The organism is Pelodictyon luteolum DSM 273, assembly GCF_000012485.1.
GTDB lineage: Bacteria > Bacteroidota > Chlorobiia > Chlorobiales > Chlorobiaceae > Chlorobium > Chlorobium luteolum.
Genome location: NC_007512.1, coordinates 1810047 through 1867717 on the forward strand (window position 1 = coordinate 1810047; position 57671 = coordinate 1867717).

The window sequence follows — 57671 nt, forward strand, 5'->3', positions numbered from 1 at the left end:
ATCGTTGACGACGTCACACACCTGAGCCTCGACTACGACCACGCGTTCTCCATCGAGCCGGACGAGATGTTCCGCGCACTTTTCTACGGCCTCGGATCCGACGGTACGGTCGGCGCCAACAAGAACAGCATCAAGATCATCGGCGAAAACACCCCGAACTACGCTCAGGGCTACTTCGTCTACGACTCCAAGAAGGCGGGATCAATCACGACCTCGCACCTTCGCTTCGGACCCAAAGAGATCCATTCGACCTACCTCATCACCGAGGCCCAGTTCATCGGCTGCCACCACTGGATCTTCCTCGAGATGATCGACCTGGTTAAAAACCTCAAGAAAGGCGGTACGCTGCTCCTCAACTCGCACTTCTCCCCCGAAGAGATATGGGACAACCTGCCGCGCACCGTGCAGGAGCACCTGATTGCAAAAGAGGCGAAGATGTACTCGATCGACGCTTACAAGGTTGCCGGCGAGAGCGGCATGGGCCAGCGCATCAACACCATCATGCAGGCCTGCTTCTTCGCCATCTCCGGTGTTCTCCCCCGTGAGGAGGCCATCCTGCAGATCAAGCACGCCATCAGGGTTACCTACGGCAAGAAAGGCGATGAGATCGTCAACCAGAACATCAAGGCAGTCGACAACACGCTGGCCAACCTGCATGAAGTCGCAATCGGCGCAGTCGCCGACAGCAAGAAAACGCTGCGTGCACCAATCGTCGGAGAAGCCCCCGACTTTGTCTGCAACGTCCTTGCCAAGATCATTGCGGGCGAAGGCGATGAAATCCCCGTAAGCGCCCTTCCGGCAGACGGCACCTACCCGACCGGAACCGCGAAGTTTGAAAAACGCAATCTGGCCTCGCATATCCCGGTCTGGGAACCCGACCTCTGCATCGAGTGCGGAAAATGCACTATGGTGTGCCCCCACGCGGCAATCCGCGCAAAGGTCTACGACCCGAAATACCTCGAGAACGCCCCCCGCACATACAAATCGATGGAAGCCAAGGGTGTGAACTGGGAAGGCATGAAGTACACAATACAGGTGGCTCCCGAGGACTGCACCGGCTGTAAGGTCTGTGCGCACATCTGCCCGGCCCGCGACAAGGCGAACCCAGAGCGCAAAGCGCTCAACATGGCGCCGCAGGAGCCGCTTCGCGAAACGGAAGTCGACAACTGGAACTACTACGTCAACATCCCGGAATTCGACCGTACGAAAATCAACCCGAAGCTGATCAAGGAACAGCAGCTGCAGGAACCTCTCTTCGAGTTCTCGGGCGCCTGCTCGGGATGCGGCGAAACCCCGTACGTGAAGCTGATGACCCAGCTATTCGGCGACCGCCTCGTCATCGGCAACGCCACCGGCTGTTCATCGATCTACGGAGGAAACCTGCCGACCACCCCGTATACCTGCAATGCAGAGGGTCTCGGACCGACATGGTCCAACTCCCTGTTTGAGGATACCGCGGAGTTTGCTCTCGGATTCAGGATCTCCATCGACAAGCAGCAGGAATATGCCTCTGAACTCCTCCGGAGAATGTCCGGCACCGTCGGCGACACCCTCGTCGGTGAAATCCTCGAAGCCCGCCAGGTAAGTGAGCCCGAAATCTTCGAGCAGCGGAAACGCGTGGCGGTACTTAAATCGAAAATTGCCGGCATCGGTTCCTCCGACGCAAAGAACCTGCTCTCGGTTGCTGACATGCTCGTCAAAAAGAGCGTCTGGGGTGTGGGTGGAGATGGCTGGGCCTATGACATCGGCTACGGCGGCGTCGACCATGTCACTGCAGGCAACAAGAACGTCAACCTTCTGGTTCTCGATACCGAGGTCTACTCCAACACCGGCGGACAGGCGTCGAAAGCCACCCCGAAAGCGGCGATTGCAAAATTCGCTGCAGCCGGCCGGCCGGTCACGAAGAAAGATCTTGGGCTTATCTCGATGAGCTACGGCAGCGCCTATGTTGCATCGGTTGCCCTCGGTGCCCGTGACGAACAGACCCTCAGGGCGTTCCTTGAAGCAGAGGCTTACGATGGCCCCTCGATCATCATTGCATACTCGCACTGTATTGCGCACGGCATCAACATGGAACACGGCCTTGACAATCAGAAAGCAGCCGTTGATTCGGGTCACTGGCTCCTCTTCCGCTACAACCCGGACCGCATGAAAGAGGGGCTGAACCCCCTGCAGCTTGACTCGAAGAAGCCGAAAATCCCTGTGGCGCAGTTCCTCAATATGGAGAACCGCTTCAGGATGCTCAAGAAAAGCCACCCGGAGATTGCCGACGTCTACTTCGAAGCAATCCAGAAAGAGGTGGACGCCCGCTATGCTCATTACGAGTACCTGGCAGCACGCACCTTCGAGGCCAAGTAAAGCCATTCTGTTCAGTCAGAAACAAAGAACGGCGGGAACCCCCCGCCGTTTTTTGTTATCGCTTCCATTACCGCCCGTTCACGATCCTGTTGGCGGAAGAGCACGATTCAGCTCCAGCTCTTCGGCCTTCTTCTGCATGGCTTCGGACTTTTCCAGTTCTCCTGCAGCCCTATAGAGTTCAGCGAGATGGCGGGCTATCTCAGGCTCAAGAGGCTCCAGTTCCATTGCCCGTTCAAGACGAATACGAGCCTCCTTAAGCTCTCCCTGACGGTAGAGGATCCAGCCGAGCGTGTCAAGATAAACCCCGCTGTCGGGCTCTTTCGCCACCGCCGCTTCGGCCAACTGGCGCGCTCTCTTGAGGTCGGAGCCTACTATGGTGAGGCTGTATGCAAGGTTGTTCAGAACAAGGGCGTTGCCGGGCTCGAGAACCAGCAACTGCTCATACAACGGCATGCTTTTGGCTGGAACCCCCATGGTATCGTAAGCAAACGCCAGGGTACTGAGCGCCCGCTCCTGAAGCTCACGGCGTTCCAGTATTCGCCTTGAGCGAAGCGCCTGCTCAAGCAAAGGCACCGCCTGGCGAGCCTTGCCAGACTCATAAAGCACATAGCCCTCCAGAATCTGGAACCGCAGCCGTTCGGAGGGAAAATCCCGTCTGGCGCGAAGCACGACCCTCTGGGCGGCAGAGAACTGCCGGGATACCAGAAGAGCGGACACCAGGCTCTCGCGCAGGTCGCTGTTTTTCTGGTCCAGCGGAACAGCCGCCCTGAAATCCCTTAGCGCGCCACCCAGATCATCTGCACGCATGCGTGCCCATCCCCTCAGCATCAGCGCCTCAGCGCTCTCTGGATGGCGGCGGCATGTCTCATCGAGCATGATTCTCGACGGGATGCGGTAGAGGCTGTCCGATACCGACTCCGAAAGATAAAACCGGGTCAGTTCGAGTTTTTTCGGAAGAGCGGGACGAAGGGTATCGTAGAAGCTCAGAAGGTCTGAACGGAACGACATCATATCTTTCGAACGGACAGAGACCTCGAAGAGTGCCAGCCATGCGGGAATGAAACCGGGCGAGGCGTCAATGGCCTCACGGAAAGTAGAGGCCGCATCGGCATAGTCGCCGGTGCGAAGGTACAACCCGCCGAGAGTGAGCCGGAGCCGTTCATCCCCGTTGCCGCCCTTTGTCATTTCCCGAAGCGAGGCGATGGCCTCCGGGTACCGTTGCATCCTGATCTGGAGCAGGAGCACATGGGAACGGGCCGTCTCATTGCCGGGATCAAGGCTCAGCACCCGCTGGAACACCGACAGCGCCTCTGCGGGCTGTTCAGCCGCAAGGTGCTCCATGGCGAGCCATGTCAGCAGCTCCGTGTTGCCGGGGTCCATATGGGCCAGCTTCCCGTATAGTTGCACCGCCCTCTTCGGCTCGCCCATCGCATGGGAAACATCGGCAAGCAGACCGAGTGCATGGCGGTTGGAAGGGCTCAATGCAGCACACCGCTCTGCGTACACCCTCGCTGAATCGAGCTCCCCGAGGGAAAGAAAGGCCTTTGCCGTTGAAAAGTAAAGCGCGGCATTCAGGGGCTGGCGGCGGAGCAGCTCATGGTATCCTTTGATGGCGCCGGGGTGATCGCCTCTGGCATCGAGGAATGATGCCCGCAGGAACTCCCGCTCCATCACAGCATCAAGGGAATCACTGCGGGCTGCCATCTCGGCTTTACGCGCGGGACCGGAGCTGCATGAGGCTGTGAACAACAGAATGAAGAAAAACGAGACCGTCCATATGGCGCGAAGCGCAGATCGCTGCCTATGTCGCCAAAGCCCTTCAGACATGCTCCTGCCCATCGAACAGAGTTCCCCGAAGTGCGGAGCTTCCATCCGAGAACCTTAGCAGCGCCCGCTGTGTAGCCACCCTTCCCCGGGGGGTGCGGGAGAGATAGCCCGCCTGGATGAGGTATGGTTCATAGACCTCCTCGATGGTATCCTGCTCCTCTCCGACCGAGACTGCGAGCGAACCGACGCCGACCGGCCCGCCGCTGAAACGGTTGACGACAGCATCCATGATCTTCTTGTCCATCTCATCAAGCCCCTCTTCGTCGATTTCAAGAGAGTCGAGGGTCTTCATGGCCGTCGGGCGGCTGATGATCTCCATACCGTCAACCTGGGCGAAATCCCTGGCACGGCGGAGCAGGCGGTTGGCGATGCGGGGGGTTCCGCGTGACCGCCCGGCGATTTCTGAAGCCGCATCCCTCTCGATGCCGATGCCGAGTATGGTGGATGATCGCATGAGGATCGTTTCGAGCAGCTCGGGCGGATAATAGTCGAACCGGTTGCTGATGCCGAAGCGGGCCCTGAGCGGAGCGGTCAGGAGTCCGGAACGTGTCGTCGCGCCGACGAGGGTGAAGGGCTCGACCTTGAGCTGGACGGCCCGTGCCGAAGGGCCGCTGTCGAGCATGATGTCGATGCGGAAATCCTCCATGGCCGAGTACAGGTATTCCTCGACAGCCGGCGGCATACGGTGGATCTCATCGATGAAGAGCACATCACCCTTCTGCAGGCTAGTCAGAATCCCTGCCAGATTCCCCGCTTTGTCGAGCATTGGTCCGGAAGTCGCTTTCAGTGAGCCGCCCATCTCTTCGGCGATGATGTGGGCGAGGGTCGTCTTGCCGAGTCCGGGAGGACCGGAAAGCAGCACATGATCGAGGGCGTCACCGCGCATCCTGGCCGCGGAGATGAACACCTTCAAGTTGTCGGTCAGCCGTTGCTGGCCCGTGAAGTCTTCCATCCGCCGTGGACGGATCTGGTCTTCAATCCGCAGTTCGACGGCATCTACGGGGGTATTGAGCAGTTCTATTCTCAAATGGCTCCCTGGTTTCACAGCTTGATCCTGGGATCAACGACAGCGTAGAGCACATCGGCAACGAGGTTGCCGAAGACGATGAGGATCCCGGAAATGAAAGTATTGGCGATGATAAGCGGATAGTCCCGCGCAAAAATGGCTTCAACCGTTACCCGGCCCATCCCGGGAAAGGCGAAAATCACTTCAATGAATAGAGCCCCGCTGAAGATGAACGGCAAGGAACTGCCCATGAGGGTGATGACGGGAAGCAGGGCATTGCGGAGCGCATGGCGGAATATGACCAGCCTTTCAGGAAGACCCTTCGCCCGTGCGGTGCGGATATAGTCCTGGCGGATCACCTCCAACATGCTCCCGCGGACATAACGGGCAATGCCAGCTGCGCCATTGATGCTGAGCACCGTTACAGGCAGAAACAGGTGCCATAGACGGTCCATGGCAAATCCGATCGGGCCGAACCCTTCAGCTCCCACCTCATTCAGGCCGGAGGCGGGAAAAAGCGGGAACTTGAGGGCAAAGATGATGATCATCATGAGGGCGAACCAGAACTCCGGCATGGAATAGAAGAAGAGCGCCGTCACGGTCAGGAACCGGTCGATGAAACTGTTCTGCCGGACGGCCGATATCACACCGATGAGGATGCCGAAGGTGAAGTTGGCTATGAGGGTAAGGAGCGCAATGGTCACGGTGATCGGAAGCGCACTGGCGATGACCTCCAGCACCGGCTGCTGGGCACGGCTGAAGCTTCTTCCGAAATCACCCTGCAGGACATGACCGAGCCACTTCACATACTGGATCGGCAGGGGGTCGTTCAGACCGTACTGCTCCCGGATCTGCATGGCGACGTTGGGGCTGATGCCCGGCTGGATGAAAAATGCCGCAGGGTCGCCCGGCGCGAGACGGATGATGAAGAATGTAAGGGTCAGGACCCCGAAGATGAGCGGGATGGCAATCAGGAGCCGTTTGAAAATATAGGTCAGCATGCGGTTCTATGGCGCAAGGGTTCGGGAAGGACTGAGCGTCCAGTCATCGATGTTGTAAAATACACCGGAAATGTTCAGTTCCTCACCCTCTATCCTGCGGCTGAACCCCTGGGTCTCCCGGATCCAGTAGAGAAAGGTGACCGGCTGATCACGGTGCAGGATTTCCTGATACTCCAGCCAGTAGGGACGAGCGTCCAGTGGATCCATTTTCTCCTTGGCAAGGGCCGAAAGCCTGTCGACCCTCGGGTTGCGGTACCCCATGAAGTTGAACCGGCTTTTCTCGAGGTCCGAACCCCAGACATCCATCGGGTCGATTTCCAGGCCGATCGACCAGCCCGCCATCCAGGCATCGAGCCTGCGGTTCTGCAGGTTGTCGAAAAAGACATTCGATTCCTGAACCTCGAGCTTGCACTCGATGCCTATTGAGCGCAGGTTCTGCTGGATGATGACGCTTGCGTAGTTTCTGCGCGCATTGCCCGCATTGGTATAGAGGGCGAAGCTGAACCGGCGTCCCGCCTTCTGGAGAATACCATCGGGGCCCGGCACCCATCCCTCTGCCTTCAGTATCGAGAGGGCTCTCTGCTGGTCGAACGGATAGGGCTGTATCTTTTCGTTGAAGGCCCATTTCAGTGACGGGGATATATCGGTTACTGCGGGAACCCCGTACCGGCCGAGGTAGCCGTCGATGATCGACTGACGGTCCATGGCGAAGGTCAGCGCACGGCGCACGGCTGCGGAACCGAATAGCGGATGCGGCACAGCGCGGCCGCTTTTGAGGTACTCGTCCTGGTCGATGTTCGACCAGCCGACATAATCATAGACCCTCAGCCCGACACTCTTGATATCGACGGGATTCTTCGAACCGGCCAGACCCCGGAAGTCTTCCGGCTTGATGTTCTCCACCACGTCCACTGCACCGGTCTGGAGCTGGGCGAGGCGGACGGTATAGTCGGGCACTACCCGGAACGAAAGCTGGGGGATGTTGCCTGGTTTCGGAAGGTTGGAGCGGTGGTTGCTTTCAAGCACCAGTTCCTGCTGCGGCTTCCAGGACTTCAACCGGTAGGGGCCGGCACCGAGCGGCTTGCGGTTGAGCGGGGAGTTGCGGAACTCATCGGGCTTGACGTTGCGCCAGAAATGCTCCGGCATCGGCGTAAGGGAGGTATGGAACAGGGCAAGATATTCCGGCACGGGTTTGTGAAACCTGAACACCAGAGTAGTATCGTCGGGAGCGGCAACCGCCCGCGAAAAGTCCACCTGGCCGTTCTCGGCTCCTTCGAGTTCGGCAAGGTACTGCTGGCGGGGGCTGGCGATCACGGGGTTGCCGTAGAGGCGGTAGGCAAAAAGGACATCGCCGGCTACGATCGGCTTGCCGTCATCCCAGTATGCGTCATTGCGGAGCGTGTAGGTGATGGAGCGGTGGTCCGGAGCCATCCGCCATGTTCTGGCAAGGGCGGCTTTCGGGGTTTTGGTCGTATGACCGGAGGTCGGGGGGCGGAGCTGTTTATCCAGCGCCATGTAGTTGAGCAGGCCCGTCGTGGTGTCGAATTCGCTCTGGAGCAGAGACGGATAGATCAGGCCGAAGATGTTCGATGAAGTGACTGAAGCGCCGATGACCGGGTTGAGGTAGTCGGCATCGCCGAGCGAGGTTATGACCAGGGTCGAATCCATCGCCTTCCGGGCAGGATGCTCCCCGCCGCCCTGGCTGCAGGCGGAGGAAATGAACAGCAGCATCGAAAGCGGAAGAAGCAGAAGCCTCCTCAGGCCGCTGTGGGCAATCGCCCGTTCAGACAAGGATGTCACCTGCAGTTCTGTCATCATTGTGGATCACCTTTTTTATCCTGTCGGTCAGCGCCTCGGCTGCCACATAGTTCGAATAGCGTTTGAGAAGGAAGTTCAGTGCGACGACCTCGATGATCACCGTGATGTTCTTGCCGGGGAAAATGGGAAGCTGGACCAGCGGTACATCGACACCGAGTATCCTTATCGTCTTTGTGTCCAGACCGAGCCGCTCATACTCCATTTCCTTGTTCCACTCAAGCAGTTCGACGACCACCAGCACCTCCTTGACGTCACGGATGGCGCGGATGCCGAAATTTGCCTTTACATCAACCACGCCGAGACCACGGATCTCCATGAAATGGTCGATGATGTTGTTGCGTGATGCGCTGAGCTGCATGGTTTCCCCTTTCCTGCGGATCACAACCACATCGTCAGCGACGAGGCCGTGGCCCCGCTCCACAAGGTCAAGGGCAATCTCCGACTTGCCAAGGCCGCTCTTGCCGGTCAAGAGCACGCCGACACCGTAGACATCGACCATGGAACCGTGGTACTGCTGGTAAAGGGAGAACTGATCGTCGAGAAAATCCGTGACAAGGTAGATGGCCTTGGTGGACGACTGACGGGTCACATAGACGGGAATCCCTGCTGCAGTGGCCATATCAAGCAGCTCAGGCTGGAGCTTGTTGTTGCTTGTCAGGATGATGCAGGGCACCTTGAAACGCGTCAGGTTGGCGAATGCCGCCTTCCGTTCTTCCTCGCCGAGATGGTTGAGGAAACGCGTCTCGGTGTTACCGAGAATCTGGAGCCTCTTGTAGGTGAACAGATTGGTGAACCCTGCCAGCGCCAGCCCCGGTCGGTGCAGGTCCCGCTCGAAAATCCGCCGTTCCTGCTCATCGACGGTGTTCATCCGCCTGAGCCGGATGTCATGCTTCTTGCCGATGTTGTTAAAAAAATAGGCGACCGTCACTGATCGCTTCTTCAAGCCTTTTTGGTCGAGGGTCATGGATCCGGCATAGAGGGTGATGGAAACTCCTGCGTCAGACGGCGGCCCGGAGCCGGCCGGAGGCATCGCCCCCGCCGGCGGGCAGGCACCGGGTTCAGTGCATTTTCTCTTTGTACTTCTGGAGTTGCCGACCGAGCGCATCCACGCAGGCATCTATGCAGAGCTCATAGGCCGTTCCGGACTCTTTGGCAATAAAGTCATGCTGCGGCACGTGCAGGGTTATTTCGGCATTCTTGTTCTTCTCGAAATCATTCTTCTGGTGGTCGAGGATGACGTGGCACGTGAGGATTGCCGGATACAGCTTCGTGAGCGATTGTACGGCACTGCGGGCATACTCCTCTATGGCATTGTGGTTATTGGAATGGCGCAGGGTGACCTTGATGGTGGGCATGTCGCTGCCGGTTTCTTTCGTCATAACAACCTCCCTAAGGATATATGGGTGAAAAGAATGAAGGAACAAGGCCGGGGCAGGAAAGCGCCGGACCATAAAGCTGTCATGCCTTCGGGTGGGCTTTTCTGTAGACCTCCCTAAGGCGTTCAAAAGTCACATGCGTATAGATTTCAGTCGTCGAAAGGTTGCTGTGGCCGAGCATCTCACTGACACTCTGAAGATCTGCTCCGCCGTTCAAGAGGTGGGTGGCGAACGTGTGGCGCAGCGTATGCGGGTTTTTCTTCTTCTGCTCGGTAACCGCAGCAAGATACCTGCGGGTCATCCTCTGGACAAGCATGGGATAGATCTGTTTGCCTTTGTTGGTCAGGAACACAAAGTCCGACTCCCCCAAAGCCCCGTCTACAGATATTCTAAAGAAGTTTAGCCGGACTTCAAAATATTTTTTGAGGGCGGAAACAGCCGGTGCGCCAAGAGGAACGATGCGCTGTTTACGTCCCTTTCCGGTCAGTTTCACAAACCCTCCGACCATTTCCAGATCGCTCTGGCGGAGGCCAGTCAATTCCGAAATCCGGAGCCCGCAGCCGTAGAGCATCTCGAGGATGGCCGCATCGCGAAGGAGCGTAAAATTCCGCTGCAGCTCTCTGCCATGGGCGAATCCCTCCCGGTGAGGTGCCATTGGAACTACATCCTCAAACAGCATCGAAGCTTCAGGCTCAGTCAGAAAAGAAGGAATGGGGCGACTGTAGCGCGGCATGGAAACGGCCGACAGCGCGCTTTCTGTGAGATGGCGCGATTCGTGGAGAAATCGGAAAAAGCTCTTGAGGGAAGCCAGCTTTCTGGCAATGGAGCGCTGTTGCAGGCCGCGCCGGAGAAGGTCTCCCATGAACATGCGTACAAGGGAGGGGGTGACCAATGAGAGATCAAACTCCCCGGAACCGGAATGGCGGGCGAGAAAACCGAAAAACTGCCGAAGATCTGTCCGGTAGGCTACGATGGTCGTTCCGGACAGGTTCTTCTGTCCACGGCCTGAGAGCAGAAATTCCTCGATGAGGCGTTCGGACAATGTTGCCGGATTATCCTTCACAAATAGGGAGGCAAGGTTCGACTGCAAGACGGAAAGCGGAGTCAAAAAAGGGTAAAGGCAACCAGCTCCCGTTTCTTTTTAATGTAGTACAATTTATCCCCCCTGATCAGGAAATTGTTGCGGGCGGGCATGCTCCCGCCCTCATCCATCACGTCGCAGTAGACCTCCATGCCATCTTCCCAAAGGCGGAGAGTCGAACGCCATCTCCCCTCAAGATCTTCATGGACGGAACCAGCAACAACCCTGCCCCGAACAATCGACTCCCCGCCCCTGCTCCCGTCGGGCAGGCGTTCAGTCGCTTCGGGCAGCTGCACCTCCTGACGCGCATCTTCCCCAATGGCCGAAGCCCTGAGGCCGGCAGCATCATCACAAGCGCTCTCCTTCCCCGTCAAGGGGTCCAGAAGGAGATAATTCCGTTCCGGAAATCCCGCAAAGGAGCTCTGCCGGCATGCAAGCAGGCCGCTGTCGGTATGGGCGACATACTCAAGGCCCGGCTGCGACCAGAGGATGGAGCCGGTGCGGGCCAGAACGGCCCATATCCCCCTGTGCAGAGGGCTGCCTTCCTGCCAGGCGTGCAGATAGACAAGGTCCCGGTGGGTCGACTCTATCCCCGTAAACCACCCTGCGCCGAGCGGCAGACCGGAAGCGGGATCGAGCGGCTGAAAATCGTCGATCAGCACCCTGTAGGCTTCGGGATCGATGGCAAAAAAGAGGGACCGGCGGTCGCCGGGAAAGCGTTTCTGGCCGAACAGCATCCCGGAACCGGTGAAGGATAGCTGCCAGAGGATGGCGCCATCTCCGCAGTCATAACGCCAGGCCTCTCGATGTTGGCTTACTGCATCCATATCAGCGCGTCAGCCGGTAGATGTTGACCGCGACGGGCTTCCCCGCCCCCCGGTGCTCGCGGGCATGGGCCTTGACCGAAAACCCGTTCTCCGCGGCAAGCTCAAGGAACTGCTCGGCAAGGCGGCGGCGGGGATCGGCGATGTAGGCGCAGCCATCCGGTTTCAGCAGTCGTTCGATAGAAAGCAGGATCGGCAGGAGGTTTACCCGTTCGTATAGCACATCGGCGGCCAGAAGCATGTCGAAGCGCTCTTCCTGCCGGACATTACGCCAGTCGAGCTGTTCGATGTCGATCCGGGCAGCGTTCTTCAGTGCGTTGCAGCGGATGAAGCGAAGCGCCTCTGTAGAGTAGTCGGTAGCGAGCACTTTCGCGCCGAGAGAAGCCGCAACGACCGAAACGAGACCGGTGCCCGCACCGATCTCGATGACACGGGCTCCCTTGAGCGGCACTGATTCGGAAAGGAACTCTGAAAGGGCCAGGGCAGAGGGCCATATTTCGGCCCAGTAGGGCATCTGTTCATCACGGATGAACTCTTCAGGCGAAATCCTGTCGAGCAGGGCATAGCTGTCGCTGACGCTTGTAAAACTGAACGAACGTCCCCCAATCTGGCAATGGGTATCGAGCAGATCGTACTCCCGGGCAAGCTCACTGTTGAGGCGGCTGGCGTCAGCGGGAATCTCTTCAGCTGAATGGATCATAAGCGGCAGTCTTGAGGGTCTTTTAGGGCATGAGGATCATAAAAAAATCAAACTGAATGTACTGAAAATCACTCTGGATTTCTATTTTTGAGCGTTCAGGAGAACAGGGCGCAGCTCGCCCGAAACAACCCGATAAACAACCGGCCCCATGAAACAAGAGATTCTGGAAGTCTTCGACAATACCTACCCCGATCGCGACTACACGATCGAAATCGTCAATCCGGAGTTCACCTCGGTCTGCCCCAAAACGGGCCTTCCGGACTTCGGAACCATCACCGTGAGCTATATCCCCGATAAAACCTGCATCGAACTCAAATCGCTCAAATACTATTTCCTCGAGTTCCGCAACGCCGGCATCTTCTATGAAAATGTCACCAACCGCATCCTCGACGACCTCGTCGCCGTCTCAAGCCCCCGCAGCATGACCGTCAGAACGGAGTGGAAAGCCCGCGGTGGCATCACCGAAACCGTCACCGTCAGCCACAACGCTTCGGCCTGAACGCCAGAAAGCCCCGGAGGAACACTTCGGGGCTTTCAACGCTAATCTATGGGTATGGAGCAGAAACTCCGCCTGCCCTCAGAACTTTTCGGTCAGGTAGATCATGATGTCGGCTGCATCGCTGTCGGAAATGCCTGAACCGGGATAGGACTGCATCCGCTTGACAATGATATCGACCTTGCCGGTCTTCTTGTACTTGGTCCGCAGGGCATCTTCAACCGAGCCGAGAGTATGGCACTTGTTGCAGCGATTGTCGGCCAAATCCTTTGCAGCAGCGAAATCGAACCCTTCAGGTGCGGGAGGCACATTGGTGGTGGCGGCCGGCTGGTTGAGGAAGGCATTCAGGTCGTCAACCGTGCGGATATAATCGCCCTGAAGCGTCGTGGTACGGCCGGTGGTGGAAAGAAGGATGCCCGAAGGCCTCAGCCAGAGAATGGCGAACATCACGGCAACAATGGCGATGATGGTAAGCGGAAGGCTTAGGAACCACTTGTCGCTGACCTTGCCGGAGATTTTGCCGAAACCCCTGATTATGAGCGAAGCACACAGGATGAGCAGGAACCATCCGGTGAATGAACGAAGAGGAGTCAGGACCGAGGAGATGTTCTCCGCCGGAACCTTGAAACCGGTCAGAAACGACACTCCGAAAAACAAAGCTCCCATAAGGGCCGCTCCACCAAAAGCAAGGGCGATAAGCTTACCGTTTGATTTGTTGTCCATGACTGGTAATGAGTTAGGAGTTAGTGGCTTACCATAAAATTATTGAGTAAGATAAACATAAATCACAAAGGCGGCAAACATTAACCTTAAAAAGCCCGATGAGCCGGAAATCCCCGTTCGTTGTTATTTTACGGGCGGCATCGCCATCACCGAAACCATCCAAGGATCAGTCCCATGATCAGCACGACCAGCACCATCATCGACTTTGAAAAAGCCGAACGGGATGCGGGCTTCCTCATCAGCTGTTTTCAGGAGATGCTCTGCTGCCTCGGTGAAGAGGCTCTGGCAGCCCGCCTCCCGCGCGGCGGTCGCGGAATCGACCTTGGACACTACCCCGACACGGAGCGGGCGCTGCAGGCCTATTCCATATTCTTCCAGCTGCTCAACATGGCAGAGGAAAACTCGGCGGCACAGAACCGCCGGACGCTTGAAGCCGAACACGGTGCCGCTTCTCTGGAGGGGCTCTGGGGCCGGACCCTCCTTCCGGTCCAGCAGCAGGGGCTCTCGGAGGAAGAAGCCCGGATTGTGCTCTCACGGGTGCAGGTTCATCCCGTACTGACAGCCCATCCGACAGAAGCGAAACGAAAAACCGTGCTGGAACTCCACCGCAACATATACCTGCTCCTGGTCAAACGGGAGAACCAGATGTGGACCCCCGCCGAGCAGCTCGATATCCGCAGGGAGATTACGTCTGCAATGGAAACGCTGTGGAGGACCGGCGAAATCCTGTTCCAGAAACCATCCATCGCCGATGAAAGGGCAAACGTCGCGCACTATCTGGAGAACATCTTTCCCGATGCCATCACAATGATGGACCGCCGGCTCATGAAAGCGTGGGAAGCTGCAGGGTTTTCCGCCCGCTCATTCAAAGTCCCTGACGACCTCCCCTCTATCCGCTTCAGCAGCTGGGTGGGCGGCGACCGTGACGGCCACCCCCTCGTCACCGCAGATGTCACCGCCGAGACGCTCGGCGACATGCGCCTGAAATCCGTCGGACTCATTGATGCCGCCCTCAGGAACCTTGGCTCGAAGCTCAGCCTGTCCGATCGTCTGCAGGATCCCGGAGAGGAGCTCATTGGGCGCATGGACACCCTCAGAAAAAAACACGGAAAACGCGGCATGGATGCCGTCCGCCGCAATGAGAGGGAGCCATGGCGGCAGTTCATCAACCTTATGAGAGTATCTCTCCCGCCTGCCATCCGGGGATCGGGATCGGGATCGGGATCGGCATTCCGCTACCACTCGGCCAGGGAGCTCCTCGGAGATCTTGCCATCCTCACCCGTTCACTTGAAGAAATAGGGGCGGAAAACATCGCCCGGGAGCTCGTGTTCCCTCTCTCACGGACAGTGCAGTCATTCGGGTTCCACCTCGCATCGCTCGATATCCGCCAGAACAGCCGGATTCACGATCTGGCTCTCACCGCCCTTATAAGAGCGGCAGGAAACGGGGAGCAGGATGAAACCCCATACATCGACATGAGCGAAGAGAAAAAGCGGGAGCTGCTCGACCGTGAACTCCGCTCCCCTCGCCCGTTCACACGCCCCGACATGCAGGCAGGACCGGAAGCCGAATCGGTGCTCGGCTGCTTCCGGGTACTTTCAGGCCATATCCGATCGTTCGGCACCGAAGGAATCGGGTCGCTCATCGTCAGCATGACCCGCAGCGTCTCCGACCTCCTCTCCGTCTATCTCTTTGCGCGTGAAACCGGGCTCATGACTTCGATAAAAGGAAAGAGCGCCTGCATCGTTCCGGTCGTCCCTCTCTTTGAAACCATCGGCGACCTGGAAAAAAGTCCCGGGATTCTCGATGCCTTCCTCAGCCACCCTGTCACAGAAAGCAGCCTCGAGTACCAGCGGCGGCGCGATGGCGCAAAACGAAGGGTGATGGAAGTAATGATCGGCTACAGCGACAGCAACAAGGACGGAGGACTCCTGACCAGCGCCTGGGCGCTCTACAGGGCAGAGGAAGCAATGCTGGAAGTCGGCCGCCGTCACAACACATGCATCCGCTTCTTCCACGGCAGGGGTGGAAGCATCAGCCGCGGAGCCGGACCGACGCACCGGTTCATAAGGGCGCAGCCCTACGGAGCATGCAACGGCGGAATGCGCTTCACCGAACAGGGTGAAACCATCGCACAGAAATACGCGAACCGCATCAGTGCGGTCTACAATCTTGAGCTCTTCATGGCAGGTGTTGCCGGCTCGCTCATCAGGGAGAGCCGGCACGAAAAAGCGGCGCACCACCTCGAACCGGTGATGGACCGCCTCTCCAGCGCATCCTACAGCGCCTATCGGACACTCATTGAAACAGAGGGGTTTGTGACCTTCTTCCGTCAGGCGGCTCCTGTCGACATCATTGAAGCCAACCGGATCGGCTCACGCCCATCGAGGCGCACCGGTGGAGACAGCCTGGACGACCTGCGGGCCATTCCCTGGGTGTTCAGCTGGAATCAGGCCCGGTTTTCGCTTTCAGGGTGGTACGGAGTTGGCTCTGCGCTCGAAGCACTCAATGAAAGCGACCCTGAAGCATTCGAGGACATCCGCATCCGCTCCCACCAATGGCCTCCCCTGCGCTACATCATCAGCAATGCCGACACCGGACTTGCCGCCGCTGACCTTTCAGTCATGCGCCTGTATGCAGGGCTCGTTACTGAGGCCGGACTGAGAGACAAGATCATGGGCATGATTGAAGATGAGTATCGGAAAACTAAACGCTTCATCGATATCCTCTACAGCAAGCCATTGGCTACCCAGCGCCTCAACGTCAACCGATTCATAGAACTCCGGCGCGAAGGACTCGGCCTGCTGCACCGCTGGCAGGTACAGCGCATCGCCGAGTGGAGGAAGCTGCTGGATGATGGCCGAAAGGAAGAGGCCGACGCCATGCTGCCGGAACTCTTCCTGACCGTAAACGCCATCTCGGGAGGGCTCCGCACGACCGGCTGAAAGGGCCCCTGCCGCAATCAAGGTGGAGGCGGGGGGATTTCACAATTGCAGGGGGATGGCTATATTACGGACTTTATCCCGACTATTCCATGCAACAGCAACACCCGACCTCATGACACTGAAGCATACCCTCACACCGCTGCTCCTTGCCGCAATACTCTTCATGTCGGCAGCTCCGTCGCCCGCAAGGGCTGAAGGAAGCCTCGAGGAGCGCATCGTCCGCCTTGAGGGCGAACTGGCCGAGCTCAAGGCGCTCCTGCAGGCACGACCGGCCGCCACGACCACATCCCCCGTGCCTTCTCCAGCCTCACCGCAGACAGCAAAACCGGCCGTCACAGCCGCACCGGGCGTCAATGTGCGCCTGTACGGATTCGCACGGTTCGACGGGTCCTACGACACCGGCCGGCTCACCCCCGGAAACATCGCACTCTATGCAGCACCGGGCAGCGATGGCGATGCCGAATGGAACCTCACGGGCAATGCAACACGTATCGGCATGGACCTCTCCGGACCCGACACGGAAGCAATGAAGCTTTCGGCAAAAATCGAGTTCGACTTCTTCGGCGGCGGCACTGAAAACGCCGCGAACCCCCGCCTTCGCCACGGCTACCTCAAAGCATACTGGCCCAAGTCCGACCTCAGCATCATAGCCGGACAGACCTGGGACCTGAACTCCTCACTGATTCCATTCGTCGACGATGCAGGACTCATGTGGGATGCCGGAAACATAGGCGGGCGTCATCCTCAGGTACGGTTCACCAAAGGGTTCAAGGCCGGCGACAAAGAGCGCGTGGAAGTAGCGGTAGCCGCGGCACGGACTATCGGGGAATTATATCCAACCACCGACACAGGAAAAGACGCGGACATCCCGACATTCCAGGGGCGTGTGGCATGGACGGGACCGGTCCTTGTAGCCGACAAGCCGGCCACTATAGCTGCCTCTGGTCATTACGGCCAGGAGCAGTGGGATCTGGACGCATCGAACACCCACATAACCGCTGACACCTGGTCAGCCTGCCTTGAACTCTCCATGCCGCTTAGCCAGAAACTGCTGTTTGCAGGCGAGTGCTTCACCGGATCAAACCTTGAGAACTATTGGGGAGGCATTGGGCAGAGCCTCGGCTCAACAGGCAATGAAACGCGGGCGCAGGGTGGCTGGGCAGCATTGCGCTACAGCCTCTCGCCCTCCACAGCGGTCGCGCTCGGAGCCGGTGTCGACGATCCCGAAAACAGCGATCTTACCGCAGGCAGCCGCTCCTTCAACCGCACCATCTTCGCCAACGTGATAGAGAGCATCACGCCGAACTTCATCCTCGGTCTCCAGCTCTCGCAGTGGAAAACCGGGTACATCGGCTCCAGCGACAGCGACGTCTGGAGAACCCAGACATCCCTCACCTATACATTCTGACGAGAAGCAGACATGACACGGGCCCCGGTTTCAACGCCGGGGCCCGTAGTGTTTCAACGCCAAGCCTGCCCGGGTTTCAGCGGATAATGATGTCACAGGGCATCACCGTCAGCACCTCACCGCCATGATCTCCCGACAACAGTGGATACAAGGCAGCCGGCACCGGTCCTATGCCTGGCATGAGCCTGCCGATGACACGCCCTGCAAGGGCGCTTTCCACCCTTGAGCCAATTGCGGAGAAGTCGCCCCGGACAAGCAGCTCCAGCCAGCTCTTCTCTCTGGGATAACAGACGATTTCCGGCTGGCGGGTACTGTCGATGCCCCCGAGCCGCTGAGCCTCACCCAGTGCATCGAACAGTCCTCCGGAGCGGTCGACGAGGCCGACTTCAAGCGCCCGGCGTCCAGTCCACACACGGCCGCCGGCAAGCGAATCGACACGGCCGGGACTCATCTTCCGGGCCCGGGCAACCTTCCCCACGAAATCCCGGTACACCTCGCCCGAAGCCTCCACGAACTTCCGGTACGCCTCCCCGTCAAGCGGTTTATAGATTGAGTTCGCATCGGCATTGCGGCCTCTGGTGACGATGCTGCGACCGAGACCGATCTTCTGTACGAGACCGCTGATTTCGGGCTTCAGGGCGTAGACGCCTATTGAGCCGGTGATGGAGAGCGGTTCAGCATAAATGGAACGCCCCGAGAGAGCGGCCATGTAACCTCCGGAAGCGGCAACCCCTGACATGGAGACCACGAGGGGTTTGCAAACGGCGGCCGAATCGAGCATTTCAAGCATCTCGGCCGAAGCCAGAGCGTCCCCGCCGGGGCTGTCGATGCGCAGCACCATGGCCTTCACCCGCCGGTCCTTGAGCGCTCCTTCAATCGAGCGCCGCACCGCCGCAACGTCCACTCCGGAACCAAGACCTAGCGCCTCCTCACCCGTCGTGCGTACAATGGGGCCGGACAGGGTTATGAGGGCGATCCGGTCTTTCGTGTCTGCCTTCATGGGCCACTCCATCGAGTCCCGGTACCGGTCCGCGCCGACAAAGAATCCGCTTTCAGGATCAGGCTCTTTACCGGTCAAGCGCCGCTCCAGCTCGCGATGGAAACGCCAGGAAGAAGCAACACCGTCGGCAAGACCCAGCCGCACGGCCTCCGGAGAGGTCATGAGCGTCACATTGTCAATGATCGAGCGGAGGGAATCGGGGCTGAGATGGCGCCGCCGGGATACATAGCCGATATAATCCCGATAGACCTCGTCGAGCAGCACCGACACCTCTTCCTCTGCCTCGGGGCTCGGTCCGGTGCGTACGAACGGCTCGATGCCGCTCTTGTACCGCTTCCACTGCGCGGCCTGGAACGACACACCGATTTTCCTGAGCGGGGTCGCAAAGTAAAGGGTCTCGGCACGCAGACCGTCGAGCAGCATGAATCCCCCCTCCTCGACAATGACGGAATCGCATGCTGCGCCGAGCATGCAGTCGCTGTCCTCCGGACTATGGAGGAATGCAATAACACGTTTTCCGCTTGCGCGCGTCCGCTCGATTGCACGGCGGAGCTCCGAAATCTTAGACGGCGTCGTACGCACTCCATCGATGTCGAGAAGCACGGCATCCACCCTCGGGTCAGAGGATGCATGGTGGAGGGTGAAAAGCAGGTCCTGCAGGGAAAGAGGACCTTCAGCTGAGGAAAAAGGCAGCCCGGAAGCCGATGGCGCCCGTTCATCAAGGGATCCGCTGAGGGGCACTGAAAGCACGAAGCGATCAGGCAGGGAACGGCCCCCGTGGTTCAGCCACAGAATGAGGGCAAGGCCGGCGAGCGGCAGGAGCACCATAAAGAGGCAACCCCGCTTGAGGCAGCCGGTTTTCGAACGGATCTGTTTCATTGGACAGGAATCGTTGGTTCACTAACTGTTGAGCAGGCAGCTCACCCGGTGCCCGGGGTTTTCCCCGAGCGGTCGCAGGGCCGGTGCTGTCACGGCGCACTCCGGCATGGCCGAAGGGCAGCGGGGATGGAATCCGCAGCCCGGAGGAATGTTCATGGGACCGGGCTGGTCACCTCCGAGAATGATGCGCTCACGCTTCCGGCCGGGCTCCGGGTTGGGAATGGCCGAGAGGAGCGCTTTGGTGTAGGGGTGGGTGGGGTTCGTATAGAGATCCCGGGAACTGGCTATCTCGACGATCCTGCCGAGATACATCACGGCAACGCGGTCGGAAATATGCTCAACCACGGAAAGGTCATGCGCAATGAAGAGATAGGTCAGCTGAAAATCGCGCTGCAGGTCCTTAAGGAGGTTGATGATCTGCGACTGGATGGAGACGTCGAGCGCCGAGACCGGCTCGTCGCAGATGATGAAGCGTGGGTTGAGGGCCAGGGCGCGGGCAATGCCGACCCGCTGGCGCTGACCGCCTGAAAACTCATGGGGATAGCGGTGATGGTACTCGCGAGGAAGCCCCACCACGTCCAGCAGCTCCGCGATGCGCCGACGGGCATCGGGCCCTTTGCCGAGGCCGTGCACCAGAAGAACTTCCGAGAGCATCTCCCCGACGGTGAGGCGGGGGTTGAGCGAGCCGAACGGATCCTGGAAGATCATCTGCATCCGGCTGCGCAGCTGTCGGAAATCACGTGCACCGAGCGCGGTGATTTCACGTCCCTCAAACTCGATCGAGCCGTGGATTGAACCATGACCAAGGCGGATCAGCGCACGACCCAGCGTGGTCTTGCCGCAGCCGGACTCCCCGACGAGGCCGAGGGTCTCTCCCTCCGCAATGCTGAACGACACGCCGTCGACCACCCTGAGGGGCACCGGGCGGCCGAAGCCGCCGCCCTTCTTCACATTGAATTCCACCCGCAGGTCCTGGACCCGGAGCAGTGGTCGCGCTTCAGCCATCGCAATCCTGCATGTTTTTTTTGGGGGTGCCCTTTCTGTTATTTTGACTATATACTAAAAGCATTCTGAATCTACCACAACAAAGCCGTCCCCAGGGAGACCCTCCGGCCCTTGAGCACCGAATCGCACCATACCGGCACCCTCTACGTCGTCGCCACCCCGCTCGGAAACCTCGGAGACATTACCCTGAGGGCAATTGACGTTCTGCGTCAGTCGGATGCCGTCGCCTGCGAAGATACCCGCCGCGCCTCCATCCTCCTCCGCCATCTCGGCATAGAAGGCAAAAAGCTGATCAGCTACCACAACTTCAACGAAGAGCAGGCCATCAACCGTGTTGCCTCGCTGCTCGAAGAGGGCCGGAATGTAGCGCTCATCACCGATGCCGGTACCCCGGTCATCAGTGATCCCGGCTACGGCATGATCCGCGCACTCCACCAGCGGGGCATCGGAGCCGTACCGGTGCCGGGACCATCGGCACTCACCGCGGCCCTTTCCGTCTGCCCCCTTCCGGCAAACAGCTTTTATTTCGGAGGGTTCCTGCCGCACAAGAAGGGAAGGAAGAGCCGGCTCGAGGAACTTGCGGCGATGGAGTCGACCTTCGTCCTCTATGAATCACCCTTCCGCATCCACAAACTCCTCGACGAACTCGAAGCCCTCCTCCCCGAAGCGGAAGTGTTCATCGGCAGGGAGATGACCAAGCTCCACGAAGAGTACCTTACCGGCAGCATTGGCGAACTGCGCGCCGCACTCCCCGAAGGAAAGACACGGGGGGAGTTCGTCGTTGCCGTACACCCTCCCGCACGCAAAAAGAACGCCAAAACCGGAGACCGATATGCAGATCGTCACTGATCCCGCTGAAATGCAGGCCACCGCGGACAAACTCCGCGCCGGGCGTCAGCTCATCGGAGTCGTCATGACCATGGGCGCCCTGCACGAAGGACACCTCAGCCTGGTGAATCTGGCCCGGGAGCATGCCGGCACCATCATCATGACCCTCTTCGTCAACCCCTCGCAGTTCGGACCCGGAGAGGATTTCCAACGCTACCCCCGCCCTTTTGAAAAGGACGCCGCCATGGCCCGCTCCGCCGGTGTAGACTACCTGTTCGCCCCGACGCCGGAAGCCATGTACCCCGAAGGATTCCAGACAACGGTTTCCTGCTCAGGCATCACAAGGCGATTTGAAGGCGAGCGGCGCCCCGGGCATTTCGACGGGGTGGCGACCATCGTCTCGAAGCTTTTGAACATTACCCGACCGCATGTCGCCGTGTTCGGCGAAAAGGATGCCCAGCAGCTCGCCCTGATCCGGCGCATAAACCGGGACCTCGACATGGGCGTCCAGATTGTTGCCGCCCCGACCGTACGGGAAAACGATGGCCTGGCCGTCAGCTCCCGCAACATCTACCTCACAGGCGATGAACGGCAGAAGGCACCGGCCATCCACCGCGCAATCCAGCATGCCGGAGAGATGCTGGCCGCCGGAGAGAATGACCTCAAAGCGGTAGCGGCCGAAGTCGCCGGGATGATCACCGAAAACACGCAATTCAAGCTTGAATACGCGGCATTCGTCGATGAAGAGAGCTTCGAGCCCGCAGAAACAGTCGTGAAAGAGCACGAGTACCGCCTGCTCATCGCTGCCGCAGCAGAGCGGGTCCGCTTGATCGACAACCAAAAATTCCGTGTGTGAAGGGGGTTCCGGTCGATACCGTAATCAACTTTTTTTATAGTATATTCAAAGACAGGCTGCAGTACTGTCCCTCATCAAGGAAAGTCAGCCACCGGAAGGGAGAACCCCGACCGGACACCGTTTTTCCATCACCAATCACAAGCGATTTTTATGATTATCACGAAAGAAATCAATCTCGGACAGGGCAAAACGATCTCGATCGAAACCGGCAGGATGGCCAAACAGGCCGACGGTGCCACCGTGGTCCGCATGGGCGACACCATGGTCATCGCCACCGTCGTATCCAGCCGCAAAACACCTTCTGTCAATCAGGACTTCTTTCCGCTCCAGGTTGAATACCGCGAGAAATACTATGCCGCAGGCAAGTTCCCCGGCGGATTCTTCAAGCGTGAAGCCCGTCCCTCGGAAAAAGAGATCCTTTCGGCACGCCTTATCGACCGCGCACTCCGCCCGCTCTTCCCGACCGGCTACTACCACGAGACCCAGGTCATCATCAACGTCATCTCCAGCGACCAGCAGAACGATGCCGACGTGCTCGGCGGACTGGCCGCATCGGCAGCCATCATGGTCTCCGACATCCCCTTCGAAAACGCCATGTCAGAGGTCCGCGTCGGCAGGGTGAACGGCCTGTTCATCATCAACCCGACCATCGACGAGCTTGAGGGCAGCGATATCGACATCAGCATCGGCGGCACCGCCGACACCATCTGCATGCTCGAGGGCGAGATGAAGGAGATTTCCGAAGCCGAGATGCTCGACGCCATCAAATTCGGCCATGAAGCCATCAAGAAGCTCTGCCAGCTCCAGAATGAACTCGCAGGTGAGGTAGCCAAAGCCAAACGCCCCTTCACCCCGCTCCAGGTTCCTGCAGAACTCTCGGAGTATGTGAAGAACGCCTGCGAAAGCAGCCTGAAAGAGCTGGCCTACAAGCCGCTTGCAAAGGAAGTGCGCGCAGATGAGACGAAGGCGATCTACAGCGAGACCGTCAAAAAGGCCATCGAGCATTTCAGTGCCGCCTTCGGTCCTGAAGCACTCGCTGCCGACCCGTCCAAAGCGCTCTGCCTGAACGAGCACATCATTGAAGAAGAGATCCACTCCTTTGAAAAGAACGTCATGCGCCGCATGATCCTCGACGACGGCAAACGACTTGACGGCAGGAACCTTGAGCAGGTCCGGCCCATCACGATTGAACTCGGCGTCATCCCGAGAGCCCACGGCTCCGCTCTTTTCACCAGAGGCGAAACCCAGGCGCTTGTCGCCGTCACCCTCGGAACCAAGAAAGACGCGCAGTCTGTCGACACCCTCACCAACAGCGCCGACAAGCGCTTCATGCTCCACTACAACTTCCCGCCTTTCTCAGTCGGTGAAGTCGGCAGACTCGGTTCCACCGGACGCCGCGAAATCGGACACGGCAACCTTGCCGAGCGCTCCATCAAGATGGTCGCCCCCGGCGAGCAGGAGTTCCCATACACTGTCCGCATCGTCTCCGAAATCCTTGAGTCGAATGGTTCATCCAGCATGGCTTCGGTCTGCGGCGGCACCCTCGCACTGATGGACGGTGGCGTTCCGCTGAAGAAGCCGGTCTCCGGCATCGCAATGGGCCTCATCAAAGACGGCGAAGAGTACGCAGTCCTCTCCGACATCCTCGGCAACGAGGACCATCTCGGCGACATGGACTTCAAGGTAGCCGGCACCCGGGACGGCATCACCGCATGCCAGATGGACATCAAGATCGACGGACTCGACTACCACATCCTCGAGAACGCGCTGGCACAGGCCCGTCGCGGCCGCTTCCACATCCTTGACAAGATGGAGGAAGCCATTCCTGCATCGCGTGAGGAACTGGCCCAGTACGCTCCCCGACTCACCGCCATCCAGGTTCCTGTTGAGTCCATCGGGCTCATCATCGGCAAGGGCGGCGAAACCATACGCAGCATCACCGAAGAGACCGGTGCGGAGATCAACATCGAGGATGACGGCACTGTCACCATCGCATGCTCCAGCAACGAAGGCACCAAGGCTGCCGTCGAAATCATCAAGGCGCTCATCGCCAAACCTGAAGTCGGCACCATCTATGTCGGCAAGGTTCGCGACGTTCGCGACGAGCTTGGCGCATTCGTCGAGTTCATCCCGAAGACCGACGGCCTCGTCCACATCTCAGAGATCTCCAGGGAGCGGGTCACCAAAGTCAGCGACCACCTGAAGGTCGGTGACCGCATCAAGGTCAAGCTTGTCGATATCCGCAAGGATCCGAGGACCGGCAAAACCCGCTTCGCCCTCTCAATGAAGGCGGTGGATGAAGAGCCGGTCAACGGCACAGAGGCCGGCGCCGCCCCTGAAAACAACTGAGCTCACTGAACAAGTAAAAGCAGTGCAGAAACCCTGCACTGCTTTTTTTATTCCCGTTATTCCCGTTATTACTCCTTATTACCCGTTATTCCCGAAACCCGATACTACCCCGCAACCAGACCGAACCCGACAGCCCCACGATGAAGTACGATTTTTCGCATACCGAAAAGAAATGGCAGGCATACTGGCAGGAACATGGAACCTTCCAGGCTGAAGAGGGCCAGGAGAAGCCAAAATACTACGTCCTCGACATGTTCCCCTACCCCAGCGGATCGGGGCTGCACGTCGGCCACCTCGAAGGCTACACCGCCTCTGACATTGTCGCCCGCTACCGCCGCAGCCGCGGCAATAACGTCCTCCACCCTATGGGATGGGACGCCTTCGGCCTTCCGGCCGAACAGTACGCAATCAAGACCGGAACCCACCCGAGTCTGACGACAGAAAACAACATCCGGAGCTTCCGCGAAACCCTGCAGGCGATGGGGTTCTCCTACGACTGGTCAAGAGAGATCAACACCACCGACCCCGGCTACTTCCGCTGGACACAGTGGATCTTCCTGAAGCTGTATGAAATGGGGCTTGCCTATCAGTCGGAGGTTGACGTCAACTGGTGTGTCGAGCTCCGCGCCGTCCTTGCCAATGAAGAGGTGGAGGAGAAGATTGCCGAAGGGCTCACGGTCGTCCGCCGTCCGCTGCGCCAGTGGGTGCTGAAAATCACCGCCTACGCCGAGCGCCTCCTCCTGGACCTCGACGGGCTCGACTGGCCTGAAAACGTCAAGCAGATGCAGCGAAACTGGATCGGCCGCTCGGAGGGCGTCGAAGTCGACTTCGAACTCCGCTGCCACCGGAAGATGCTCCGGGTCTACACCACCCGCCCCGACACCCTGTTCGGCGCGACCTACCTCGTCATATCTCCCGAACACCCCATGGCCGAGAAGCTGGCCACAGCACCGCAGCTGGTTGAGGTAAAAAACTACATATCGAAAGCAAAGCTGAAAACCGAGCTCGAGCGGACAGGCCTGCAGAAAGATAAAACCGGGGTATTCACCGGCTCCTACGCCATCAACCCTGCAAACGGCGAAGCGCTTCCGGTATGGATTTCCGATTTCGTGCTCACCAGCTACGGCACAGGGGCAATCATGTCTGTCCCTGCGCACGACAGCCGCGACTGGGAGTTCGCAAAGAAGTTCGGGCTCCCGATCGTTGAAGTCGTCAAAAGCCCCCACGACGTTCAGGATGCGGTTTATGAGGGCAAGGACAGCACGGCTGTCAACTCCAGCAACAGCGAAATCAGCCTCGACGGGCTCGCCTTCCCTGAAGCGTTCGAGCGGATGGCCTCATGGCTTGAGTTGAAAAAGTGCGGAGAGAGGAAGGTGAACTACCGCCTCCGCGACTGGATCTTCAGCCGCCAGCGCTACTGGGGCGAACCCATTCCCGTCAAGCACTATGAAGACGGCTCGCTCGGCACCGAAACAGACCTGCCGCTCCGTCTTCCCGAAGTCGAGGCCTACCAGCCGACCGAAACCGGCGAGTCACCTCTGGCCAACATCCCCGAGTGGCTCTACGGAACAGACGGGAAGGGTGCGTTCCGCCGCGAAACCAACACGATGCCGCAATGGGCCGGCAGCTGCTGGTACTACCTCCGATTCATCGACCCCCGGAACAGCGAGCACCTCGTCGATGCTGAAAAGGAGCACTACTGGATGAATGTCGACCTCTACATCGGAGGCGCCGAACATGCCGTCCTGCACCTGCTCTATGCACGCTTCTGGCACAAGGTGCTCTATGACCTCAAGGTCGTCAGTACGAAGGAGCCGTTCCAGAAGCTGTTCAACCAGGGCATGATCCTCGGCGAAGACGGTGAGAAGATGTCGAAGTCGCGCGGCAACGTCATCCCCGCCGACCATGTCCTTGAGAAATACGGGGCCGACGCCGTCCGGCTCTATGAAATGTTCCTCGGACCGCTCGAGCAGGTCAAACCGTGGAACACCAATGGGATTGAAGGCGTCAGCCGCTTCCTCAACCGCGTCTGGCGGCTGGTCCACCCCGATACTGAAGGCCCGGCGGCCGTCCTGGACGAAGCAGCCATGCCCGGGGAGCTCCTGCGCCGCATGCATAAGACGGTCAAGAAGGTCCGGGAAGACACCGAGTGTTTGAAGTTCAACACCGCCATCGCCGAGATGATGGTCTTTGTCAATGACCTGCACCGCACCGGCAACCGCAACAGAGAGGCAATCGAAACCCTCGTGCTGCTCCTCGCCCCCTATGCACCGCACATCTCGGAAGAACTCTGGGAAGCACTTGGCCACCCCGAATCAATAGCCCGTGCGCCCTTCCCCACCTTTGACCCGGCTCTGGCAGCGAACGACGTCCTCACCATCGCCGTCCAGGTCAACGGAAAACTGAGGGGCACGTTCGAGGCCGCAAAAGACGCATCGAAGGAAGAGATGCTCGAAGCGGCAAGAGCGGTAGAATCCGTCAGAAAGTTCATTGAGGGCTCAACGGTCGTAAAAGAAATCGTCGTTCCGGGAAAACTCATCAACTTTGCCGTAAAATAATGCAATCAATCCGGCAACGTTCCAGACATAGGGAGACGGACAATTGCCAAGAATATTTTTTTTATGTAAAATTCGTATTCGACTTCTCAGGCGATGACGAGGCGGCATAGGTGCCGCACAAGGGACTTTTTTTCAACACCTTTAAATCCGGGATCAATGGCTACAGACGACAAAAAAACAGCAACGGGGCAGGCCGCCTCATCGTCTCCCGCAAACGACAAAATCAGCTCCGTCCTGTCTGAAAAGCGCAAGTTCCCGCCTCCGGCCGCTTTTTCCACAAATGCCCGGATCAAGTCGATGGAAGAGTACGAAAAGCTCTACAGTGACGCAGAAAAAGACCCCGACGCCTACTGGGGCGGTCTGGCCGAAGAGTTCCACTGGTTCAAGAAATGGGACACTGTCCTTGAGTGGAACACCCCCTACGCAAAATGGTTCCAGGGCGGCACGACGAACATCTGCTATAACGCCGTCGACGTGCACGCAAACAGCTGGCGCAAGAACAAGGCTGCCATCATTTGGGAGGGCGAAGAGGGAGAGCAGCGCGTTCTGACGTACGGCGAACTCCACCGCCAGGTTTCGAAATTCGCCAACGTCCTGAAGATCGCCGGCATCAAACCCGGTGACCGTGTCGGCATCTACATGGGCATGGTACCCGAACTGGTCATCGCAGTTCTTGCATGCGCAAGGGTCGGCGCAGTCCACAATGTCATTTTCGCAGGCTTCTCGGCCCACGCCATCACCGAGCGTGTCAACGACTCCCGTGCTAAACTGCTCATCTGCTGCGACGGAACCCGGCGCCGCGGAGGCTCCATCAACCTCAAGAACATCGTCGACGAAGCCATCGTCAACACCCCGTCGATCCGCAGCGTCATCGTCCTGAAGGTCACTGGGGAGAATATCAGCATGCACGACGGTATGGACCATTGGTGGCATGACCTCATGGGGCTCGCCTCCGACGAGTCGGAACCCGTCGAGGTTGAATCCGAACACCCGCTTTTCGTGCTCTACACGAGCGGCTCGACCGGCAAGCCCAAAGGCATACTGCACACCACGGCGGGCTACATGGTCCACGCCGCCAGCTCTTTCCGCTACGTCTTCGACATCCGCGACGACGACATCTACTGGTGCACGGCAGACGTCGGGTGGATCACCGGTCACAGCTACATGGTATACGGCCCGCTGCTCAACGGCGCGACCCTCCTCATGTACGAAGGCGCACCGAACTATCCCCAGTGGGATCGCTTCTGGGACATCATCAACCGCCACAAGGTCACCATCCTCTACACGGCCCCGACCGCCATCCGCGCCTTCATCCGCGCCGGCGACGAATGGGTGACCAAGCACAACCTCAGCTCGCTGCGCCTGCTCGGCACGGTCGGTGAACCCATCAACCCCGAAGCCTGGATGTGGTACCACAAGGTGGTCGGACAGGAAAAATGCCCGATCGTCGACACCTGGTGGCAGACCGAGACCGGCGGCATCATGGTCTCTCCGCTTCCCGGCGCGACCCCGACCAAACCCGGTACCGCAACCCGCCCGCTTCCCGGCATCATGGCCGACGTCGTGCAGAAAGACGGCACACCCTGCGGCCCGAACGAGGGCGGCTACCTGGTCATCAAGAAGCCCTGGCCGTCCATGCTCCGCACCATCTACGGTGACAACAAGCGTTACGAGGAGACCTACTGGTCGGAGTTCCACGACATGTACTTCACCGGTGACGGTGCCCGCAAGGACGAGGACGGCTATATCTGGATCATGGGCCGCGTCGATGACGTGGTGAACGTCAGCGGCCACCGCCTCGGCACAAGCGAGGTCGAAAGCGCGCTCGTCTCATACGAGGCCGTCGCCGAAGCAGCCGTGGTCAGCCGCCCCGACGACATCAAGGGCAACGCACTTGTCGCATTCGTCACCCTGAAGGACGAGTACGAAGGCGACATGAAACTGCGCGAAGCGCTCCGCAACCACGTAGCCAAGGAGATCGGTCCCATCGCCAAGCCGGATGAGATCCGCTGGGCAAAAGGACTGCCGAAGACCCGCAGCGGCAAGATCATGCGCCGCCTGCTCCGCGAGCTGGCAACGAGCAACGAGATCAAGGGCGACGTCACGACGCTCGAAGACTTCGGTGTACTCGAAAACCTCCGCGAGAAGGAAGAGGATTGAGGCTCTCCCCCCACTCCTTTAGCATAACAAGAATGAGAAAGCCCGGGCAACCCCGGGCTTTCTCATTTTCCATCAACTCCACGCTATCCAACGCTCAGCAAGGCCTGAGACCCTCAGTTCAGCTGCCAGATCGTGAAGTTCAGGTAGGCGGCAAAACTCACCCAGAGGAGATAGGGCACGAGCAGACGGGAGGAGAGCGGAACGATCCCCCGGAACTGCACCATCGTCGAGACGATCATCAACCAGAGCAGGATGATGACAAAGAATGCGAGCCGGGGCGAATGCAGGCCGAAGAAGGATGCTGACCAGGCCAGATTCAGGATAAGCTGGGCCACAAACACAGAGATGGCACCCCACGGGAGCCGGCCGCTCGTCGTGCGGGCGCTGAGCACCAGTGCAAAGGCGACAGCCATCATGAGAAACAGGAGACTCCATACCGGAGGAAAGAGCCAGTCGGGCGGGTTCCAGGAAGGCCGCTGGAGGGTCTGGTAGTACCACTCTGAACCGGGAACGGGAGTGAACAGACTGCCGCCGTAGGCGAAGAGAAAACAGAGGATGATGCTGAACGCCGTCTTTGCCGGATTAAGCTGCTTCATTGCAAGGGGTTTCTAGGTTATGGTGACTGTAGATCGAACGACAACACTAACATACACACCCCCGCGATAATTCCTTCCCGAAAAGGAGGTTGGCCTATGCTTGCAGTGAAGTCGGCATTGAAGTACTATATTGGACACGCCCGTAACCCGCAACATCTTCCCCGATTCGACATGGAAAAGCCATCAACAGAACTGCTGGTTGCCGAAGAGGCCGCCCGCGCCGCAGGAGCCATCACCCGGAAGAAATTTGGTGAACTTTCCGGTAAAGAGATCCACCCGAAAGAGTTCAGGGACTTCGTCACAGAAACAGACAAAGCGTGTGAAGCCGAAATCGAAAGGATCATCAAGGCTGCATTCCCCAGGGACGGCATGCTCTGCGAAGAGGGCACCACTGCCCCGCCCCTGTCGGGAAGGACATGGATCGTCGATCCGCTCGACGGCACCCTCAACTTCATCCACTCCTTCCCTGTCTTCTCCATCAGCATCGCCCTGAAAGATGAAGCAGAGGGACTCACACACGGTGTTGTTTACCAGCCGGTGCTCGACGAACTCTTCACCGCCCGGAAGGGCCGGGGGGCATACCTCAACGGCCGCAGGATCAATGTCGCCGACCGGAGGGAAGATGACGGGTGGCTCATCGCCACGGGACTTCCCTTCAAGGAATACCATTACATGGATGCCTACATGGCCATGCTGAAAGATGTCGTCAAGGTGTCGGCCGGCATACGGCGAGCCGGATCTGCGGCAATCGATCTGGCCTACACGGCATGCGGGAGGTTCGACGCATTCTGGGAATACGTCCTGTTTCCGTGGGACTTCTCCGCAGGCGTCCTCCTCGTGCGGGAGGCCGGCGGCACGGTCACCGACTTCACGGGAGAGGATGATGTCTTCAGGCGCCGGAGCATCATCGCCGGCAACCCCGAAACCCATCCACTTCTGCTTACCATGGCGCGGAAGCATTTCCCTGAAGCCGAATAATGGCCCGGCGATGATTTGAAGAGGACCCGCTACTTTATTATCTTGAAAATCTGAAAATTCTCTCCCCCTGCCCGATGGGGATTCATTTCCTGACGCTCTTCGGCGACAGGAGCAACTGCCACACTATGCTCATTCATCAGCGCACTCTCGACAAAGAGGTTTCACTCTGGGGTACAGGCCTCCACACCGGCAAGGAATGCATGATCACCTTCAAGCCCGCCCCGGTGAACTACGGCTACCGGTTCATCCGCACCGATATTGCCGAAAGCCCTGAGATCCCGGCGCTGATCGACAACGTGGTTGACGTCCTTCGCGGCACGACCATCGCCGTCGGAGAAGTGAAGGTGCACACGACCGAACATGTGCTCGCAGCCCTCTACGGGCTCCAGATCGACAACTGCCGCATTGAAATGAGCGGCCCCGAACCTCCGGTCATGGACGGAAGTTCCCAGCCCTTTGGCGAAGCCCTCCAGGGAGCAGGCTTCAAGGAACAGGACGAGCCTAAAAACTACCTCGTCATCGACGAAACCATCGAATACCATGATACCCTTAACAGCGTCGACATCGTCGCGCTGCCGCTCGACGACTTCCGGGCCACCGTCATGGTCGACTACAAGAACCCCGCACTCGGTTCCCAGCACTCCGGACTCTTCAACCTCGAGAAAGAGTTCATGACGGAATTCTCCCCCTCCCGCACATTCTGCTTCCTCAGCGAAGTCGAAACGCTGGCCAATCAGGGGATCATCAAGGGCGGAGACGTCGACAACGCCGTCGTCATCATCGACAAGCAGATGGAGAAAACCGAGCTGCTGACGCTGGGAGAAAAACTCGGACTTGAAAGCGACCACCTCGTCCTCGGCAAGAACGGCATCCTCAACAACCGCGAGCTGCGATTCGCAAACGAGCCAGCGCGCCACAAGCTGCTGGACCTGCTCGGAGACATTGCTCTGCTCGGCATGCCGGTAAAAGCGCAGGTGCTGGCCGCACGCCCCGGACATGCTTCAAACGTGGAGTTCGTCCGCCAGCTCAAGAAATACGCCGACCGCAACAAGCTCGCCCGCCAGTATCAGCACGAAAAGAAAGCCGGCGTAATCTTCGACATCAATGCGATCCAGAATATCCTGCCGCACCGCTACCCGTTCCTGCTCATAGACAAGATCGTCGAGTTCAAGCTTGATGAAAAGATTGTCTCGATCAAGAACGTCACGATGAACGAACCCTTCTTCCAGGGCCACTTCCCCGGCAACCCGGTCATGCCGGGCGTACTCATCATCGAAGCAATGGCCCAGACCGGCGGCATCATGATGCTCAACGGCAAAAACAACACCAAGGAGAGCGTGGTCTACTTCATGGCGATCGACAAGGCCCGGTTCCGCAAACCGGTGCTGCCCGGCGACACTCTCGTCATTGAAGCCGTCATGACCAACATGCGCAGAAGCGTCTGCCAGTTCGACGCCAAGGCGTTCGTCCGCGGCGAACTTGTCTGCGAAGCCTCGCTGATGGCTACGGTCATGGACAAGCCTGCAGAGAAGAAATGAGGAGAGGAACTGCAACCCTTCGTCAGTAAAGAAAATGGCCTCCGTTCAGCACGGGGGCCTTTTTTTTACTGACTGAAGAACTCCGCCTCAGGCCTTGTACTCAAGGCCGTGGTGGATACGGTAAAAGCGGATGCAGTAGAGGATAAAGGAGTAGAGAAGCATGAGGGTGGAGAGATAGAGGAAAAACTCCCTGACAGGCCAGAGCTCAAAGACCGGATGCGGCCATACCATCGAAATGAAAAGCATCGAAACGAACCCCACCGCCCACTTCCCGGGCCAGAGCGAGGTCGTCACCACCTGATGGTGGTGACGCACCCAGGCGGCGCCGGCGAAGATAAAGAGGTCACGGAGCACGGCAAACAGAACGAACCATAGGGGCAGTTCGCCGACCCAGAGGAAATAGAGCGCCACGCTGGCCAGACAGAGTTTATCGGCCAGAGGATCAAGGATCTTTCCCATCTCCGAGACCTCATTGGTCCATCGGGCGGCCTGGCCGTCGAACCAGTCGGACAGCACGGCGACGATCATGATGACAATGGCGATGTCGGTCCGCCCTGTGTGGAAGAACCAGAGAAACCAGGGGATCAGAAGGATCCTCAGGAAACTCAACGCATTGGGTATGTTGAAGATATGCCCCTGCACGGCTAATGCTTTAATGGTTCAACAACCAGATCGGGACTGGCTTTGACGAATTCCGCCCAGCCGTTCCCCCTTCGGGATGAGCCCTTTGCCTTCGGCAGCGATACGTTGCCCTCGTTGCGAAGCATGTCGCAGAGCGCCAGAGCGATGGCATCGGTTACATCAAGCGGCTTCGGCACGGAGCCGAGCCCGAGCATGGCGGTGACCATGCCGGCAACCTGTTCCTTGGAGGCTCCGCCGCGACCGGTAACGGCCAGCTTCACCTCACGTGGGGCATACTCATGGAGCATAAGGCCGCGATGCACTCCAAGAGCGATGACCGCCCCCCTGACCTGGCCGAGCTTTAGGGCTGACTGTACGTTCCTGCCGACGAACGCCGTCTCGATCGACAATCGTCCGGGCTGAACCCGGCTGATGAGGCAGTCAAGCGCCTCGAAAATCTCTCCGATCCGTGCCGGGTGGCTTTTTCCGGGATTGAGGCGCAGAACGCCGCATTCGAGCAGTCGGTACCGCCCGTCATCCGTGGACACCACCCCGTAACCGGTGCTGAGGCTCCCCGGATCAATCCCCAGCACGATCATACTCAGTCTTCCAGACTGTTCATTGCACTCTCACTGATCTCCATATTGCTGTAGACGGCCTGAACGTCATCGTTCTCCTCCAGCGCATCGATCAGCTTGATGACCTTGCGGGCGTCTTCGGCCTCGAGCTCAATGTAGTTCTCCGGAATGAGATCCATTTTTGCGTTTTCGAAGGCTATCGCCTGCTCCTCGAGCGCCTTTTTAGCTGCCTCAAGGTCGCGCACGTCGGTAATGACCGTATAAGTCTCGCCGCCGTCGTTGCTGAGGTCCTCGAGACCCGCCTCGAGCAGTGCTTCCATCAGCGCCTCTTCGCTGGCCGCCGACACGGGGACCTCAAGGCTTCCCTTGCGCTGGAACATCCAGCTCACACTGCCGCTTTCACCGAGAGAGCCGTTGTTGCGGCTCATGATGTGGCGTAGGTCGGCGACCGTCCTGTTGCGGTTGTCCGTCGCGGTCTCTATGATGAGGGCGATGCCTGCAGGGCCATATCCTTCATAGGTTATTTCGTCGTAGATGACCCCCTCAAGCTCGCCGGTTCCTTTCTTGACGGCCCGCTGGATGTTGTCCATCGGCATGGAGTTCGAGCGTGCCGTATCGATGGCAAGGCGCAGCCGGGGGTTGCCCGACGGATCCCCTCCGCCCATCTTGGCCGCTATGGTGATTTCCTTGACCAGCTTGGTGAACAGGCTCCCCCGTTTCTGGTCGGTGACCGCCTTTTTTCTCTTGATGGTCGCCCATTTACTGTGTCCTGACATAATGCAAACTGCTGTAGTGGTTGTTCCTGAAGACTGGTTCGGCCGCGGAGGGTATGCGCCCGCCTCTCGGATGGGCAGCCGGGGCGGCTTCTGGCGCCCGTCCTATGATAATAGATTTATTTTCTTTAAATAAAACCAAATCTGCCCGCTTACGTGCAAGTTAATCACTAGAAAAATCAATGACAAACCTGATGATCGCCTATCAGGGTGAGCCCGGGGCCTATAGTGAAATCGCCGCGCTCCGCCTTGGCCGACCCTATCCATGCAACTCCTTTGAGGAGGTGTTCTCGGCCGTCGAGGACCGCCGTGCGGATTTCGCAGTCATTCCCATGGAAAACTCGCTCGGGGGAAGCATCCACCGCAATTACGACCTCCTGCTCGAGCATCCGGTCGTGATTGCCGCCGAAACCTTCGTAAAAGTGGAGCACTGCCTGCTCGGCCTTCCGGGCTCGTCAGCCGAAACAGCCCGCCGGGTCCTTTCCCACCCGCAGGCACTGGCGCAGTGCAGGAACTTCTTCAAGACGCACCCGAACCTCCAGGAAGAGGTCGCCTACGATACCGCCGGCAGCGCCAAGCTTATTGCCGGAGAACAAGACCCCTCGAAACTGGCCATCGCCTCGAAACGGGCGGGCGAGCTCTACGGGCTTGAGATCCTGCAGGAAAATCTGGCCGATGAGGAGTGGAATATCACCCGCTTCTTCTGCATCACCCATGCCGAGCACCCGAAATCGCTCGAACACCTTGCTGGATACGAAACGGGCCAGTACAAGACATCCATCGCGTTCACGCTGCCGAACGAACAGGGTTCACTTTTCAAGGCGCTCGCCACGATGGCGCTGCGCGACATCGACCTCACGAAAATCGAGTCCCGACCATTCCGCAAGAAGGCCTTCGAGTACCTCTTCCATGTCGATGTCATCGGCCACCGCGACGACCCCGCCATAGAGCACGCCCTCTCGCACCTCCGGGAGTTCGCCACCATGGTCAGGGTGTTCGGCAGCTACGGGGTGGTGGAAGCATGAACGAGAGGCAGCTTGGCGTGTTCGACGACGGCGCAGGAATGGAGCTGCACGACCAGCCGGCAGCGGCTGCCGGAGCAAAACCCGATCTCTTCATCATCGACGGCATGGCCCTGCTCTACCGGGCCTACTTCGCACTTCTCCGTGCCGGCATGAAAACCCGGGACGGCAGGCCGACCGGAGCCCTGTACGGGTTCATGTCGACCCTGCTCAGGATATTCGAATCCTATCACCCGCGGTATCTGGCCGCCGCGTTTGACAGCCGGGAAAAGACCTTCCGCCATGACATTTTTCCCGAATACAAAGCAAACCGGACTGCACCTCCCGAAGAGATGACCGGCCAGATCGAACCGCTCTTCGAACTGCTCCGGGCGCTCGGCATTCCCATTCTCCGCACGCCGGGCTTTGAGGCCGATGATCTCATCGGCACGGCAGCAAAAGAGTTCGAAGATGCCTGCAGCATCTACATCGTCACCCCGGACAAGGACCTCGCCCAGCTGGTACACGATGGCGTCAAGCTCCTCAGGCCCTCAAAGAACCAGAATGAGCTGCAGCTGATGGGACCGCGGGAAGTAGAGGAGCAGTTCGGCGTCCCGCCGGAACAGTTCACAGCCTTCCTCACCCTCACCGGCGACACCTCCGACAACATCCCCGGAGCAGAGGGCATCGGCCCCAAAACCGCGACCTCGCTGCTCGCACGGTTCGGATCTCTGGAGGAAGTCTACCGCCATATCGAAGAACTCACGCCGAAAGTCAGGAAAAGCCTCGAAGCGTTCCGGCCCCGCCTCCAGCTCATTACCGATCTCGTCACCATCCGCACCGATCTGGCACTCCATGTCACCCTTGAAGAGCTTCGCTGTACCACTCCCGACCGGCATGAACTGCTCGAACTCCTCGGAAAGCTTGAGCTGAGGAGCATCGCATCGCGTCTCCCGGCAGCCTTCCCGGGTCTGGCCGTCGAATCACCGGCCGGAGATCCGGCCAGAACGGCAGGAGCGGAAAAAACTGCAGCCGAAACGGAGGAGCTCGGCGACCCGCGCCTTGGTGCAGACTACGGAATGATTGCGACAGAGGACCTTCTCCGGGAATTCGTCAGGGAGATGTTGCAGACCGATAAAATCGCCGTCGACACGGAAACCACCTCGCTCGACACCTTCGAGGCCGAACTTGCAGGCATTTCCATCTCGGCTGAACCGGCCAAAGCACGTTTTATTTCATTTGCAGGCACCGGACTCGACCGGGGGCGCTCAATCGAGATCCTGCGGCCGCTGCTCGAGAATCCGGCCATACCAAAAACCGGCCAGAACCTCAAATACGACATCCTCGTCCTGAAGAACTACGGCCTGGAACTCGGGCCCGTCGGCTTCGACACGATGCTGGCCAGCTACGTGCTCGACCCCGACGGCAAACACAACCTCGACGACATGGCCGCGCTGCACCTCCGGCTCAAAACCACAAAATATGACGAGCTCACCGGCACAGGAAAGAACAGGCTGCACATTTACGATGTCGAACCCGCAAAACTGACAGACTACGCCTGCCAGGACGCCGACCTCGCCCTGCAGCTTGAAGGGGCATTCACCAGAAACCTTGAAGCCGAACCCCGCCTCATGGAGCTTTGCCAAACGATCGAGTTCCCGCTCGTCAGTGTGCTCGCAAAGATGGAGCATCAGGGCATAAGCATCGACAGCAAGCACTTGGAGGAAACGTCGATGGCTGTCGGTCACCAGCTTGAATCGCTGAGGGAAACGATCCATGCCGCCGCAGGCACCGACTTCAACATCGATTCCCCGAAGCAGCTCTCCCACATCCTCTTCAACGTGCTTGGCCTTCCGACGAAAAAAACAACCAAAACGGGTTTCTCGACCAACGTGGAGGTGCTTGAGGAACTCGCTCCGCTTCACCCCGTAGTCAGTGATCTGCTTCTGTACCGAAGCCTCCAGAAGCTCAAGACCACCTACATCGATGCGCTCCCGAAGATGGTGAACCCCCGCACCGGCAGGGTGCACACATCCTTCAACCAGCACGTCACGGCCACCGGACGGCTCTCCTCGTCAAACCCGAACCTGCAGAACATCCCCATCCGAACCCCGCTGGGGCGCGAGATCCGCAAGGCGTTCATCCCCACAAACCCCGCGAACTGGCTCCTCTCGGCCGACTACTCCCAGATCGAGCTCCGCATCGCTGCAGAGATCTCCGGGGACCCGAAGCTCATCGAGGCATTCCGTAACGGCCTGGACATCCACGCCGAAACGGCAAGGGTCATTTTCGACACGGAAGACATCACCGCCGACATGCGCCGCAAGGCTAAGGAGGTCAACTTCGGCGTCCTCTACGGCATCCAGCCATTCGGACTCTCCAAGCGCCTGAACATTCCCAGAAACGAGGCCAGGGAGATCATCGACACCTACCGTGAGAAGTACCCCGGGCTCTTCAGCTCCCTTGAGGGAGTCATCGAAGAGGGCAGAAAGAACGGCTTCGTCACGACACTGCTCGGCCGCCGGCGGTACCTCAGAGACCTCACGAGCCGGAACTCAAATGTGCAGAAAGCCGCCGAGCGGGCTGCCATGAACACCCCAATCCAGGGCACCGCGGCCGACATCATCAAATGCGCCATGAATCTCTGCAGCCGACGGATCGATGCGGCTTCCATGCAGTCAGTCATGCTCCTTCAGGTACACGATGAACTGGTCTTTGAAACCACCGAAGATGAAAAAGAAGGCCTCAAGTCACTCGTCGAGGAAGCCATGATCGAGGCGGCGGCACTCTGCGGCCTGAAAAATGTCCCGGTCGCTGTCGATACCGGAATTGGGAAGAACTGGCTCGAAGCCCACTGAAGCGGGCGTTCATTTACCAGAAGAGGGCGTTCTGTTATACAGAAAAAAATTTTATATTCCAGAAAACGTGTTGTACATCCCGCTTGAAACACCGTATCCAGACACCGCATGTTCGTGAACAAACGGCCAAATGTCCCCAGGGGACACAGGAGAAACCTGCAGGCGTTCCAGCTGCGGGTACCGTCGTTCACCGATGCAGCTCTGGCGCTCTTCATCATATGCTGTGTTCTCTTCCCCTCTGCATCACTGCTCCACGCTGAAACCCCGGCTCCCGGAGGACTTCTGACGGGAACTGAGCTGATGATCGAACAGATGATCCGCCAGATGGACGGTACTGAACCGGCAGCAACGGGCTCGGGATCCACTGAACCTGAAGGCGAGGGATCGCCGTTCCTCGCATGCATCCCGAACATCCGTCCCGTCAACGGATCGGTGACCAGCGAGTTCGGGTACCGGAAACACCCGATCTACAAATCAAGAATGTTCCACTCGGGGGTTGATTTTTCAGCAACTGAAGGCTCCCGCGTTGAGGCCACAGGCAACGGCACCGTGATGTTTTCCGGATACGAGAAAGGCTACGGCCAGAAAGTGCTCATCAACCACGGGTTCGGCTTCATGACCGCCTACGCGCATCTCTCCAAGTCCCTGGTACGACAGGGACAGAAGATCCGCCGCGGTGAAGTCATTGCACTTTCGGGAAACACCGGCATCTCCACCGGCCCGCATCTCCACTATGAGGTCTACAAAGACCGCGTCAGGGTCGACCCGGCGGCTTACTTCTTCGATGCATCGAACCCTGACAGGTTCATCACCATACAGCAGCCTTCGGAGGACGGACCCGACTCAAACTCCTAACACGAACAACACAAAAGACTGAGTATGTACTGGAATCTGGATCTTGCCCGTTACATCGCTGATGCGCCATGGCCGGTGACGAAAGACGAACTGATCAATTATGCAAACAGAACCGGCGCCCCGCAGCAGGTCATAGACAATCTGCAGGACCTGCCCGAAAGTGACGAAATGTACGAGAGCATCGATGAAATCTGGCCCGACTACCCGACCGATGAAGACTTCTGTTACGGAGACGAAGAACTGCTCACCTAGGATGAAACGCCGCCCATCATTTTTTTTTTAGCCCGCCCCCCCTTTCTGACGGCGGCCGTATGCCTCATGACGCTCGTCATGCTGGCATCGGCCCGGAGTCCGCTTCACGCTGAAGCATCCAACTCCTCACCAGCTCCGGCTGAAACAGCGCCCTTTGTAGGAGAAGTGGACTTTACCGGCAACCGCGCCGTAAGCGACCAGGAACTGCAGCAGGTCATCATGACCACTCCGGAAAAATCACTTCTGGGCCTCGGCATCCTCGCCCGGAGACGGCATCCGTTCAACATGGAGGATTTTGAGAAGGATCTGACCCTCCTCAGAAAACTCTATACCTACAAAGGTTATTTTTTTGCCGAGCTCGATCCGCGATTCAGCTATAAAAGCGGCGGCAGGCAAGTCAACATCGACATCCATGTCAAGGAAAACGAACCGACAAGGATCGACTCCCTGGCCTACAGTGGAATCAGCGCAGCCCCCGATTCGCTCCGGAAGGAGTTCCTGCAGGGAAAAATCCTCCACACAGGCGATATTTTTTCCGTCGAGCGCCTCATTGACGAGCGGGACCGCAGCCTCTCCTTCTTCCGCGAACACGGCTACGCGTTCTTCAACGAAGACAGCCTCAGAATCAGGATCGACACCGTCGGAACCCGTGCTGGGGTCCTAATGCAGCTCAGCCTGCCCCGGCGCCTCCACTACGGAGGAGTGACTGCCGTCGTCCACACCCCCCTGCCGCGAAAATCCTCACAAGAAGGCAGAATCATTGCACGGGACTCCCTCAGCATAAGGATTGCCGGGGGGCAGAACATCTCGCCAATCCTCATCACCTCAGCAATCGACTTCCGACCAGGCATGCTCACACGCCAGAGCCGCGAGCAGAAAACCCTGCAGAACTTCGGCGCCACAAACATCTTCTCGTCGATCTACATCCAGCAGGACTCCGTGAAGAACGGCAAGCTTTACAACACCATCCATCTCGAACCGGCCCCCAAGCACCAGCTCGAACCGAAAATTCTGGCTGACAACCGCTATGGATCGCTTTTTCTCGGCGGTGCTCTGGCCTATGAGAACAAAAACCTCTTCGGTGGTGCCGAGCAGCTCCGCACCACTACGGAATACGGTACGCAGATCGGCTCGAGCAACACGCTGCTCAGCAACCTTGAGCCGGGCGACTACGATCCTGTGGTCCCCTATGAACTGCGGCTGAGAAATACCCTGCTCCTGCCGGTCCTTAAAAAGCCAGGCAACTTCTACAGTGCGTCGGCGGAATATTCCCAAAGCCGCCTGCCTGTCCTGCTCACTAACACCAATGCCCTCGTCAGGGGCAGCTACAGCGCCGCAAGCGGTGAAAAGGGACGCATCGATTTCGACTTCTTCGACATCGAGTGGGTAGAGAAAGACGACCTCAGGGGGTTTGAGAAACTGTTCAGAACTGATCTGGCCGACAACATCGGCATCGACCCCTCAAATGAAGCTGCTGTAAGCGCAGGGTTGGACAGCCTGCTCGACGCACATGTCAACCAGACCTTCCGCCTTCGCTACAACCATACCAACCGGGACCCCCTGCGGCCGGATAAAACGATCTGGAAAACCAACATCCTCCTCGAGCATGCCGGCGCCATACCCTGGCTGATTGACGAATACATAGATACCCGTCCCTACAACGGCTTTACCGACACCGATCCCCAGATCTTCGGCACCACCTATTCGCAGTACGTCAAAGCCGACACCCGGGTAACCTTCGACAAACGGCTCACAGACAAAAGCAGGCTTGCTGGAAAGGTCGACCTTGGGTGGATGGCACCATACGGAAAGGCCGAAGACACGCCCGAGGAACGAAGATTCTATTCCGGCGGCTCGAACAGCATGCGGGGGTGGCTCTTCAACACCCTCGGTCCGGGCAACAGTTCAAGTGAGGCCGTTGCCAACTTCGGTGCGGACATCAAGGTAGAACTCGCCCTGGAATACCGGCTTAAATTCTTCCGGCTCTTCGGTCAGGAGTCCGGCGTCACCGCTTTCAGCGATCTCGGCAACATCTGGAACCGAAACGGCCCCTATGCATTCAGCCTCAACTCGCTGACCCGCGACTTTGCATGGGACTGTGGCCTCGGGCTCAGGGTCGGCTCGCCGATCGGCCCCTTCCGCTTCGACTTCGCATGGAGGCTGCACGACCCGGCAAAAGCCGACCCGTGGGTCTTTGGCAACGGTGGCCTTACCTTCAACTTTGGCATTGGCGAAGCGTTTTGATTAGTCGACAACTCTTTTCCGTTACCCTAAACATCAGAAACATGCCCTCACCTTCCACCCTACTGGCCCCGTCCATCCTGTCCGCCGACCTCATGCACCTCGGCGAGGCCCTCAAGACTGCAGAAGCTGCCGGTGCCGACTGGATACACTGCGACATCATGGACGGCAACTTCGTCCCCAACATCACCTTCGGGCCGATCGTCGTCCAGGCCATCGCCAATAACACCACGATGGTCGTCGATACCCATCTCATGATCGCCGACCCTGACCGCTACATCGAAGAGTTCGTCAAAGCCGGCTCGCACCAGGTGACCGTCCATCAGGAAACCTGCCCGCACCTGCACCGCACCGTCCAGTTCATCAAAAGCCTCGGGGCAAAAGCCGGCGTGTCGGTCAATCCCGCGACCCCTGTCTCGACGCTCGAAGAGATCCTCCCGGATCTCGACCTCGTCCTCATCATGTCGGTCAACCCCGGCTTCGGCGGACAGAAGTTCATCCCCGCATCTATCGAGAAAATCAAGAAGCTCGACGCCATGCGCCGCAAGCTCAACCCGGAGCTGGTCATTGCTGTTGACGGGGGAATCACCGAAGAGAATGCAGAAGCAGTGGTACTTGCGGGAGCCGATGCACTCATCGCCGGAACGGCGTTTTTCAGGGCGGCTGACCCTGCGGCCGCAGCCCGGAAAATCAAGAGCGCATCACGATAGGGAGTGGCTGACGGGCCAGGTAAGGCCCGTCAGTTCTTTGCTCGTCTGGAGGCCTTCTCCGATGAGCACAGCATGGAAACCGGCATCGCGCAAATGAGCGATGTCGCCAGCCGTTTTCAGGCCGCTCTCCGACACCGCGATAGTGTCAGGTGGGAAAAAGGGACGAAGGTCAGAAGATGTGGCGGGATCCACGCTGAAGTCCTTCAGGTTGCGGTTGTTGACGCCAATCATTGTGGCACCCTCTTCGGCCGCCGTGTCGAGTTCCCGCCGGTCATGCACCTCAACGAGCACATCGAGCCCCGTTTCAGAGGCCGTCTGGAGGTAGTCGCGAAGTTGCCGGGGCTCGAGGGCCGCAACAATCAGAAGGATGGCGTCAGCACCCATAAGGCGCGACTCGAAAATCTGCGATTCATCGACAATGAAATCCTTGCGGAGCACGGGAAGCCGTACAGCAGCCGAGACCGCCCGGAGATAGTCCGGGGAGCCCTGGAAGAACTGCCTGTCGGTCAAAACCGACAGTGCAGAAGCGCCGATCTCCTCGTAGTGGAGGGCGATCCGGACCGGATCGAAATCATGGACAATGACTCCCCTTGAGGGAGAGGCTTTCTTGACTTCAGCAATGAGGCGGAGCCTGCCGTCCTCTCCCCGAAGCGCTTCCTGAAAGCCTCTGGCCGGAGCAAGCGAACTGCGAAGCTCAAGGTAACGGGCAAGAGGGCGCTCAGCCTTTATGGCCGCGACCTCACGACGCTTCTCTTTCAGGATCTTTGCAAGATAGGTCATCCAGGCTTCCCCCGCTCATCCGGCTGAGGCCAGTTCCCTCAGCTCTTCCTCAAATTCAACAATCTGGCGGATGTTGTCAAGGAACCATGGGTCAATGGCCGTGGACTGGTAGATTTCATCGACGGTCGCACCGGCCTGGAAGGCATAGCGCAGGTAGAACATCCTGTCGGCTCTCGGAATCTTGATTTTCTCGAGGATGTCATCCTTGGCGAACTTCTTCTGCTGCGGTGTCATGTCGACGACGTTCATCAGGTCCTTGCCGTCGGAACCGAGCCCGGCACGTCCGATCTCAAGGCCGCGCAGCGACTTCTGGAGCGCCTCGCGGAAATTGCGTCCGAACGCCATTACCTCACCGACCGACTTCATCTGCACGCCGAGACGGGAGTCAACGTTTTTGAACTTCTCGAAATCCCAGCGAGGAATCTTCACCACACAATAGTCGATTGCCGGCTCGAAGCTGGCAGGGGTCGACTTGGTGATGTCGTTCAGAATCTCGTCGAGCGTGTAGCCGACGGCCAGCTTGGCGGCAACCTTGGCGATCGGGAATCCCGTCGCCTTCGAGGCCAGGGCCGAGCTGCGCGATACACGGGGGTTCATCTCGATGACGACGATGCGGCCTGTTCGGGGATGGATGGCGAACTGGATGTTGCTGCCGCCGGTTTCCACGCCGATCTCCCGGATGATTCGGACCGAAGCGTCGCGAAGCTCCTGGTACTGGCGGTCGGTCAGGGTCTGGGCCGGAGCCACCGTGATGCTGTCGCCGGTATGCACGCCCATCGGGTCCACGTTTTCGATGCTGCAGACGATGATCACGTTGTCGGCAAGGTCGCGGATGACCTCAAGCTCGAACTCCTTCCAGCCGAACAGGCACTCCTCGACCAACACTTCGCCGATAGGGCTCTCGGCAAGACCGCGCCGTACCGCCTCGTAATAGTCCGACTTGGTCTCGGCAAACCCTCCGCCCGTCCCGCCAAGCGTAAACGAAGGACGGATGATGATCGGCAGGCCGATCTCCTCGAGGGCGTCACGGGCTTCTTTTTCATTGCGGACAAAAAATCCCTTGGCCATTTCCAGGCCGAGTTTCTTCATCGCGTCGCTGAAAAGCTCCCGGTTCTCCGCCTTGCGGATGGCCCGCAGCTTCGCGCCGATAAGCTCGACACCGTTACGCTCAAGGATCCCCGACTCGGCAAGGCTCACCGCCGTGTTGAGCGCCGTCTGGCCGCCCATGGTCGGAAGCAGTGCATCGGGCTTCTCTCTCTCAATGATCTTCTGCACATATTCCGGTGTGATCGGCTCGATATAGGTGGCGTCGGCCAGCTCGATATCGGTCATGATGGTCGCAGGGTTGCTGTTGACCAGAATGACCCGGTAGCCGTCCTCCTTCAGGGCCCGGCATGCCTGGGTGCCCGAATAGTCGAACTCACAGGCCTGACCGATGACGATCGGACCGGCTCCGATCACTAAAATGGACTTGATGTCTTCCCGCTTTGGCACTGGTATCAGGGGTTAGGATCTTCGAAAGCTTCAATGGTCGGTAATGTACTAAATTTCCCTCACTCCTCCACGAAGGCAACACACTTCAGCGCCGCCTCCAGTCTACCCCGCCTACTCATAGGGCGCCCGCTGTTAATTCGTTCACCAGACTCCGGCTGTTCACCCATTCACCGGACTCCGGCTGCTCATCCATTCATCAGACCCAGGCTGCTCATCCTTTCACCGGACTCCAGCTGTTCACCCATTCACCGGACCCCGGCTGCTCATCCATTCACCGGACCCCGGCTGCTCTACCAATCATTCCACAACGCGGATCTGCTCCTGATGGAAACCGCCGGACTCGCGGCGGAGCCATGCGGTGACCTCTTTCGGACGACCTTCCGAGAAAGAGATGATGAGCATGGTGTGACCGGGCTTTGCGAAATCGACATCGTGCAGCGAAGGTACTGCGGGAGAGTTGATGTGGGAGTGATAGGAACCTACGATGGAGAATCCGAGACCTTTAGCCTCCCGCTCCACGTCGGAGTATTCCTGATGGGAGATCTCGAAGCCGTTCTCACGGCCATGGTAGAGGCAGTTGCGACAGGGTGCCACCTCATGGATGATGTTCTCGACATTGCCACGATGATCGACGTTTTTTATTCCGGCAAACAGCCCGCAGCACTCCTGAGGAAGTTCACGGAACGCCTGTTCCTGGATGATTTCAAAAGCTCGGCGGGGTATTTTCATACGGCGACAGCAGCAGCGGCGGTTGAATTGGTATGGTGAATGGCTACGATGGTTAAAGGGCCCGGGCTCCGATGTCCCGGCGGAAACAGGCTCCCGCGAAACTGATCGTTCCAAGAGCCCGGTAAGCCGAGTCGAGACTTTCACGGAGGGTGGGGCCGAGCGCGGTAACGGAAAAGACCCTGCCACCGGCCGTGGTAAGCCGGCCGTCGAGGTATGCCGTACCGGCGTGGAACAGCATGCACTCATCCATCCCGGAAAGGGCGCTGTCGATCTGCACAGCAATACCCGTAGGAAAACTGTCGGGATAGCCCCCGGAAGCCATGACGACGGTGGCTGCAGATCCGGGGTGCATGTCGAACGCAATTTCTTCGAGCCCTCCCGAAACGCTGGCCATAAGAGCGTCGATAAAATCGCTTTTCAGCAGCGGAAGCACCACCTGGGTCTCCGGATCGCCGAGCCTGGCGTTGTATTCGACAACCGACGGCTCGCCGCCATCGATCATCAGGCCGACATAGAGGAACCCCGTAAACGGGTACCCTTCAGCCTTCATGCCCTCGAGGGTCGGGCGGATGACCCTTTCCTCTACTTTCCGCATCACCTCAGCAGTGACCAGCGGGGCCGGAGCATAGGCACCCATGCCGCCGGTGTTCTTTCCGGTATCACCATCTCCGATCCGTTTATGGTCCTGAGCGGGAAGGAAGAGGCGGTAGGAGGTGCCGTCTGTCAGTGCGAACACACTGGCCTCCTCTCCTTTGAGGAAATCTTCTATAACAACCTCATCGGCAGCATTGCCGAACACGCGGTCATCGAACATCTCGAGAATCGCGCTGCGGGCGCTCTGGAGGTCTGTAGCGATAATAACCCCTTTGCCGCCGCAGAGCCCGCTGGCTTTGAGCACCTGAGGCCATGCCCCTGACGGGAGGCCATCAAGGTAAGAGAGCGCATCTTCCTTCCTGCCGAACACATGGTACCCTGCGGTGGGGATGCTGTGGCGGCGCATGAAATCTTTTGCAAACACCTTGCTGCTCTCGAGACGTGCGGCATCACGGGTCGGGCCCACCACCCTCAGACCAGCGTCCCGGAAGAGATCCACGACCCCGGCTTCGAGCGGTTGCTCAGGGCCGACGACTGTCAGATCGATGGCGTTTTCAAGGGCAAAACGGAGCAGCCCCTGAAGGTCAGTCGCCTTCAAGGGCATATTCTGCACCTTGCCTCCCATCATGGCAGTCCCGCCGTTGCCGGGAGCGGCATACACCATCTCCACCCCGGGGTTCCGTGACGCCGCCCATGCCATAGCATGCTCGCGCGCGCCGCTTCCAATGATGAGTACCTTCATGCTGTTCGTGTCTTAGAGGGCGGTTTATCGGCCGGGGAGTGTTACATTACTTCCAGCCGCGATGCGGATAGCTTGTATATAAAGCAGAGCGGGCAAAAAAAACAATTAAAAAATTTCAAGAGGGCGCGCCCCCGGACTTCAGGGGATGGCCCGGCCGACCCACATGGCCCTCCCAGCGATCATTTCCAGCCGCGTCCTGCCCGCTGCCCTCCGCCTCCTTTACCGTAGCCTCCGGCTGTCGGTCCGGCCCCGCGGCTTCAGCCTGCCGGCACCCGATGAGTCCTGCATTTTCGCATTCTGGCATGGGGATATGGCCGTGGGATGGCTGTTCGTGCGAAGGCTATGGCCTGACAGAGATGCATCGGCAGTCGTGAGCCTGTCGGAAGACGGAAGCATCCTCTCCCTTGCCCTCAAGCGCTTCGGGTTCCGGCTCATCCGTGGATCAAGTTCGAAAGGGGGAAGCGAAGTCCGCGCCGCCATGCAGGGTGCCCTGCAACGCGGCAACCTCGTCGTCCTCACCCCAGACGGCCCGAGAGGCCCCCTGCACCGATTCAAATACGGAACCATCCGCATCGCCTCAGAGTCGGGCGTGCCGATCATCTTCGCCCGCATCGGCTTTACCGGGGGATGGCAGCTGAAGAGCTGGGACCGCTTCATCATTCCCCACCCGTTCTCGAAGGTCACACTTGAACTGCACCGCCTGGATGTGCCGCGATTTGACTCCGAGGAAAAGCTCAGAACATATTCCGAACTGCTTTCCGACCGCCTTGGCCATGCATGAGCGCAGACTGAACATCCTCCTCCGGCCAGCCGCACTGCTCTACGGACTCGTTGCGGCCGTGCGCAACGCCCTCTTCGACAGGGGTATGCTGAAGGCGTGGAAATCGCCGATTCCCGTGGTCTCCATCGGCAACCTGACTGCCGGAGGAACAGGCAAAACACCGCTTGTCGACTGGGTCCTGAAATACTACCTCTCCATCGGATGCCGGCCGGCCGTCGTCTCCCGGGGCTACGGGCGCCGCTCGAAAGGGGTACAGCTCGTCTCCGACGGACGGAACATACTCCTCGGGAGCACCCGGTCAGGAGATGAAACCGCCATGCTCGCCGCCAATAACCCTGAAGCCGTGGTCGTGGTCGCAGAACAGCGAAGCGAAGGGGTGCAGTTCATCATGGAACGGTTCCGGGGCGAACGGCCCGACGTCATCATCCTTGACGATGCATTCCAGCACCGCCAGCTGGCGCGGGATCTCGACATCGTCGTCATCAACTCCCGTGAGCCCTTTGCCGCGGCGAAAATGCTCCCCGAAGGACGGTTGCGCGAACCGAAAAGCGGCATCGGGAGAGCTGATGTCGCGGTGCTCTCAAAAATCACCGATGAATCGAAGGCGGACGCCATCGAAGCGGAACTGACAGGTAGCGTGGCCCTCGTTGCAAGAACCCGGGTGGTCATCGGAGAACTCTCCCCCTTCGGCCCTAAAGGCCGGTCAACGGCGCCCCATCCCGATCCCGCAGGACTCAAGGCGCTGGCCTTCGCCGGCATCGCATCGCCCGCATCGTTCGTCGAAAGCCTGATGAAAAAGGGAGTGCATGTTGTGGAGCAGCGCTTTTTCCGGGACCATGAGCCCTACACGCTGAACAACTTCCTGCCGCTTGTAGAGGAGGCCCGCCGGAAGGGGCTCACGCTCGTCACGACGGAAAAAGACCGCTACCGCCTGGAGGGGGAACCCGGTCTGCTCGAAAAAACGGAAGGGGTTGGGTGCTGCTGCCTGAACATTGCGACCGGCTTCACAAGGGGAGCGGAGAAACTGCAGGAAATGCTCAAGGCCGTAGTCCGGGATTGAGCTCTTCCCCCGGAAGAAGAATCCTACGCCTCTTTCAGGATGGCGGAAACCGCCTTGAAACGGTCGGTGCCGGCTTCACGCAGGAGCTCGAACATGGCCATTTCAGTGCTGGAGAGCGCACCGCCAGCCTTTTCGATGCATCGGATGCCAAGCGCCCGGTTCTCTTCGGTCCTCGATGAGACCGCATCGGTCAGGAGATGGACATTATAGCCGAAATCAAGCAGTTCAACCGCCGTCTGGTACACGCACACATGTGTCTCCATGCCGGCAAGCAGGATGTCGTTGCGGCCGAACGCCCGAAGGCGCTCCATGAACCCTTCATTGCCGCAGCAGCTGAAGGAGAGCTTCTCGACCGGTTGCGCTCCGGGCAGCAGTTCCATGAGGGCGTCCACCGTACGGCCCAGACCCTTGGGATACTGCTCCGTGACCAGCACGGGCACCTCAAGAATCCGGGATGCGCGGATCATGCGCCCGATGGCAGCGACAACGCCGTCGGAACCGTGTACGCTCTGGGCAAGCCGACCCTGCACATCAATGACAAGCAGAAGGGTTTCTTCAGGAGTAATCATGACTGATGGGACATTGAAACTGGATAAAATACCTTTTCGTAACTTTCAAGATACGGTTAATGTCGAACGAAATCAGAACAAAAAATACACTGCCAAAAGGAAAACGCGGAGAGCATCTCGTCGCTATCCAGTTCCTCCTGATCTTCACCTTCATCCTCCTTCCCGATTGGCCGCTGGCGGCCATGGCAGGGACGCCGCCGCTTTTCAGGTGGGCGGCACTCATCCTCTTCTGGAGCACGGCCGCAACCTTCGGGGGGCTCGGCTCACATACTCTGAAGGAGGTCCTCACCCCGCTCCCCTATCCAGTTGAGCACAGCCGTCTCATCACCACCGGGATCTATGGCCTCGTCCGCCACCCGCTTTACTCGAGCCAGCTATTTCTCGCTGCAGGCTGGACCATCTTCACCATGAGTGCCTCACACCTTCTCTTCACCGGCCTCGGGTTCCTCTTTTTCAGCTACAAGGCCTCACGTGAAGAGCGCTGGCTGACAGCGCGGCACCCGGACTACACCGCCTATGCCAAACGGGTAAAGAAATTCATCCCCTTCATCTACTGAGCCGGCCGGTCCCGAACGCAGCGCACCGATAAGCCGAGACTCCGGGCGACGCTGACCCTGACCAGCCGCTCCGGATCCCGGGAGGCAACCTCTCTGTCCCATGCCTCGAATGCACCCGAAGAGTCCGCAGTCCAGAAACAGGCTGAAACCCCGTGCCCGTAAAACGCGCCCAGGCAGTTTCTTATTCCAGTGGAAAGAATGCCGAGTGAACGAAGGCCTCCAGGCACCAGGGCAAGCCGGTCCCACTCATCCTCCGTCGCGACATGCCACCCGGCCGGTGCAAGTCCGCGGGGGTCATGGACCGTATGCCAGTTGTAGAGCCGCCCGCACCCGACAGCCCCCCCCTCTTCGCCTTCGTAACGGCACCATGCACCGTCGCCCCTGCTGGCTGCCTCGTGCCACTCCGCCTCAGTCCGGGCTTCCGGGACCGGGTCCCCGTTCCGGTACCTCTCAATGTCCAGATTGGAGGCACTCCACTCCATGCCGCCGAGCGGCACACCCTGCAACTCCCCGCCCCTCTTTTCCACGCAACCGGCGACAAAGAAGAGAGCCGCGAGGAAAACCCTCATCCATATCCGTCTGCCCTGCCGTGCTATCCGCATAGACTCCGCGTTATATCAATGCAACTTAATGATGAAACCCTTACCTTTTCTGTACTGTCCCCGTTTCCGCCCTCCGCGGGCAAACAATACAACACATCCGCCATGAAAAAACGAATTGGCGTCATCCTCTCCGGATGCGGACACCTTGACGGATCGGAAATCCAGGAAGCCGTCCTCACACTTCTGGCAATCGATCGGGCGGGAGCCGAAGCGGTCTGTCTTGCCCCCGATATTCCCCAGCACCATGTCGTCAACCACCGGACCGGCAAGGAAGAGGAGGGAGCAGTGCGCAACGTGCTCGACGAATCCGCCCGCATCGCCCGTGGAGAGATCACCGACCTCAAACGTTTCGACACCCTCCATCTCGATGCACTCGTGATCCCCGGAGGATACGGTGCAGCCAAAAACCTCTCGACCTACGCCGTCAAGGGCCCGGAGTGCACCATCGATCCCGGTGTCGAGCACGCCGTGCGAAGCTTCCATGATGAGGGCAAACCCCTCGGCTTCATCTGCATCGCTCCGGCCATCGCCGCATGCGTGCTCGGCAGCCGGAAACCGGAACTCACCATTGGCAACGATCCTGCCACTGCGGCCGACCTTGAATCGATGGGGGCACGGCACGTCGAATGCACGGTCAATAACGCCCATGTCTGGCACGAGGGCAAGGTGGTGAGCACCCCCGCCTACATGCTCGGGCCCTCGATCTCGGAAGTAGCCAAAGGCATCGACCGGCTGATCCAGGCGGTGCTTGAGCTAGCTTGAAGCCCCGCCTTTCCTGAACGGCACGCCAACCTCACGCGGAGGGCGGGAATGTTTGCCGAACCCGGCAAGCACCAGGAGGGTGAGCGCATAGGGCATGGACTGCACCACCTGTGAGGGCAGCCAGCCGCCCTGGGTCCAGATTTCCATGGATTCGGCCGAAGCGAAAAAGAGGCTCGCCAGGGCCGCGCCAAGAGGATTCCACCGCCCGATGATCATGGCTGCAAGCGCCATGTACCCGCGCCCCGCCGACATGGAATCGGTGAAAGTATGCTGCTGGAAGACAAGAAACGCCCCGCCGAGTGCCGCAAAGACACCAGATATCAGCACCCCTGAATACCGCATAACCGGCACGCTTACCCCTGCGCTGTCCGTTGCGGCAGCGTCCTCACCGGCCGCACGCAGCCGGAGGCCGTAGGGAGTATGGAACAGCAGATACTGTGCTGCTGGAACCACGGCGACTGCCGTGAGGAAAAGGGGGTCAAGGAGGACGGAAGCGGCACCGAACCCGGCGATGCGTTCGGAGTTCATGGCGCTGCCGTAAAGCAGCACGAGTCCGAAGCGGGTCCCGCCCATCATGAGGATGTTCAAGGCGATGCCGGAAACGATCTGATCCGCCCCGAGGGTTACGGTAAGGAAAGCAAAAAACAGGGCAACGGCAAGGCCTGCCAGAATGGCTGCCGCAACCCCGGCAGCAGCCGAACCGGTAAGGTGCATGCCGGCCGAAGCCGCAAACGCACCGGCCAGAATCAGCCCTTCAAGAGCCAGATTCACCACCCCGCCACGCTCCGAAAATACCGCCCCGACGGAGGTCAGAACATAGGGCACGGCAATGCGCAGGATTTGAAAAAATATGACGGCTAACTCGATATCCATAGGTGAAAAACGGCGAGAGGTAGATGGCGGCCGGAGAAGCCGCTGTTTTTTCCCGATTGGGGTTTCTTCTCTTGAAAATAGTCATTCCCGTTCATAATCCACCAACCAGCATTACACCATGCCAACCAGAGAAATCTCGAACCGGAAAAGCGGACCGAAGCAGTTCATCTACACATTCTCGGGCGGGCGTGCCGAAGGGGATGCCTCGATGAAAAACCTCTTAGGGGGAAAAGGGGCGAACCTGGCCGAAATGGCCAACATCGGCCTGCCGGTGCCTCCGGGCTTCACCCTCTCGACCGAAGTCTGCACCTGGTACTACGAACACGGCCAGACCTACCCGGATGGCCTCTTTGAAGAGGAGATCCCCCGGGCGCTGGCCACCATCGAAGAGGCGCTCGGCAGAAAATTCGGGGACCCCGGCAACCCGCTCCTGATTTCAGTACGCTCGGGGGCCAGGGCTTCGATGCCCGGCATGATGGACACCATCCTGAACCTCGGCCTCAATGAGCAGACGGTCGCGGGACTTGCCCGGAAATCCGGCAACCCGCGCTTCGCATGGGACTGCTACCGCCGGTTCGTGCAGATGTACGGTGATGTCGTGCTCGGCCTGAAGCCGGCCGACAAAAAACAGAAAGACCCGTTCGAGGAGATTCTTGAAGCCAGAAAACATGCGCTCGGCATCAAGGTCGATACCGAGTTCAGCACAGAGGACCTGCAGGAGATCGTGGGTCACTACAAAGCCGCCATTCTGGATAAAACGGGCAGATCCTTCCCCGACGATCCACACGAACAGCTCCGCGGTGCAATCGGCGCTGTCTTCGAAAGCTGGAACAATGAACGGGCCATCATTTACCGCCGGCTGAACCATATCCCCGGTTACTGGGGTACGGCATGCAATGTCCAGGCCATGGTGTTCGGCAACATGGGCGAGGACTGCGGCACCGGCGTCGCCTTCACGCGCGATGCGGCAACCGGCAAAAACATCTTCTACGGCGAGTTCCTGATGAATGCGCAGGGCGAGGATGTGGTTGCCGGCACACGCACCCCGCTCGACATCTCGCAGCTGAAAGAGGAAAACCCGGAAATCTACCGCCAGCTTGATGATATCCGCGCAACCCTCGAAAAGCACTACCGCGACATGATGGACATCGAGTTCACCATCGAAAACAATATACTCTTCATGCTCCAGTGCCGGGTAGGCAAACGCACCGGACCCGCCGCGCTGAAAATAGCCGTCGACATGTTCAAGGAGGGGCTGATCGACGAAAAGGAGGCAATCCTTCGCATCGAGCCCGAGCAGCTCAACCAGCTCCTCCGACCGGTGTTCGATGTCAGGGAAAAACAAGCGGCCGTCCAGAGCGGGCGGCTGCTGGCGACAGGCCTGAATGCGGGACCCGGAGCCGCTACAGGCAAAATCTGCTTCAATGCCACCGATGCCGCCGAACGAAACCGGCGGGGGGAGCCGGTCATTCTTGTGCGCATAGAGACCTCGCCCGAAGACATCAAGGGAATGGCCGTGTCGGAAGGCATCCTTACCGAACGCGGCGGCATGACCTCCCACGCCGCACTCGTTGCTCGCCAGATGGGCAAGGTGTGCGTTGTCGGCTGCGGGGCCCTCTCGATCGACTACCAGAACGCAGAGATGCGCATCGACGGAAGCGACGTGGTGCTCCATGAAGGCGACGACCTCTCCCTTGACGGCACCACCGGAGAGGTCATTGCCGGGAGTCTGCCGACCCGCAATTCGGAAATCATCGAAGTGCTGGTCGATGGGACCCGAAAACCTGAAGACGCCCCATCGTGGGAGGTCTACAACCAGCTCATGCTGTGGGCCGACCGATACCGCCGCCTGCAGATCCGCGCCAACGCCGACCAGCCCGACCAGGCAGCCGTAGCCCTCACCTTCGGCGCCGAAGGCATCGGTCTCTGCCGGACGGAGCACATGTTTTTCGGGGGTGAACGCATCCAGGCCATGCGGGAGATGATCCTTGCCGACGATCTGGAGGAACGCAACACCGCCATCAGCAAACTCCTTCCCTACCAGCGGGAGGACTTCTACGGCCTCTTCAAGACGATGGGCTCGCATCCTGTCACCATCCGACTGCTCGACCCGCCCCTGCACGAGTTCCTCCCCCACTCGGATGAAGAGATCATGCGCCTGGCTATCGGCATGGGGAAACCATACGAACACGTCAAAGAACGCATCGCAGCCCTCCATGAGTTCAACCCAATGCTCGGCCTGCGTGGATGCCGGCTCGGCATCCTCCATCCCGAAATCACCATCATGCAGGTACAGGCCATCATGGAAGCCGCCTGCCAGCTCCGCCAGGAGGGGCTCGAGGTGGTGCCGGAAATCATGGTTCCGCTCGTCAGCACCCTGAAAGAGCTCGAGATTACCGCCGAGATCATCCACAAGACCGCCCGCAGCGTCATCGCCGAGCAGTGGATTGGAGTCAAATACCTCGTCGGCACCATGATCGAGGTCCCGAGGGCGGCCATCACCTCCGCCGAAATCGCCACAGCAGCGGACTTCTTCAGCTACGGCACCAACGACCTCACCCAGATGACACTCGGCATGAGCCGTGACGACTCCGGACAGTTCCTCCCCACTTACCAGCAGCACGACATCTTCCCGCGCAACCCGTTCGAATCCATCGACATCGATGGGGTGGGACGGCTCATCACCCTGTCGGCAAGCGAAGGGCGGAGCGTGAAGCCAGATCTCAAGCTCGGCATCTGCGGTGAGCACGGGGGCGATCCCGCCTCAGTCGAGTTCTGCCACAAGACAGGTCTCAACTATGTCTCATGCAGCCCCTACCGGGTCCCGGTCGCAAGGCTTGCGGCGGCACGGGCCGCACTGCTCGGCTGAGGAAGGCTGGAGAATGAACTGGTGGAAAGGCGGCTCCGGCCGCCTTTTTCCATTGTCCGCCCGCCAACAAGGAAGAGGGCTGAAACGCTGAAGCGGAAACACCTGTTGAAATAGCACCTGTTGAAAGGTTGCCGTTTCACGGAACATTCATAGATTTAGGAACAGAATTTTTTTAGGGCCGTCACCGCCGACCTTCAAGACAGAGCAACCGCATGGACTTCAGTCATATCACCATCAGGGGGGCAAGGGTCCACAACCTGAAAAACATCTCCCTCAAGATACCCCGCAACCGGTTCGTCGTCATCACGGGTCTGTCCGGTTCGGGAAAATCCAGCCTCGCCTTCGACACCATATACGCCGAAGGGCAGCGGCGGTTCATGGAAACCCTCTCCCCCTATGCGCGCCAGTACATCGGCAACATCGAACGACCCGACGTCGACTTCATCGAAGGGCTGTCGCCGGTCATCGCAATCGACCAGAAAAGCACCAACCGCTCGCCCCGTTCCACAGTAGGAACCATCACTGAAATCCATGATTTCGTCCGCCTGCTCTATGCAAAAGCCGGGCGGAGGTACGATCCTGTAACGGGCCATATGCTCCAGAAACAGAGCGAAGAGGACATCACGGCAGCCATAGCGGCCCTCCCTGCAGGCACGAAAATCCAGATTCTCTCCCCGCTCGTCACCGGACGCAAGGGCCATTACCGCGAACTCTTCGAACGCCTCATGCTGAAGGGGTGGGTGCGGGTCAGGGTTGAGGGAGAGTACCGTGAGCTGGTAAAGGACATGCAGCTCGAACGCTACCGGACCCATACCATTGAACTCGTGGTCGATCGGCTCGTAACGGGCCCCGACTCCCTTGAACGCATCACGAAGGCTGTGCATCTGGCCGTCTCCCTCTCCGAGCACCGCTCGAGCGTCATCTGCGACCCCGTCGAAGCGGAGGGCGGTGCTGGAAAACAGCTTACGTTCAGCACGCGCTACGCCTATTCCGACGGATCCGTGCCGGTCGACACCCTGGCCCCTAACCACTTCAGCTTCAACTCCCCCTTCGGCGCATGCCCGGTATGCAACGGGCTCGGCGAGCAGATGCAGCTCTCCACAGCGCTGATGGTACCCGACCGATCCCGTTCGCTCACGGAAGGCGCCATCGACCCCTTCGGCAAGCCCGGCAAGCGGAACCTCTGGCAGGTCATCCGGGCCATCGCACGGGACTTCAACTTCACCCTCGACACCCCGGCCTCAGCCATCCCCGATGAGGCCATGGACATCCTGCTCCAGGGATCCGGCAGCAGGACCTTCGACGTCAGCTATACCTACTCCGGGCAGGACACATCCTATCCACAGACATTCCCGGGGGCACTCCCCTACGTCGATGAGATCAGAAGCAATGCCTCGTCGCCGAAAGTCCGCGAGTGGGCGGAAAGCTACATGGTCCGCCAGCCCTGCCCCGAATGCGGCGGAGCGCGCCTGAAGCGTGAAAGCCTGCTCGTGAAGGTAGGCGGACTGAACATCGCCGAAGCAGAAGCACTTCCCCTCCCCGAAGCCCTCAACTTTTTCAGTACACTGGGTCCGGACCTCAGCCAGAAAGAAAAGCTGGTTGCCGAACCGGTGCTGCATGAGATCACCAAACGGCTCGAGTTCCTCCTGAACGTGGGCCTCAGCTACCTTTCTCTCGACCGCGGATCGCAGACACTCTCCGGAGGGGAGGCCCAGCGCATACGCCTCGCCTCGCAGCTCGGCTCGCAGCTCAGCGGCGTACTCTACGTGCTCGACGAACCAAGCATCGGGCTCCACCAGCGCGACAACCACAAGCTCATCGGCTCCCTGCTCCGCCTCCGTGATCTCGGCAACACCGTACTTGTGGTCGAGCACGACCGCGACACCATGCTGGAAGCCGACGAAATCATCGACATGGGTCCCGGCGCCGGCGAATACGGCGGCCAGATCGTCACCCAGGGTCCGGCCGCATCGCTCGACCCCCGCTCACTGACGGCAGGCTACCTTACCGGCATACTCAGGGTAGCATGCAGGCCCGAACCCAAAGAGCCCGGAGAGCAGGCCGAAGAACGCAAGTTCCTGCATCTCAGGGAGTGCAGCGGAAACAACCTCAAAGGGGTCAACGTCTCCATCCCGCTCGGCGCCCTCGTCAGCATCACCGGGGTCAGCGGGTCCGGCAAATCGACCCTCATCAACGAAACCCTCTACCCCATCCTGGCACGACACTTCTACCGCTCAAAAATCCCCGCATACCCCTCGCGTGGACTCGAAGGGCTGCAGCACATCGACAAGGTCGTCGCCGTCGACCAGTCGCCGATCGGACGTACGCCGCGCTCCAATCCGGCAACCTACACGGGCGCGTTCACCTTCATCCGCGACTTCTTCAGCCGGCTTCCCGAAGCGCAGATCCGCGGCTACAAGGCAGGCCGGTTCAGCTTCAATGTCAAGGGCGGACGTTGCGAGGCCTGCCAGGGGGCCGGCACGCGTAAAATCGAGATGAACTTCCTGCCCGATGTATACGTGCAGTGCGAAAACTGCAAGGGCGAACGCTACAACCGCGAAACACTGCTCGTCAAATATCGGGGTAAATCGATTGCCGATGTGCTTGAAATGACCATCGAAGAGGCGGCGGAGTTTTTCGTGGACTTCCCCCGCATAAAGAGGATCCTCTCCACCATGCAGAGCGTCGGGCTCGGCTACCTCAAGCTCGGCCAGCCCTCGCCACTGCTCTCGGGAGGCGAGGCCCAGCGCATCAAGCTCTCCGCGGAACTCGCGAAAATACAGACCGGAAAAACGCTCTATATCCTCGATGAGCCCACCACAGGCCTGCACTTCCAGGACATCCAGCACCTGCTTGAGGTACTCCGACGCCTTGTCGACAAGGGCAACACCGTCATCATCATCGAGCACAACCTCGACATCATCCAGAGCAGCGACTGGATCATCGACCTCGGCCCCGAAGGCGGGCATGAAGGGGGATACATCGTCGGCGAAGGAACGCCTGAAGAGCTGGCTCGCGGCGGAGCCTCACACACCGCCCGGTTCCTCTCGGAAGAGCTG

The 57671-nt window shown here is 59.1% G+C and carries 46 protein-coding genes (2 of these 46 cut by a window edge); 23 read left to right on the forward strand and 23 right to left on the reverse strand.

All coding sequences use genetic code 11. From position 1 onward, the window contains the following. Window positions 1-2358, forward strand: the 3' portion of a protein-coding gene (gene nifJ / locus PLUT_RS08365) for a pyruvate:ferredoxin (flavodoxin) oxidoreductase (protein ID WP_011358343.1). It extends 1197 nt beyond the left edge of the window; the window shows 2358 of its 3555 coding nt (coding positions 1198-3555); its start codon lies beyond the left edge, outside the window; the stop codon is at window positions 2356-2358. 78 nt (window positions 2359-2436) lie between these two features. On the opposite strand, the gene PLUT_RS08370 is transcribed toward nifJ, so the two are convergent. From PLUT_RS08370 to PLUT_RS08410, 9 genes are all read right to left on the reverse strand, one after another. Continuing rightward, window positions 2437-4062: a tetratricopeptide repeat protein gene (locus PLUT_RS08370; protein WP_162010069.1), complete on the reverse strand. Its 1626-nt coding sequence runs from the start codon at window positions 4060-4062 to the stop codon at window positions 2437-2439. A gap of 115 nt (window positions 4063-4177) precedes the next feature. After that, window positions 4178-5212, reverse strand: a complete 1035-nt coding sequence (ruvB, locus tag PLUT_RS08375) for a Holliday junction branch migration DNA helicase RuvB (RefSeq protein WP_011358345.1) — start codon at window positions 5210-5212, stop codon at window positions 4178-4180. Between the two features lie 14 nt (window positions 5213-5226). Further along, window positions 5227-6192 (reverse strand): ABC transporter permease, encoded by a 966-nt coding sequence (locus PLUT_RS08380; RefSeq protein ID WP_011358346.1) that lies wholly within the window; start codon window positions 6190-6192, stop codon window positions 5227-5229. Window positions 6193-6198: 6 nt separating this feature from the next. After that, a complete protein-coding gene (locus PLUT_RS08385) occupies window positions 6199-8007 on the reverse strand; it encodes a peptide-binding protein (protein ID WP_041463887.1) in 1809 nt (602 codons plus the stop codon). Beyond that, window positions 7976-8974 carry an HPr(Ser) kinase/phosphatase gene (gene hprK / locus PLUT_RS08390; RefSeq protein ID WP_011358348.1) on the reverse strand — a complete coding sequence of 333 codons (999 nt, stop codon included), beginning with the start codon at window positions 8972-8974 and terminating at the stop codon, window positions 7976-7978. The genes PLUT_RS08385 and hprK overlap by 32 nt, the downstream gene beginning before the upstream one ends. Window positions 8975-9068: 94 nt before the next feature. Then, a complete protein-coding gene (locus tag PLUT_RS08395; protein WP_041463888.1) occupies window positions 9069-9389 on the reverse strand; it encodes an HPF/RaiA family ribosome-associated protein in 321 nt (106 codons plus the stop codon). 79 nt (window positions 9390-9468) lie between these two features. Then, window positions 9469-10449, reverse strand: a complete 981-nt coding sequence (locus PLUT_RS08400) for a tyrosine recombinase XerC (protein WP_041464177.1) — start codon at window positions 10447-10449, stop codon at window positions 9469-9471. A 41-nt stretch (window positions 10450-10490) separates the two neighbouring features. Further along, entirely contained in the window at window positions 10491-11294 is an 804-nt protein-coding gene (locus PLUT_RS08405; protein WP_011358351.1) for a DUF4905 domain-containing protein, read from the reverse strand. Window position 11295: 1 nt separating this feature from the next. Continuing rightward, on the reverse strand, window positions 11296-11991 hold the full coding sequence (locus tag PLUT_RS08410) for a class I SAM-dependent methyltransferase (protein WP_011358352.1): 696 nt from the start codon (window positions 11989-11991) through the stop codon (window positions 11296-11298). A 148-nt stretch (window positions 11992-12139) separates the two neighbouring features. Here PLUT_RS08410 and queF point away from each other — a divergent pair, with 148 nt between their 5' ends. After that, the gene (gene queF, locus PLUT_RS08415; protein ID WP_011358353.1) at window positions 12140-12490 is read left to right on the forward strand and encodes a preQ(1) synthase; all 351 of its coding nucleotides are present in this window, start codon (window positions 12140-12142) and stop codon (window positions 12488-12490) included. Window positions 12491-12568: 78 nt separating this feature from the next. On the opposite strand, the gene PLUT_RS08420 is transcribed toward queF, so the two are convergent. Then, window positions 12569-13210: a photosystem P840 reaction-center cytochrome c-551 gene (locus PLUT_RS08420; protein ID WP_011358354.1), complete on the reverse strand. Its 642-nt coding sequence runs from the start codon at window positions 13208-13210 to the stop codon at window positions 12569-12571. A gap of 174 nt (window positions 13211-13384) precedes the next feature. Here PLUT_RS08420 and PLUT_RS08425 point away from each other — a divergent pair, with 174 nt between their 5' ends. Together PLUT_RS08425 and PLUT_RS08430 are read left to right on the forward strand one after the other, a co-directional pair. Beyond that, complete coding sequence (locus PLUT_RS08425) at window positions 13385-16156, forward strand: phosphoenolpyruvate carboxylase (RefSeq protein ID WP_011358355.1); 2772 nt, start codon at window positions 13385-13387, stop codon at window positions 16154-16156. A gap of 112 nt (window positions 16157-16268) precedes the next feature. After that, window positions 16269-17564, forward strand: a complete 1296-nt coding sequence (locus PLUT_RS08430) for a hypothetical protein (RefSeq protein ID WP_041463889.1) — start codon at window positions 16269-16271, stop codon at window positions 17562-17564. A gap of 76 nt (window positions 17565-17640) precedes the next feature. Here PLUT_RS08430 and PLUT_RS08435 read toward each other — a convergent pair whose 3' ends face one another. Further along, window positions 17641-19443, reverse strand: coding sequence for a S49 family peptidase (locus PLUT_RS08435; protein ID WP_041463890.1), 1803 nt, complete (start codon window positions 19441-19443; stop codon window positions 17641-17643). 21 nt (window positions 19444-19464) lie between these two features. Next, complete coding sequence (locus PLUT_RS08440) at window positions 19465-20448, reverse strand: ABC transporter ATP-binding protein (RefSeq protein WP_011358358.1); 984 nt, start codon at window positions 20446-20448, stop codon at window positions 19465-19467. 111 nt (window positions 20449-20559) lie between these two features. On the opposite strand from PLUT_RS08440, the gene rsmI reads away from it, so the two are divergent. From rsmI to acs, 5 genes are all read left to right on the forward strand, one after another. Then, entirely contained in the window at window positions 20560-21297 is a 738-nt protein-coding gene (gene rsmI / locus PLUT_RS08445) for a 16S rRNA (cytidine(1402)-2'-O)-methyltransferase (RefSeq protein WP_011358359.1), read from the forward strand. Beyond that, window positions 21281-22132, forward strand: coding sequence for a pantoate--beta-alanine ligase (panC, locus tag PLUT_RS08450; RefSeq protein ID WP_011358360.1), 852 nt, complete (start codon window positions 21281-21283; stop codon window positions 22130-22132). The genes rsmI and panC overlap by 17 nt, the downstream gene beginning before the upstream one ends. A 150-nt stretch (window positions 22133-22282) precedes the next feature. Continuing rightward, window positions 22283-24481: a polyribonucleotide nucleotidyltransferase gene (locus PLUT_RS08455; protein WP_011358361.1), complete on the forward strand. Its 2199-nt coding sequence runs from the start codon at window positions 22283-22285 to the stop codon at window positions 24479-24481. Between the two features lie 140 nt (window positions 24482-24621). After that, window positions 24622-27039: a leucine--tRNA ligase gene (gene leuS / locus PLUT_RS08460; RefSeq protein WP_011358362.1), complete on the forward strand. Its 2418-nt coding sequence runs from the start codon at window positions 24622-24624 to the stop codon at window positions 27037-27039. Window positions 27040-27195: 156 nt separating this feature from the next. After that, window positions 27196-29199, forward strand: coding sequence for an acetate--CoA ligase (gene acs, locus PLUT_RS08465; RefSeq protein WP_011358363.1), 2004 nt, complete (start codon window positions 27196-27198; stop codon window positions 29197-29199). Between the two features lie 113 nt (window positions 29200-29312). On the opposite strand, the gene PLUT_RS08470 is transcribed toward acs, so the two are convergent. After that, window positions 29313-29795 carry a TspO/MBR family protein gene (locus PLUT_RS08470; protein WP_011358364.1) on the reverse strand — a complete coding sequence of 161 codons (483 nt, stop codon included), beginning with the start codon at window positions 29793-29795 and terminating at the stop codon, window positions 29313-29315. Window positions 29796-29966: 171 nt separating this feature from the next. On the opposite strand from PLUT_RS08470, the gene PLUT_RS08475 reads away from it, so the two are divergent. Beyond that, on the forward strand, window positions 29967-30773 hold the full coding sequence (locus tag PLUT_RS08475; RefSeq protein WP_041463891.1) for an inositol monophosphatase family protein: 807 nt from the start codon (window positions 29967-29969) through the stop codon (window positions 30771-30773). Between the two features lie 125 nt (window positions 30774-30898). Continuing rightward, a complete protein-coding gene (locus tag PLUT_RS08480; protein ID WP_041464178.1) occupies window positions 30899-32311 on the forward strand; it encodes a bifunctional UDP-3-O-[3-hydroxymyristoyl] N-acetylglucosamine deacetylase/3-hydroxyacyl-ACP dehydratase in 1413 nt (470 codons plus the stop codon). A gap of 87 nt (window positions 32312-32398) precedes the next feature. Here the strand turns inward: PLUT_RS08480 and PLUT_RS08485 are convergent, their stop codons facing one another. From PLUT_RS08485 to PLUT_RS08495, 3 genes are read right to left on the reverse strand one after another with little or no spacing between them, the layout of a single operon-like run. Next, window positions 32399-32953: a CDP-alcohol phosphatidyltransferase family protein gene (locus PLUT_RS08485; RefSeq protein WP_011358367.1), complete on the reverse strand. Its 555-nt coding sequence runs from the start codon at window positions 32951-32953 to the stop codon at window positions 32399-32401. 2 nt (window positions 32954-32955) lie between these two features. After that, a complete protein-coding gene (ruvC, locus tag PLUT_RS08490) occupies window positions 32956-33531 on the reverse strand; it encodes a crossover junction endodeoxyribonuclease RuvC (RefSeq protein WP_011358368.1) in 576 nt (191 codons plus the stop codon). A 2-nt stretch (window positions 33532-33533) separates the two neighbouring features. After that, window positions 33534-34286 (reverse strand): YebC/PmpR family DNA-binding transcriptional regulator, encoded by a 753-nt coding sequence (locus tag PLUT_RS08495; protein WP_011358369.1) that lies wholly within the window; start codon window positions 34284-34286, stop codon window positions 33534-33536. Between the two features lie 179 nt (window positions 34287-34465). On the opposite strand from PLUT_RS08495, the gene pheA reads away from it, so the two are divergent. The 6 genes from pheA (at window position 34466) to rpe (ending at window position 42200) form a co-directional block, all read left to right on the forward strand. Next, window positions 34466-35308: a prephenate dehydratase gene (gene pheA / locus PLUT_RS08500; RefSeq protein WP_011358370.1), complete on the forward strand. Its 843-nt coding sequence runs from the start codon at window positions 34466-34468 to the stop codon at window positions 35306-35308. Continuing rightward, window positions 35305-38142, forward strand: a complete 2838-nt coding sequence (gene polA / locus PLUT_RS08505) for a DNA polymerase I (protein ID WP_011358371.1) — start codon at window positions 35305-35307, stop codon at window positions 38140-38142. Before pheA ends, polA begins: the two co-directional genes overlap by 4 nt. Window positions 38143-38250: 108 nt before the next feature. Next, complete coding sequence (locus PLUT_RS08510; RefSeq protein WP_011358372.1) at window positions 38251-38997, forward strand: M23 family metallopeptidase; 747 nt, start codon at window positions 38251-38253, stop codon at window positions 38995-38997. Between the two features lie 24 nt (window positions 38998-39021). Then, on the forward strand, window positions 39022-39249 hold the full coding sequence (locus PLUT_RS08515) for a DUF2795 domain-containing protein (protein ID WP_011358373.1): 228 nt from the start codon (window positions 39022-39024) through the stop codon (window positions 39247-39249). Window positions 39250-39315: 66 nt separating this feature from the next. After that, window positions 39316-41493 carry a BamA/TamA family outer membrane protein gene (locus PLUT_RS08520; RefSeq protein ID WP_011358374.1) on the forward strand — a complete coding sequence of 726 codons (2178 nt, stop codon included), beginning with the start codon at window positions 39316-39318 and terminating at the stop codon, window positions 41491-41493. A gap of 41 nt (window positions 41494-41534) precedes the next feature. Beyond that, window positions 41535-42200, forward strand: a complete 666-nt coding sequence (rpe, locus tag PLUT_RS08525; protein ID WP_011358375.1) for a ribulose-phosphate 3-epimerase — start codon at window positions 41535-41537, stop codon at window positions 42198-42200. Here rpe and trpC read toward each other — a convergent pair. From trpC to purD, 4 genes are all read right to left on the reverse strand, one after another. After that, window positions 42192-42980 (reverse strand): indole-3-glycerol phosphate synthase TrpC, encoded by a 789-nt coding sequence (gene trpC, locus PLUT_RS08530; protein WP_011358376.1) that lies wholly within the window; start codon window positions 42978-42980, stop codon window positions 42192-42194. The genes rpe and trpC overlap by 9 nt on opposite strands. 15 nt (window positions 42981-42995) lie before the next feature. After that, window positions 42996-44474, reverse strand: a complete 1479-nt coding sequence (carB, locus tag PLUT_RS08535; RefSeq protein ID WP_011358377.1) for a carbamoyl-phosphate synthase large subunit — start codon at window positions 44472-44474, stop codon at window positions 42996-42998. Between the two features lie 297 nt (window positions 44475-44771). Further along, window positions 44772-45203, reverse strand: coding sequence for a Mov34/MPN/PAD-1 family protein (locus PLUT_RS08540; RefSeq protein WP_041463892.1), 432 nt, complete (start codon window positions 45201-45203; stop codon window positions 44772-44774). A 52-nt stretch (window positions 45204-45255) separates the two neighbouring features. After that, complete coding sequence (gene purD, locus PLUT_RS08545; RefSeq protein ID WP_011358379.1) at window positions 45256-46539, reverse strand: phosphoribosylamine--glycine ligase; 1284 nt, start codon at window positions 46537-46539, stop codon at window positions 45256-45258. Window positions 46540-46702: 163 nt separating this feature from the next. Between purD and PLUT_RS08550 the strand changes: the two genes are divergently transcribed. Further along, window positions 46703-47320 (forward strand): lysophospholipid acyltransferase family protein, encoded by a 618-nt coding sequence (locus PLUT_RS08550; protein ID WP_041464181.1) that lies wholly within the window; start codon window positions 46703-46705, stop codon window positions 47318-47320. Beyond that, window positions 47313-48380 carry a tetraacyldisaccharide 4'-kinase gene (lpxK, locus tag PLUT_RS08555; protein ID WP_011358381.1) on the forward strand — a complete coding sequence of 356 codons (1068 nt, stop codon included), beginning with the start codon at window positions 47313-47315 and terminating at the stop codon, window positions 48378-48380. The genes PLUT_RS08550 and lpxK overlap by 8 nt, the downstream gene beginning before the upstream one ends. 23 nt (window positions 48381-48403) lie before the next feature. Here the strand turns inward: lpxK and PLUT_RS08560 are convergent, their stop codons facing one another. Continuing rightward, entirely contained in the window at window positions 48404-48949 is a 546-nt protein-coding gene (locus tag PLUT_RS08560; RefSeq protein WP_011358382.1) for a hydrolase, read from the reverse strand. A 59-nt stretch (window positions 48950-49008) separates the two neighbouring features. Between PLUT_RS08560 and PLUT_RS08565 the strand changes: the two genes are divergently transcribed. After that, window positions 49009-49506, forward strand: coding sequence for a methyltransferase family protein (locus PLUT_RS08565; RefSeq protein WP_011358383.1), 498 nt, complete (start codon window positions 49009-49011; stop codon window positions 49504-49506). On the opposite strand, the gene PLUT_RS08570 is transcribed toward PLUT_RS08565, so the two are convergent. After that, window positions 49500-50075: a fibrobacter succinogenes major paralogous domain-containing protein gene (locus PLUT_RS08570; protein ID WP_157858173.1), complete on the reverse strand. Its 576-nt coding sequence runs from the start codon at window positions 50073-50075 to the stop codon at window positions 49500-49502. The genes PLUT_RS08565 and PLUT_RS08570 overlap by 7 nt on opposite strands. Before the next feature lie 135 nt (window positions 50076-50210). On the opposite strand from PLUT_RS08570, the gene elbB reads away from it, so the two are divergent. Continuing rightward, window positions 50211-50870, forward strand: coding sequence for an isoprenoid biosynthesis glyoxalase ElbB (gene elbB, locus PLUT_RS08575; protein ID WP_011358385.1), 660 nt, complete (start codon window positions 50211-50213; stop codon window positions 50868-50870). Here the strand turns inward: elbB and PLUT_RS08580 are convergent. Beyond that, window positions 50862-51743: an ABC transporter permease gene (locus tag PLUT_RS08580; protein ID WP_011358386.1), complete on the reverse strand. Its 882-nt coding sequence runs from the start codon at window positions 51741-51743 to the stop codon at window positions 50862-50864. The two genes, elbB and PLUT_RS08580, sit on opposite strands and share 9 nt — an antisense overlap. Window positions 51744-51861: 118 nt before the next feature. Here PLUT_RS08580 and ppdK point away from each other — a divergent pair, with 118 nt between their 5' ends. Both ppdK and uvrA read left to right on the forward strand, forming a co-directional pair. After that, on the forward strand, window positions 51862-54612 hold the full coding sequence (gene ppdK / locus PLUT_RS08585) for a pyruvate, phosphate dikinase (protein WP_011358387.1): 2751 nt from the start codon (window positions 51862-51864) through the stop codon (window positions 54610-54612). Between the two features lie 212 nt (window positions 54613-54824). Further along, window positions 54825-57671 carry the 5' portion of an excinuclease ABC subunit UvrA gene (uvrA, locus tag PLUT_RS08590; protein ID WP_011358388.1) on the forward strand. The gene runs 30 nt beyond the window's last position, so only the first 2847 of its 2877 coding nucleotides appear in the window; the start codon lies at window positions 54825-54827; the stop codon falls past the right edge of the window.

Excerpts from the sequence above, each read along its gene's own strand:
- PLUT_RS08510 (WP_011358372.1), top strand. The coding sequence starts at position 38,251 with ATGTTCGTGAACAAACGGCCAAATGTCCCCAGGGGACACAGGAGAAAC.
- PLUT_RS08405 (WP_011358351.1), bottom strand. The coding sequence starts at position 11,294 with ATGGATGCAGTAAGCCAACATCGAGAGGCCTGGCGTTATGACTGCGGA.
- PLUT_RS08540 (WP_041463892.1), bottom strand. The coding sequence starts at position 45,203 with ATGAAAATACCCCGCCGAGCTTTTGAAATCATCCAGGAACAGGCGTTC.
- trpC (WP_011358376.1), bottom strand. The coding sequence starts at position 42,980 with ATGACCTATCTTGCAAAGATCCTGAAAGAGAAGCGTCGTGAGGTCGCG.
- ruvC (WP_011358368.1), bottom strand. The coding sequence starts at position 33,531 with ATGATCGTGCTGGGGATTGATCCGGGGAGCCTCAGCACCGGTTACGGG.
- PLUT_RS08520 (WP_011358374.1), top strand. The coding sequence starts at position 39,316 with ATGACGCTCGTCATGCTGGCATCGGCCCGGAGTCCGCTTCACGCTGAA.
- PLUT_RS08495 (WP_011358369.1), bottom strand. The coding sequence starts at position 34,286 with ATGTCAGGACACAGTAAATGGGCGACCATCAAGAGAAAAAAGGCGGTC.
- pheA (WP_011358370.1), top strand. The coding sequence starts at position 34,466 with ATGACAAACCTGATGATCGCCTATCAGGGTGAGCCCGGGGCCTATAGT.
- panC (WP_011358360.1), top strand. The coding sequence starts at position 21,281 with ATGCAGATCGTCACTGATCCCGCTGAAATGCAGGCCACCGCGGACAAA.
- polA (WP_011358371.1), top strand. The coding sequence starts at position 35,305 with ATGAACGAGAGGCAGCTTGGCGTGTTCGACGACGGCGCAGGAATGGAG.
- PLUT_RS08430 (WP_041463889.1), top strand. The coding sequence starts at position 16,269 with ATGACACTGAAGCATACCCTCACACCGCTGCTCCTTGCCGCAATACTC.
- hprK (WP_011358348.1), bottom strand. The coding sequence starts at position 8,974 with ATGACCCTCGACCAAAAAGGCTTGAAGAAGCGATCAGTGACGGTCGCC.
- rpe (WP_011358375.1), top strand. The coding sequence starts at position 41,535 with ATGCCCTCACCTTCCACCCTACTGGCCCCGTCCATCCTGTCCGCCGAC.
- purD (WP_011358379.1), bottom strand. The coding sequence starts at position 46,539 with ATGAAGGTACTCATCATTGGAAGCGGCGCGCGCGAGCATGCTATGGCA.
- leuS (WP_011358362.1), top strand. The coding sequence starts at position 24,622 with ATGAAGTACGATTTTTCGCATACCGAAAAGAAATGGCAGGCATACTGG.
- PLUT_RS08410 (WP_011358352.1), bottom strand. The coding sequence starts at position 11,991 with ATGATCCATTCAGCTGAAGAGATTCCCGCTGACGCCAGCCGCCTCAAC.
- PLUT_RS08425 (WP_011358355.1), top strand. The coding sequence starts at position 13,385 with ATGATCAGCACGACCAGCACCATCATCGACTTTGAAAAAGCCGAACGG.
- elbB (WP_011358385.1), top strand. The coding sequence starts at position 50,211 with ATGAAAAAACGAATTGGCGTCATCCTCTCCGGATGCGGACACCTTGAC.
- PLUT_RS08560 (WP_011358382.1), bottom strand. The coding sequence starts at position 48,949 with ATGATTACTCCTGAAGAAACCCTTCTGCTTGTCATTGATGTGCAGGGT.
- PLUT_RS08385 (WP_041463887.1), bottom strand. The coding sequence starts at position 8,007 with ATGACAGAACTGCAGGTGACATCCTTGTCTGAACGGGCGATTGCCCAC.
- PLUT_RS08580 (WP_011358386.1), bottom strand. The coding sequence starts at position 51,743 with ATGGATATCGAGTTAGCCGTCATATTTTTTCAAATCCTGCGCATTGCC.
- ppdK (WP_011358387.1), top strand. The coding sequence starts at position 51,862 with ATGCCAACCAGAGAAATCTCGAACCGGAAAAGCGGACCGAAGCAGTTC.
- PLUT_RS08470 (WP_011358364.1), bottom strand. The coding sequence starts at position 29,795 with ATGAAGCAGCTTAATCCGGCAAAGACGGCGTTCAGCATCATCCTCTGT.
- PLUT_RS08370 (WP_162010069.1), bottom strand. The coding sequence starts at position 4,062 with ATGGCAGCCCGCAGTGATTCCCTTGATGCTGTGATGGAGCGGGAGTTC.
- PLUT_RS08515 (WP_011358373.1), top strand. The coding sequence starts at position 39,022 with ATGTACTGGAATCTGGATCTTGCCCGTTACATCGCTGATGCGCCATGG.
- PLUT_RS08420 (WP_011358354.1), bottom strand. The coding sequence starts at position 13,210 with ATGGACAACAAATCAAACGGTAAGCTTATCGCCCTTGCTTTTGGTGGA.
- PLUT_RS08475 (WP_041463891.1), top strand. The coding sequence starts at position 29,967 with ATGGAAAAGCCATCAACAGAACTGCTGGTTGCCGAAGAGGCCGCCCGC.
- lpxK (WP_011358381.1), top strand. The coding sequence starts at position 47,313 with ATGCATGAGCGCAGACTGAACATCCTCCTCCGGCCAGCCGCACTGCTC.
- PLUT_RS08395 (WP_041463888.1), bottom strand. The coding sequence starts at position 9,389 with ATGACGAAAGAAACCGGCAGCGACATGCCCACCATCAAGGTCACCCTG.
- PLUT_RS08550 (WP_041464181.1), top strand. The coding sequence starts at position 46,703 with ATGGCCCTCCCAGCGATCATTTCCAGCCGCGTCCTGCCCGCTGCCCTC.
- PLUT_RS08570 (WP_157858173.1), bottom strand. The coding sequence starts at position 50,075 with ATGAGGGTTTTCCTCGCGGCTCTCTTCTTTGTCGCCGGTTGCGTGGAA.
- acs (WP_011358363.1), top strand. The coding sequence starts at position 27,196 with ATGGCTACAGACGACAAAAAAACAGCAACGGGGCAGGCCGCCTCATCG.
- PLUT_RS08440 (WP_011358358.1), bottom strand. The coding sequence starts at position 20,448 with ATGGCTGAAGCGCGACCACTGCTCCGGGTCCAGGACCTGCGGGTGGAA.
- PLUT_RS08435 (WP_041463890.1), bottom strand. The coding sequence starts at position 19,443 with ATGAAACAGATCCGTTCGAAAACCGGCTGCCTCAAGCGGGGTTGCCTC.
- PLUT_RS08565 (WP_011358383.1), top strand. The coding sequence starts at position 49,009 with ATGTCGAACGAAATCAGAACAAAAAATACACTGCCAAAAGGAAAACGC.
- PLUT_RS08480 (WP_041464178.1), top strand. The coding sequence starts at position 30,899 with ATGCTCATTCATCAGCGCACTCTCGACAAAGAGGTTTCACTCTGGGGT.
- PLUT_RS08380 (WP_011358346.1), bottom strand. The coding sequence starts at position 6,192 with ATGCTGACCTATATTTTCAAACGGCTCCTGATTGCCATCCCGCTCATC.
- PLUT_RS08455 (WP_011358361.1), top strand. The coding sequence starts at position 22,283 with ATGATTATCACGAAAGAAATCAATCTCGGACAGGGCAAAACGATCTCG.
- queF (WP_011358353.1), top strand. The coding sequence starts at position 12,140 with ATGAAACAAGAGATTCTGGAAGTCTTCGACAATACCTACCCCGATCGC.